The 50,062-nt window shown below is 63.6% G+C and carries 38 protein-coding genes and 1 pseudogene (1 of these 39 only partly in view); 18 read left to right on the top strand and 21 right to left on the bottom strand.

All coding sequences use genetic code 11. From position 1 onward, the window contains the following. On the top strand, nucleotides 1–260 hold the final stretch of the coding sequence (locus H7828_RS12480; protein ID WP_226781373.1) for a LacI family DNA-binding transcriptional regulator. The gene continues 742 nt to the left of window position 1, outside the view; 260 of the gene's 1,002 nt are visible here — the last part of the coding sequence; its start codon lies off the left edge, out of view; the stop codon is at nucleotides 258–260. 9 nt (nucleotides 261–269) lie between these two features. On the opposite strand, the gene H7828_RS12485 is transcribed toward H7828_RS12480, so the two are convergent. Both H7828_RS12485 and H7828_RS12490 read right to left on the bottom strand, forming a co-directional pair. Continuing rightward, nucleotides 270–2,303, bottom strand: coding sequence for a hypothetical protein (locus H7828_RS12485; protein ID WP_226781374.1), 2,034 nt, complete (start codon nucleotides 2,301–2,303; stop codon nucleotides 270–272). Between the two features lie 73 nt (nucleotides 2,304–2,376). Then, on the bottom strand, nucleotides 2,377–3,348 hold the full coding sequence (locus H7828_RS12490) for a TRAP transporter substrate-binding protein (RefSeq protein ID WP_226781375.1): 972 nt from the start codon (nucleotides 3,346–3,348) through the stop codon (nucleotides 2,377–2,379). Between the two features lie 393 nt (nucleotides 3,349–3,741). On the opposite strand from H7828_RS12490, the gene H7828_RS12495 reads away from it, so the two are divergent. The 5 genes from H7828_RS12495 (at nucleotide 3,742) to H7828_RS12515 (ending at nucleotide 10,415) form a co-directional block, all read left to right on the top strand. Further along, nucleotides 3,742–4,902, top strand: a complete 1,161-nt coding sequence (locus H7828_RS12495) for an acyl-CoA dehydrogenase family protein (protein WP_226781376.1) — start codon at nucleotides 3,742–3,744, stop codon at nucleotides 4,900–4,902. Nucleotides 4,903–4,913: 11 nt separating this feature from the next. Further along, nucleotides 4,914–5,684: a 3-ketoacyl-ACP reductase gene (locus H7828_RS12500; RefSeq protein WP_226781377.1), complete on the top strand. Its 771-nt coding sequence runs from the start codon at nucleotides 4,914–4,916 to the stop codon at nucleotides 5,682–5,684. Between the two features lie 295 nt (nucleotides 5,685–5,979). Then, nucleotides 5,980–8,019, top strand: a complete 2,040-nt coding sequence (locus tag H7828_RS12505) for a tripartite tricarboxylate transporter permease (protein ID WP_226781378.1) — start codon at nucleotides 5,980–5,982, stop codon at nucleotides 8,017–8,019. A 25-nt stretch (nucleotides 8,020–8,044) separates the two neighbouring features. Next, on the top strand, nucleotides 8,045–9,091 hold the full coding sequence (locus H7828_RS12510; RefSeq protein WP_226781379.1) for a type 2 periplasmic-binding domain-containing protein: 1,047 nt from the start codon (nucleotides 8,045–8,047) through the stop codon (nucleotides 9,089–9,091). 58 nt (nucleotides 9,092–9,149) lie between these two features. After that, a complete protein-coding gene (locus H7828_RS12515; protein ID WP_226781380.1) occupies nucleotides 9,150–10,415 on the top strand; it encodes a sulfatase family protein in 1,266 nt (421 codons plus the stop codon). On the opposite strand, the gene H7828_RS12520 is transcribed toward H7828_RS12515, so the two are convergent. Then, the gene (locus tag H7828_RS12520) at nucleotides 10,408–11,583 is read right to left on the bottom strand and encodes a mandelate racemase/muconate lactonizing enzyme family protein (RefSeq protein ID WP_226781381.1); all 1,176 of its coding nucleotides are present in this window, start codon (nucleotides 11,581–11,583) and stop codon (nucleotides 10,408–10,410) included. The genes H7828_RS12515 and H7828_RS12520 overlap by 8 nt on opposite strands. Before the next feature lie 96 nt (nucleotides 11,584–11,679). Here H7828_RS12520 and H7828_RS12525 point away from each other — a divergent pair, with 96 nt between their 5' ends. The 3 genes from H7828_RS12525 to H7828_RS12535 all read left to right on the top strand — a co-directional run bounded on the left by H7828_RS12525 (nucleotide 11,680) and on the right by H7828_RS12535 (nucleotide 14,841). Further along, entirely contained in the window at nucleotides 11,680–12,690 is a 1,011-nt protein-coding gene (locus H7828_RS12525) for a LacI family DNA-binding transcriptional regulator (RefSeq protein WP_226781382.1), read from the top strand. After that, nucleotides 12,690–13,616: a dihydrodipicolinate synthase family protein gene (locus tag H7828_RS12530; RefSeq protein ID WP_226781383.1), complete on the top strand. Its 927-nt coding sequence runs from the start codon at nucleotides 12,690–12,692 to the stop codon at nucleotides 13,614–13,616. The genes H7828_RS12525 and H7828_RS12530 overlap by 1 nt, the downstream gene beginning before the upstream one ends. 205 nt (nucleotides 13,617–13,821) lie before the next feature. Then, nucleotides 13,822–14,841 (top strand): nucleotidyltransferase family protein, encoded by a 1,020-nt coding sequence (locus tag H7828_RS12535; RefSeq protein WP_226781384.1) that lies wholly within the window; start codon nucleotides 13,822–13,824, stop codon nucleotides 14,839–14,841. A 164-nt stretch (nucleotides 14,842–15,005) separates the two neighbouring features. Here the strand turns inward: H7828_RS12535 and H7828_RS12540 are convergent, their stop codons facing one another. From H7828_RS12540 to H7828_RS12555, 4 genes are all read right to left on the bottom strand, one after another. Continuing rightward, a complete protein-coding gene (locus H7828_RS12540; protein ID WP_226781385.1) occupies nucleotides 15,006–15,842 on the bottom strand; it encodes a carbohydrate ABC transporter permease in 837 nt (278 codons plus the stop codon). Then, nucleotides 15,835–16,692: a carbohydrate ABC transporter permease gene (locus tag H7828_RS12545; RefSeq protein ID WP_226781386.1), complete on the bottom strand. Its 858-nt coding sequence runs from the start codon at nucleotides 16,690–16,692 to the stop codon at nucleotides 15,835–15,837. The genes H7828_RS12540 and H7828_RS12545 overlap by 8 nt, the downstream gene beginning before the upstream one ends. Before the next feature lie 76 nt (nucleotides 16,693–16,768). Beyond that, a complete protein-coding gene (locus H7828_RS12550; RefSeq protein WP_226781387.1) occupies nucleotides 16,769–18,043 on the bottom strand; it encodes an ABC transporter substrate-binding protein in 1,275 nt (424 codons plus the stop codon). 63 nt (nucleotides 18,044–18,106) lie between these two features. Continuing rightward, nucleotides 18,107–19,147: a LacI family DNA-binding transcriptional regulator gene (locus tag H7828_RS12555; RefSeq protein ID WP_226781388.1), complete on the bottom strand. Its 1,041-nt coding sequence runs from the start codon at nucleotides 19,145–19,147 to the stop codon at nucleotides 18,107–18,109. Between the two features lie 110 nt (nucleotides 19,148–19,257). Here H7828_RS12555 and H7828_RS12560 point away from each other — a divergent pair, with 110 nt between their 5' ends. The 4 genes from H7828_RS12560 to H7828_RS12575 all read left to right on the top strand — a co-directional run bounded on the left by H7828_RS12560 (nucleotide 19,258) and on the right by H7828_RS12575 (nucleotide 22,653). Further along, nucleotides 19,258–20,379: an ABC transporter ATP-binding protein gene (locus H7828_RS12560; RefSeq protein ID WP_226781389.1), complete on the top strand. Its 1,122-nt coding sequence runs from the start codon at nucleotides 19,258–19,260 to the stop codon at nucleotides 20,377–20,379. Beyond that, nucleotides 20,376–21,293, top strand: coding sequence for a nucleoside hydrolase (locus tag H7828_RS12565; protein ID WP_226781390.1), 918 nt, complete (start codon nucleotides 20,376–20,378; stop codon nucleotides 21,291–21,293). Before H7828_RS12560 ends, H7828_RS12565 begins: the two co-directional genes overlap by 4 nt. Before the next feature lie 21 nt (nucleotides 21,294–21,314). After that, on the top strand, nucleotides 21,315–22,262 hold the full coding sequence (locus H7828_RS12570) for a nucleoside hydrolase (RefSeq protein ID WP_226781391.1): 948 nt from the start codon (nucleotides 21,315–21,317) through the stop codon (nucleotides 22,260–22,262). Nucleotides 22,263–22,416: 154 nt separating this feature from the next. Further along, the gene (locus tag H7828_RS12575) at nucleotides 22,417–22,653 is read left to right on the top strand and encodes a WGR domain-containing protein (RefSeq protein WP_226781392.1); all 237 of its coding nucleotides are present in this window, start codon (nucleotides 22,417–22,419) and stop codon (nucleotides 22,651–22,653) included. Between the two features lie 121 nt (nucleotides 22,654–22,774). Here H7828_RS12575 and H7828_RS12580 read toward each other — a convergent pair whose 3' ends face one another. The 11 genes from H7828_RS12580 to H7828_RS12630 form a co-directional block, all read right to left on the bottom strand. Continuing rightward, nucleotides 22,775–23,848: an SAM-dependent methyltransferase gene (locus tag H7828_RS12580; RefSeq protein WP_226781393.1), complete on the bottom strand. Its 1,074-nt coding sequence runs from the start codon at nucleotides 23,846–23,848 to the stop codon at nucleotides 22,775–22,777. 13 nt (nucleotides 23,849–23,861) lie between these two features. Continuing rightward, nucleotides 23,862–24,761, bottom strand: coding sequence for a glycosyl transferase family protein (locus tag H7828_RS12585; RefSeq protein ID WP_226781394.1), 900 nt, complete (start codon nucleotides 24,759–24,761; stop codon nucleotides 23,862–23,864). Continuing rightward, nucleotides 24,758–27,388, bottom strand: coding sequence for a nitrate reductase (locus tag H7828_RS12590; RefSeq protein WP_226781395.1), 2,631 nt, complete (start codon nucleotides 27,386–27,388; stop codon nucleotides 24,758–24,760). The genes H7828_RS12585 and H7828_RS12590 overlap by 4 nt, the downstream gene beginning before the upstream one ends. Beyond that, on the bottom strand, nucleotides 27,388–27,717 hold the full coding sequence (nirD, locus tag H7828_RS12595; protein ID WP_226781396.1) for a nitrite reductase small subunit NirD: 330 nt from the start codon (nucleotides 27,715–27,717) through the stop codon (nucleotides 27,388–27,390). Before nirD ends, H7828_RS12590 begins: the two co-directional genes overlap by 1 nt. Then, on the bottom strand, nucleotides 27,714–30,149 hold the full coding sequence (nirB, locus tag H7828_RS12600; protein WP_226781397.1) for a nitrite reductase large subunit NirB: 2,436 nt from the start codon (nucleotides 30,147–30,149) through the stop codon (nucleotides 27,714–27,716). The genes nirD and nirB overlap by 4 nt, the downstream gene beginning before the upstream one ends. A 5-nt stretch (nucleotides 30,150–30,154) precedes the next feature. Next, nucleotides 30,155–31,834 carry an ABC transporter ATP-binding protein gene (locus H7828_RS12605; protein ID WP_226781398.1) on the bottom strand — a complete coding sequence of 560 codons (1,680 nt, stop codon included), beginning with the start codon at nucleotides 31,832–31,834 and terminating at the stop codon, nucleotides 30,155–30,157. Nucleotides 31,835–31,839: 5 nt separating this feature from the next. Further along, nucleotides 31,840–32,922: an ABC transporter permease gene (locus tag H7828_RS12610; RefSeq protein ID WP_226781399.1), complete on the bottom strand. Its 1,083-nt coding sequence runs from the start codon at nucleotides 32,920–32,922 to the stop codon at nucleotides 31,840–31,842. A 53-nt stretch (nucleotides 32,923–32,975) separates the two neighbouring features. Beyond that, nucleotides 32,976–34,343 (bottom strand): CmpA/NrtA family ABC transporter substrate-binding protein, encoded by a 1,368-nt coding sequence (locus H7828_RS12615; RefSeq protein ID WP_226781400.1) that lies wholly within the window; start codon nucleotides 34,341–34,343, stop codon nucleotides 32,976–32,978. A 248-nt stretch (nucleotides 34,344–34,591) separates the two neighbouring features. After that, a complete protein-coding gene (locus H7828_RS12620; protein WP_226781401.1) occupies nucleotides 34,592–35,767 on the bottom strand; it encodes an ABC transporter substrate-binding protein in 1,176 nt (391 codons plus the stop codon). Then, nucleotides 35,764–36,348 (bottom strand): ANTAR domain-containing response regulator, encoded by a 585-nt coding sequence (locus H7828_RS12625; RefSeq protein WP_226781412.1) that lies wholly within the window; start codon nucleotides 36,346–36,348, stop codon nucleotides 35,764–35,766. The genes H7828_RS12620 and H7828_RS12625 overlap by 4 nt, the downstream gene beginning before the upstream one ends. Nucleotides 36,349–36,620: 272 nt before the next feature. Further along, nucleotides 36,621–37,487 (bottom strand): helix-turn-helix domain-containing protein, encoded by an 867-nt coding sequence (locus H7828_RS12630; RefSeq protein ID WP_226781402.1) that lies wholly within the window; start codon nucleotides 37,485–37,487, stop codon nucleotides 36,621–36,623. A gap of 23 nt (nucleotides 37,488–37,510) precedes the next feature. On the opposite strand from H7828_RS12630, the gene H7828_RS12635 reads away from it, so the two are divergent. Genes H7828_RS12635 through H7828_RS12655 form a run of 5 tightly spaced genes read left to right on the top strand, consistent with a single transcriptional unit; the run spans nucleotide 37,511 to nucleotide 44,735 of the window. After that, nucleotides 37,511–38,872 (top strand): Gfo/Idh/MocA family protein, encoded by a 1,362-nt coding sequence (locus H7828_RS12635; RefSeq protein ID WP_226781403.1) that lies wholly within the window; start codon nucleotides 37,511–37,513, stop codon nucleotides 38,870–38,872. Nucleotides 38,873–38,914: 42 nt separating this feature from the next. After that, on the top strand, nucleotides 38,915–40,924 hold the full coding sequence (locus H7828_RS12640) for an ABC transporter substrate-binding protein (protein WP_226781404.1): 2,010 nt from the start codon (nucleotides 38,915–38,917) through the stop codon (nucleotides 40,922–40,924). Nucleotides 40,925–40,958: 34 nt separating this feature from the next. Further along, nucleotides 40,959–41,984 (top strand): ABC transporter permease, encoded by a 1,026-nt coding sequence (locus tag H7828_RS12645; RefSeq protein WP_226781405.1) that lies wholly within the window; start codon nucleotides 40,959–40,961, stop codon nucleotides 41,982–41,984. Continuing rightward, nucleotides 41,981–43,114: an ABC transporter permease gene (locus H7828_RS12650; RefSeq protein ID WP_226781406.1), complete on the top strand. Its 1,134-nt coding sequence runs from the start codon at nucleotides 41,981–41,983 to the stop codon at nucleotides 43,112–43,114. The genes H7828_RS12645 and H7828_RS12650 overlap by 4 nt, the downstream gene beginning before the upstream one ends. Further along, complete coding sequence (locus H7828_RS12655) at nucleotides 43,107–44,735, top strand: ABC transporter ATP-binding protein (protein WP_226781407.1); 1,629 nt, start codon at nucleotides 43,107–43,109, stop codon at nucleotides 44,733–44,735. The genes H7828_RS12650 and H7828_RS12655 overlap by 8 nt, the downstream gene beginning before the upstream one ends. A 257-nt stretch (nucleotides 44,736–44,992) precedes the next feature. On the opposite strand, the gene H7828_RS12660 is transcribed toward H7828_RS12655, so the two are convergent. The 3 genes and pseudogenes from H7828_RS12660 to H7828_RS12675 all read right to left on the bottom strand — a co-directional run. Beyond that, nucleotides 44,993–45,946: a response regulator gene (locus H7828_RS12660; protein WP_226781408.1), complete on the bottom strand. Its 954-nt coding sequence runs from the start codon at nucleotides 45,944–45,946 to the stop codon at nucleotides 44,993–44,995. 334 nt (nucleotides 45,947–46,280) lie between these two features. Beyond that, nucleotides 46,281–49,409: a BapA prefix-like domain-containing protein gene (locus tag H7828_RS22735; protein WP_245398684.1), complete on the bottom strand. Its 3,129-nt coding sequence runs from the start codon at nucleotides 49,407–49,409 to the stop codon at nucleotides 46,281–46,283. A 404-nt stretch (nucleotides 49,410–49,813) separates the two neighbouring features. Then, a pseudogene (locus tag H7828_RS12675) lies at nucleotides 49,814–50,062 on the bottom strand (hypothetical protein); the annotation flags it as partial.

Below are 50,062 nucleotides of genomic sequence, written 5' to 3' on the forward strand. Positions count from 1 at the left end.
TCAACGATTACGTGGCCCTTGGTGCCTACGAGGGTATCAACAACGCTCGCCTGACCATCGGGCGCGATATAGGTGTGATCGGGTTCGACAACGTGCCGGAGTCTGCCTCGTGGATGCCGCCGCTCACGACGGTCGAGCTGTTTCCCCGCGCAATCGGGCGGCGCGCGGCCAAGGCGCTGCTGACCGCCATCGACAGCCCTGACGAGGCCCCCGAACGGGTGTTTCTCGCCCCTACCCTCATGCGGCGCAAATCCTGCTGACCGGAACCGTCACGCCAGGCGCAGAGCGCCCGAAACCTCGATCCGCGCGCCCGGGTCCAGATGATCGGCCGTCACGCTGCCCTCACGGCACAGGATCGTTGCGCCCGCGCTGCCGGTGACACGAACCGTGCCCTCGGGGGTGGTCAACAGGATGTCGTCGCCACCGCCGCCAGGGTGGACACCCGCCGCCCAGATGCGATGGTCAGGCAGGGCGACCAACCAGGCGGGGGCCGGCCCACAGCGCAGACTGGCCGACGCCAGCGTCACCCGGCCTGTTGCCGTCTGCCTCGCAATTCGCGAGTCCAGCATGGGCAGGCCCACCGGCGCGCCCCCGGCCCAGTCGGCGATGCGCCGCCAATCGTGCAGATCGATTGTCATCCCGAACGCCCGCCCGTCGCGTTCGTATTCCAGGGTCCAGTGGCGCTGGCCCGTACCGGGGCGGCAGGGGGGATCGGCCTGATCGGTGAAACGGCCCGACGCGATCTTCTTGACGAAATCCGTCAAATCGCCCTGCGCCGCCTGGGCCTCGATAAAGAACCCGGCGCGGATATGGCCATGGAAGAACGCGCCCGGCCGGGCCTGCGACCAGAATGTGCGCGGTGTTCCGTGATAGTCGCGCAATTCGACAGCCAGCATGCCGTCCCGTTCGACGATGCGGTTGGTCAGGCCGGGCTGAAGTTCGCCCGAGGAAAGCGGCCGGATCACCAGATGCACCGGCCCAAGGTCGATCCCGATAGCCGCGTCGCGCGGAGCCTCGACCGGCCAGGACCCAACCTTTTGCCCGCCCACCCACAGCGCGCGTACATCCTTCGCCCGTGCCACCACGATGCAGGCCTTGGCATCATGGGTGGCATCCCAGGCATTCAGCCTGCGAGGGCGGTAGGCGCCGAACATGCGCGGCCCGTCCTGAACCCCCACGAATGCCCCGTGATCGAAAAACACCTGGCGGCGGGGGCGCGACGGTGTGGTGGCGTATTCGCCAAGCCACTGATCGTTCCAGATGTATTTGCAGAACACCGTGCCCGGCGCCCCGCCCCGTCCGGCATAATGAAGGGCAAAGGCGGTGGATTGCGCGGCGATATAGCGGTTGTTCTGGGTGTCCAGCTCGCGCGATGCGGTGCCGAACGAGAACCGGGGCTGGTGGTGGCTGACCAGGTGGGTGCCCCGGGCCGCATCAGAGGTTTCGCGCACCTGCCCCTTGGCGGGGTCGGTCAGGTGAAGCACCCAGTCCGGCGCCCAACCCCGGGCAATCCAGTCTTTCAGGATGTCGAGATCGCGGCGCGTCTCGCCCACCAGAAACGGATGATATGCCCGGCAATGGGGCGCGGCCATACGCCCCGTGGCGCCATTGACATGAAGCGCGACACTCAGGATCTGGCGCAGGGCCACCTGCCCGGCCCGGCGGGCCAGTGACCGATCCTCGGCCAGCTCCCCGATCAGGCGCAGCGCGGTGACGGTCATCTGGGTGTAGACGGGCGAGTTGAACTCATGGGCCAGGCCGCTTTCGTCGATCAGTGCCATCCAGGCCCGGAACCGTGCTGCCCCCAGATCGCGAAAGTGGGCATCGCCCAGATACTGCCCTCCGACGATCAGGCTCGCTACCGACTGGCTGATGATGTTGGTATATTCCGGGCCAACATCGATACGTTCGATCGCGGTCAGTACCCGGTGCAGGGTTTTCCCCACTGCACCGCGCGCCGTATCCGGCAAGCGGTGCGCAAAGCGGTGCATCATCGGGGCGATCCGCACCGCGTAAAAGACGGCGGCGTTCAGATCCTCGACACCGGGGTCTTCCCGCTCCCACCGGAAATTGCCGAATGTGGGCGATGCGGGGTCCTGATCCTGAAGCTCATCCAGCGCGGTCAACACCGCCACCGCCCGTTCGATCTCGGCCGTGCCGCCATGTTCGAGCAAGGCAACGGCATGATCGGCGGCAATCCACATCGTGTGGAACGGATGCCCGTCGATCAAGGTGCGCGGCATGGCGATGGCTTCATCCCATTCGGCAACGTCGGGCAAAAGGGCGTCAGGGGAACTGTGCATCTGGGCCTCGTTCGCAAAGAACGCCGCCGGCCAGAAAATCCCGGCCGACGGCGCATCCTGTCATTCCATCATTTTACTTTACGTCGCGGATCTGCTGAACCGCCTCGACAAGGCCCAGATCGGCGATCACCGGCTCAAGTGCCGCGGATACCTTGGCCTGGATGTCGTCCTTGTCGACCTGCACGATGTTCACGCCGTGCTCGTTTTCCAGTGCCGCCTTGGATTCCGAGTCGAACTTGTGCTCCAGCGCGCGCTGGAATTCGGCGGCCTGGCGTCCTGCCTCGACCACGGCCTCCTGCTGTTCGAGGGTCAGGCGGTCATGGGCCACCTTCGAGAACAGCAGCGGACGGGTGACATATTCATGTTCGGTCTGCACATAGTACTTGGCCTGTTCATAGAACTTCATGCGCAGTACCCACTCGGCCTCGTTCTCAAGCCCGTCCACCACGCCCAGCTGAAGGCCGGAATAGATTTCGTTGTAGGCCATGACGGTGGGCACAACGCCCAGGGCCTCCCAGGCCTTCACCTGCACGGCAGCCGGATGAAGGCGCACGCGCAGCCCCGCGATGTCGGCATTCGTCTCAACTTCCTTCGAGCTTACCAGGTTGCGGATCGACCCGCCGAAGTATCCCAGAACCATGGCGCCGGTGTTGTCGGCCACGTTGGCGGCCAGATTAGATCCCACCTCGCCGCTGACCACGGTTTGCCAATGGTCGAAGTCGCGAAACACGAAGGGCACGACAAGGGCCTGAACCGCCGGCGCGAATTCGGCAAGATAGCCGGGCGCCGTCGTCAGCAGGGCAACCTGTCCGTCTTCCAGCAGCTCGAATATCTCGGCGCCGGTGCCGAGCTGTGCGTCGGGAAAGACCTTGACGGTCACTTCGCCGCCGGTGAGCTCGGACAGGATCTCGCCGAATTTCAGCATGCCCTGCCCCTGCCCCGTCGAAAGCGGCCCATCGATCGAAGCAGCCAGTTCAACCGCGCCCACATGGGCCGGGGCCAGCGCCAGACCGGCGGCGCAAATCCAATGACGTACAGACAGCATCTGTTTCCTCCCTGCTGTAAAAACGTTTAACCAAACTTATGCCGTGACGCACTCTGCGGGTCAACATGTTTCACAAGGTTGCGCGGTACCACTCATCCCATTGATTACTGAAGAAATTAGCCAAACGTCAGAGCAATTGACTCGATCTGGTCAACTGGTGGATCGCCAATATTCGCCTGATTCGTCGCATGAAGCGCCTGTTAGATCCCATTCCGGCCCGAAATGCCGAATCTGCTGACAGGGCACTTTGTAGGCGCAGGAAGGGACCTCAAAGGTTTTGTGACGTCTCCTGCCGGGTTCGATCTGCTTGCTGCCAAGGCTCCAAATGCGGGTTTGACAAGATCAAACGTTTTATCTTAGCGTTCGGTCAACTTCCCCCATTTGGTGAGTGTCATGCTGCATCTGCCCAAGAACGATCCTGAAACCTATGCGCAACTTGCCGACATGGTGCGCGACTTTGCCGATGCGGTCATTCGCCCCGCGGCGGGCCGCCTCGATCAGAACGCCGAGTTCCCCCGCGACATCTATTCTCAGATGGCCGACCTGGGCCTGTTCGGCGTTACCGTTCCCGATGATCTGGGCGGCGCGGGCATGGACGTATTGGCCTATTCCCTGGTGATGGAGGAACTGGCGCGCGGATATGCATCGGTCGCCGATCAATGCGGCGTGGTCGAGCTGATCGGCACCCTGCTGGCGCGATACGGCACGCCGGCCCAGCAGAAGGCGCACCTTCCCGGCATTCTGAGGGCGGAAACGATCATCGCGTATTGCATCACCGAGGAAGAGGCCGGATCGGATGTCGCCGGGTTGCGCACCACGGCCACGCGCACCGAAGACGGTTGGCGGTTGAACGGGTCGAAGCTGTGGATTCACAACGCTCCCCTGGCCGACCTCGGGTTCGTCCTGGCCCGGACCGACCCCGCGGCGGGGCATCGCGGGATGAGTATCTTCATTGTCGATCTTCATGCATCCGGCGTGGAGCGGGGGCCCAGAGAGCACAAGCTGGGCCAGCGCGCCAGCCAGATCGGCGCGCTGTCGTTCAGCGATGTGGCCCTGCCCGATGACGCCCTTCTGGGCGAGTTGAACAGGGGCTTCCACATCATGATGAGCGTTCTTGAGAAGGGCCGTGTGGGTATTGCCGCCCTGGCCACCGGAATTGCCCAGGCCGGGCTTGAGGCGGCGCTTGACTATGCCGGTCAGCGCAAGCAGTTCGGAAAGGCGCTGGTCGATCACCAGGGATTGCAATGGATGCTGGCCGACATGGCAAAGGACATTGCCGCCGCGCGCGCACTGGTTCGGGATGCGGCTCTCAAGCTGGACAACGGTGCACAGGCGGGCATGGCCTGTTCCATCGCCAAGTGCTTTGCCTCCGACATCTGCGTGGCCCAGACGGCCAACGCGCTCCAGATCTTCGGCGGCTCGGGCTACATTCAGGGGTTCGAGGTCGAAAGGCTGTATCGAGACGCCAAGATCACCCAGATCTATGAAGGAACCAACCAGATCCAGCGCACGATCATCGGGCGCGAACTGGTCAGACACGGCCCCCGGGCCTGATGGGAGGATTCATGAACTACGCGCTTGTCACCGGCAGCAGCCGGGGGATCGGGCGGGGCATCGCGCTGGCGCTTGCGGACCGCGGATTCGACATCGTGGTAAACGGCCGGGCCGAGACCGCACAGATGGCCGAAACCTGCCGCGAGATCGAGGCGCGCGGCAGGCGGGCCGTCGGCCTGGCCGCGGATGTCTCGGACCTTTCGGCCCAGGCTGCTCTCATCGCCCGCGCCGAAGACGCGTTGGGTGCACCGCTGACCGCCCTTGTCGCCAATGCGGGCGTCGGCCCCCTGCGCAAGGCCGACATCCTGGATACCCGCCCCGACAGCTGGGACCATGTGATGGACTGCAACGCAAAAGCCGTGTTCTTCCTTGCCCAGACCTTTGCCCGCCATCTTCTGGCCCGCGACCGTGCGCCCGGAGTTTGCCATTCCATCTGCATCGTTTCGTCGGTCAGCGCCTTCGCCGCATCGACCGACAAGGCCGAATACTGTGTCTCGAAGGCGGCGGCGGGGATGGTCGCCAAGACCTTTGCCCAAAGGCTTGCCCCCGAGGGGATTCAGGTGTTCGACATCCAGCCTGGCATCATCGAAACCGATCTGTCCCGTCCGGTCCTGGAGCAGTACGGTCGGATGATCGAGGAACAGGGCATCACACTGGTTCCCCGCTTTGGTCAGCCCGACGAGGTGGGCCGCGTGGTGGCGGCCGCCGCCAGCGGCGACCTGCCCTACTGCGTCGGTCAGACTCTGCGGCCAGATGGCGGGCTCACACTGCAACGGCTCTGAAAGGGCTGCCCTGGCTGCCAGGGGCGGCTGAACGCGCGGCGATGGACAGGCACTCGTGCCTTGTCTTCGTCAATCGCGGTCATGCGCCGCTAGTCAATCCGTGATCCTTTGGCCGCCTGGCAAAGGTCAAAGGATTAACTTGCCATAAAGCCGCCCCTTGCATGGGCCGCTTTCAGACAGAAAACAACAGCCGGTCAATCGTTCCAGTTGCACTGCGCCGGAACTTCGCATACCTATAATGATCATCGATGCTCATACTCGACATGACAAAACCTGTGCGAATGAGGCAAGAAACATGATCGGCCCTCTTTTTGACGGTGTGCTCCTCCTGCTTGACTGGTCGACGCTGGGGTACCTCTTCCTCGGAATCCTTGTCGGCATATGGCTGGGCGCAGTCCCGGGTCTTGGCGGCGCGCTGGGTATTGTCCTGGCGCTGCCCTTCACCTTCAGCATGGACGCGCCCGATGCCATCGCCCTGTTGCTGGCGATCTATGCCGTCACCTCGACATCCGACACGATCTCGTCGGTGCTACTTGGCATCCCCGGAACGGCGTCTTCCCAGGCAACCGTTCTTGATGGCTATCCCCTGGCCCAGCAGGGACAGGCCGCGCGGGCCTTTGGGGCGGCCTTCACCGTTTCAGCTTTCGGCGGGGTGTTCGGCGCGATCGTCCTGGCGGTCTCCCTGCCGATCATCATGCCCATCATTCTCAAGTTCAATAACCCCGAGCTTTTCATGCTGGGCCTTGTCGGGCTGGTGATGGTGGCCAGCCTGACGGGTGCCTCCATCGCCAAGGGGCTGATTGCGGCGGCGTTCGGCCTGCTGATCTCCACCGTCGGATATGCCGATGACGCGGCGATCCCGCGATTCTGGATCGGGCAAAGCTATCTGCTGGATGAACTGCCTCTTGTTCCCGTGGTGCTGGGGCTGTTTGCCCTGCCCGAAATCATGGACCTGGCCCTGCGCAACACCTCCATCGCCAAGGGGGTGCCCGATACCGGGGGCTTTGCGCAGCTTCGCCAGGGCATTGGCGATGCCTTCAGAAACTGGTGGCTGGCCGTGCGTTGTTCTGCCATCGGCGTTTACGTCGGCATGATCCCGGGTCTTGGCGGCGCCGTCGTCGACTGGATCGCCTATGGCCATGCCGTCCAGTCCAGCAAGGACAACGAGAATTTCGGAAAAGGCGACATCCGCGGTGTCATCGCGCCCGAGGCAGCCAACAACGCGGTGCGGGGTGGCGCCCTGATTCCGACCGTCGCCTTCGGCATCCCGGGAAGTGCCATGAACGCGCTGCTGCTGTCGGCCCTTCTGATTCAGGGGTTGCAGCCGGGCAAGGCGATGCTGACCACCAATCTCGACATCACCTTTTCCATGGTCTGGGCCATCGCCATCGCCAATATCGTCGCCGCCGGGCTGTTGATGCTCTGGAGCAACGGGATTTCCAAGCTGGCCTTCATTTCCGGGCACCTGGTGGTGCCGGGGGTCATGCTTTTCATCCTGATGGGGGCATGGACCACGAACGCCGCGCCCGGAGACTGGATCACGCTTTTGATCTTCGGTGCCATCGGTTTTTCCATGAAGCGTGGCGGCTGGCCGCGCCCGCCGGTCATTCTGGCCTTTGTGCTGGGCGGCATGATCGAGAATTCGTTCCTGCTCAGCTGGAAGATCCACGAAGGGCTGGGCTGGTTGAATCGCCCCATCGTGCTTGTCCTGCTGGCCATCATCGTTCTGACGCTGGGCCTGTCGATCCGGTCGGGCTTCCGGATGAGGCAAAGCAGGCAGGATCCCGAGGCGAAGCAGTCGTCGAACCTGAGCGATGCGGATGCCGACGCCGATCCGTTGCTGTCGGTTGCCGTCTGGCTCATGATGTTTGCCGTCTTCGTTGCGGCCATCTGGATCTCCACGGACTGGCCGGTGCTGGTTGCCGCCATGCCCATGCTGGCAGCCGCACCCGCGCTGATGCTGTTGGCCGTGATGGCCGCCAACGGGCTTTGGCAATCGCGCCCCCTGGGGCCGTGGCTGTCGCGTCACGCCGCGATCAGCACCGCGGATCCGATCAATCGGCGCGCGGTGGCCTTCTTTGCCTATCTCGGCGCGATGCTGCTGGTCGCCGTGCTGGTGGGCCAGAAGATTGCCATCGTTGCCTTTGTACTGGCCTATCTCGTGCGCTGGGGCGGCTACCGTGGCGGGCGGGTTGCCCTCTATGGGCTGGCCTGCTGGGCGGTCCTGATCCTGTTCTACGACAGAATCGTTCACATCTTCTGGTTCCGGCCGGTTTTGGGGCCGGCAATCAGCGCGATCCTGCCCGACTGGTTCCCGGTCTGGCTTGTAATCTGATTATCTTGAAGGAGGAGGAGACAAGATGAAACTCAAGACCATACTCACGGCAGGGGCGGCCGTCCTGTTCAGCGCGATAGCGGCCCAGGCGCAGGATCTGGCAGGCAAGACTGTCACAATCATGGTCGATGTACCGGCCGGATCGGGCGGTGATCTTCATGGGCGCATCTTCGCCAAGAACCTTGGCGCGCACATCCCGGGCAACCCCGATGTCATCGTGGTGAACAAGCCCGGTGGCGGCGGCGCTACGGCGATGAACACCGTGTTCGAACAGGGGGCCAAGGACGGCACGATGCTGTGTTATTGCGGGCTGGACGCCGCAGGGGTGATCGCCGGGGCCCCGGGGATCCGCTATGTCCCCGAAGAGATGGCCCATATCGGTTCGGCGGCAGACAGCCTGGCTTTCGTGGCAAGGACCGACAGGGTGGGCAAAGCCGAGGATCTTCGCGGCGACGAGGCGATACTGATCGGCGGCCGGGGCAAGGCCGTTTCGATGGATATTTTCGGCAACCTCGGGCTCAAGGTTCTGGAGGCGAACTATCGCTATATCGGTGGGTTTGGCGGCTTCTCGAAGATCGCGGCAGCGATGCTGGCCGACGAGGTTCATGCCGGTCACGCCGGGCTGTCGGGTTTCGTGCGGTTCTTCGGTGACAACGACACCGCCAAGCCCGTTTACTATCACCCGTTCTTCGACACCGACGGCGCGCCCCTTCCCCCGCGGGAAGGGATCTTCCCCGACGGGGTGCCCAGCATCGTCGATGTCTATACCGAACTGAACGGCGAAGAACCCTCGGGCGACTGGTGGGATACCTACGTCTGGTATCGCAGCAACATCATGTCGGCGGGTATCGCTGTCACGGCGCCTCCGGGGATGGAGCCTGCGATCGTAGAAATGCTGCAACAGGCCTTCCAGGACACGGTGAACGATCCGGCCTATCTTGAGGAATATCGCGCCGCCATCGGCGAACCGCCGTTCTTCAATTCGACCGCGCTGACCGAAAAGATCTTCACCAGCTTCCGAAATGCGCCCGAGGCTGTGAACGCCAAGCTCGAAGAGCTTTTGGCCGAATGATCGAAAGCGGGCGCCCCTTCTGCCGGGCGCCCGCCCTTTCCTGCCCAGAGGACCCAACATGCAACCCAATATTCTTATCCTGATCACCGACCAGCAGCGTTGGGACAGTCTTGGCTGCAACGGCAATGTCTTTGCCCACACGCCGAACATGGATGCCATCGCCGCGGACGGGGTGAATTTCGACAATGCCCATACGCCCTTTCCGATCTGCACCCCGGCCCGGGCGACGATGTGGACGGGCGTTCTGCCCCATGCCCATGGTGTGACCGAGAACCGCTATGGCGTGCAGGACGTGCTGTCTTACGAAAGCAAGGTGAACGAAACGGTTTTCGAACCCCTGCACCGGGCCGGTTATACCACCGCCTATTTCGGCAAATGGCACCTGGGCGAAGACAGCTCGGAACGGTTTGACATCTGGGACGGGTTCAATTCACGCGGCGGGCATTGGGAGGATGGACGGCAATCATTCCAGGGGGGCACCTACAAGCCCGAGATCCAGACCGACCGGATGATCGAATTCCTCGACAGCGACCGGGCCAAGAAGGCGCCGTTCGTCGCGGTCCAAAGCTGGTACCCGCCCCACAACCCCTTCACCGCGCCGCTGGAATATTACGAACACTATCGCGGCAAGGGCGTGCCGTTTCCGGGTTACTATGCCGCCATTTCGGCCTTGGATGATTACATCGGCCGAATTCGCCGATCGCTTGCCGACAACGGGCTGGCCGAAAACACCCTCGTGATCTTCTTTTCCGATCACGGCGAAACCTTCAATCTCGACCCGCTGGTTCCGCACAAATGTTGCTGTCTAGACACCGCTGTGAGGGTGCCGTTCCTGATGGCGGGTCCGGGCGTTCCTCAGGGCAGCCTGCGCGTTTCGGTTCCTGTCGGGCTGGAAGATCTGGCGCCGACACTCCTGGCGGCAGCCGGACTGCCTGCTCCTGACCACTACCAGGGGCGCAACCTGTTTGACGCCATAGAGGGGGCCGATGACTGGCGGACATCCTATTATATCCAGAACGAGATGGTGAAGGTGCACACATTGCAGCGTGCCCTGCGGACCGACCGTTGGAAACTGATCCTGTCCTGGGACGAGGCGCATGAACTTTACGACCTGAGGAACGACCCCGAGGAATTGTTCAACGTGTTCAATACCCCCCGTGAGCATTTCCACGACGAATACAGGCATTTCCCCGACTTCAGCGCTGACATCGTGACCCTCTGCCACGAATTGCACGACCATGCCGAACGCGTGGACGACCCCGTAGGGCAGGAACTTGCCGGGCGGGTGCTTCGTCAGAAGCGCCCGGCCGCAGCCGTCAGCTAAGCGGTCCCGCCCCCGGTTCTCCCAGCAGATCGGCCGAGGGCGGCGCCCCCGCGGCGCGCCTCAGTACGGCGGGGTTCAACTCCCGCCCCCATCCCGGCCCCGTGTCGACCGGCACGGTCCCCACATGGGGGCTTGCCGGTTCGGGCAACATGATTTCGTGATACAAGGCGTTTTCGCGGTACTGGCGTTCGATCATGAAATTCCCTGGCACACAGGCCGCCGCAGACTGCGAAACCTGATCCAGAACCGGGCCTGCCGGATTGTGGATCGAAAATTCCAGACCCCGGCGGGTCACTTCATGGGCGATCCGCAGGCATTCCCGGATACCGCCGCAATTGCGGATGTCGGGCAGATAGACATCCCAGGCGCCCGCATCCAGCAGTTCAATGACGTCGCCCATGCCGCGCACCGTTTCGGCGCCCGCCAGCCTGATCCCTAGGTCCGATGCATGCCGACGCAGGTTGCGTAGATCCATGCGCCGCGTCGTGTCATCGGCAATCGGGCTTTCGATCCAGAACACCCCCATGGCGGCGAATTCTCGGATAACATCGCGGGCCGTGACCATCGAAAACCGGCTGTGGCAATCCACGTTGATCGACACGTCATCGGGCACGCCATCACGTACGGCGGCCACGCAGGCGATCCCATGTGCAAGCTTTCTGCGGGCCTCGGAGCTTGTCTGGTCGATCGCGGTCAAGCCGTCGAAGGGCGCCAGCTTCAGCGCAGTGTACCCGTCCGCAACCGCAGCGCGGGCGCGGATGGCCCAGCCTTCGGGGCTGCGGTCGGACGTGCCACGATTGATGTTGGCATAGAGCGGCACGCGATTGCGCCTGGCGCCCCCCAGCAGTTCGGCCGCGCCCATGCCACGCAGGCGGGCAAGCGCATCCAGGACCGCCTGTTCAAAGCCGCTCAGCACCAGTTGCGGCAGCGCCTCTGTCATCTGCATCTGCCGGTCCGCAACAAGGCCCGGCAGCAGCGCGATGTCGGTGCCGTACAGGGCCGGCGCCATGCTTTCAATCAACTGGATGACACCATGTTCCTGACCGAACCAGGTCACTTCGCCAAGGCCGGTCTGACCCGTGGTCAGCTTCAGTTCCAGAAACAGCCAGCAGGATTTGCGCGATACGGGCACGACATGAAGAACGTGGCTTTCAATGGATACAGACATTTCGCTGCCCCCGGCACAGGATTGGCACTGGTATGATCATCGATTATCATTTACGGAGTTCCCTACGTCAATACCAGCAATTCCCGGGACAGCGCCATGACCGATTCAACCGCAGGCCGTATCACGATCGAGGATGTCGCCCGCAGCGCCGGCGTTTCGCGCGCGACCGTCTGGCGCGCGCTGAACCAGCCCGAAAGCGTCAGCACCCGCACCTCTGACAAGGTGAAACGCGCGGTCGCGGATGTCGGCTATTTTCCCGATATCGTTGCCCGGTCGTTCCGTACAAGCCGCAGTTCGCTTGTCGCCATCGTGGCGCCGACATTGCATCAGGCATTTTTCAGGGCGATTCAACGGGCCGGTGTGGTGGCCTCGCGGGCGGGATTCGAAACCGTACTCGGGATCACCGATTACGACCCGCAGGTGGAATATGACATCGTCACCAAGATGCTGGGTCGGCGTGTGGGCGGGCTTCTGATTGTGGGCAGCGACCAGTTGCCCCAAACCCGCACCGTGATCGAGCGGACCGGAACACCCGTCGTCCAGCTATGGGATGTGGACGGTGAACCGATGCGGGCGATGATCGGCTTTTCCAACCGCGCGGTGGGCCGGGCCGCGGCCACGCATCTTCTTGAACGCGGCCGGCGCTGCATCGCCATGTTGCATGACCCAGAACGCCCCCGCGCCCGCCGCCGGATCGAAGGCATGCAGGAAATCTTCGGCCGCGCCGGCCTGCCCGCGCAGAACTGCATTGCCGTGAACATCGGCAACGGGGCCGAACCGATCAGCAGCCACCTTGACCGCCTGTTCCAATCGCGCGGCGACGTCGATGCCATCTACGCCAACGGCGACCAGCTTGCTCTTGAAGCGGTGCATTGGTTGCACGAAAGCGGGCGGTCGGTGCCCGGCGACGTTGCGGTCCTGGGCTTTGGCGACGATTCGTTCTCGGCCTTCGTGTCGCCTACCATCTCGACCGTTTCCGTCCCCGAGGTGGAGATCGGCGACCGGGCAATCGCCGCCCTGTTCGCCATGATGGAAGGCGGCGAAGACAACCAGCCACAGCCCGTCTGCGACCTGGGCTGCCACATCATCCAAAGGGAAACGACGTGATGGAATACAAGGGCATATATACCATCCTGCTGACACCGTTCGACAATGAGCTTTGCATCGACGAAGTCGGTCTGCGGCGTGTGATCCGCTTCAATCTTGACTGTGGGGTCAACGGTCTGGTCGCCAACGCGAATGCATCGGAAGTGGGATATCTTAGCGATGCCGAACGTCGCCGTGTGGCCGAGATCTCGGTCGAGGGCTGCAAGGGTCATTGCCCCGTCGTCGTGGGGGTTTCTACCGCCCATGCGGTGTTGTCCGCCGGGCTTGCCCGCCATGCCGCGGATATCGGGGCCGATGCAGTGATGGCAATGCCGCCCACCTACCACCCCGCAACCCAGGATGAGATCATCGGGTATTACTGCCGGCTGGGGGACGCCACTGACCTGCCGATCGTTCTTCAGAACGCGGTCGGTCTTGGCATGACGCCCATGTCGCCCGACCTGATCGGGCGCATCATGGACGAGGTCCCGACAGTGACGATGATGAAGGAGGAAACCACATGGCCGGCCCTTACCATGGGTGCGGTCCTGGCGGCGGACCACCCCAGGCTGGTCGGGATCATGGGCGGGCGAGGCGGAAAGACCTTCATGGAGGAGCTTCGTCATGGGGCTTGCGGCACGATGCCCGCCTGCCAGTATGCGGATGTTCACATGGCACTGTGGCGCGCGGTCGAACGGCAGGATATGGAAACCGCCGGCGAGATCTTTCGCCGTCTTCTGCCGCTTCTCGACTTCGAAATGTCCTATGGGATGCCTCTCTACAAAACCATGCTGAAGGCAAGGGGCCTCATTCGCCACGCCACCTGGCGGCAGACGGGATTCCGCGATCTCGATCGGCATGCCCTCGCCGAACTCGCGGCGTTGCTTGATGCCGTCGCTCCGTACACCCACCCGGACCACGCACCCGTCTTTGCAAACGTACGTTGACCACCGTGACGACTGACATCGGCGCCGCCGGATCGCCTGGCCATGGTGCGGCATCGGCAAGGCCGGGCAGCACCGGATCACGGGAGAGAACGTGAACCCAAAGCCAAGTCCGGAGTTGTGTGCATCAAGAGAATATTTGCTACACACTCGCCCTCTCGTGTATCAATATCGTATTTGATGCACACCCGCAGACCCCAGGCACCCCATGGAACTGAAATCGCATTCCCGCACGGCCCAGGTCGCCTACCAGGACTTGCTCCGCATGCATCTTGACGAGGCTGCATCTGAAGTTGTCGGCAGCATCGAGGAGCGAAAGCGCAACGGGCGGATCTATCTCTATGACCGGTTCCGCATCGGGACCGAGATGAAAAGCCGCTACCTTGGCGAGGACAGCCCCGCCCTGCGCGACCGCCTGGCGCGGGCGGCTGAACTGAAGGCCGAGGCACAGGAACGAAGGACGCGCATGTCCCGCCTGGCGCGTGTCCTGAGGGCCGAGGGGATGATCGGAACCGACCGGGAGACAGGCTCGCTGCTGCTGGCCTTCGCGCGCGCCGGTGTCTTCCGCCTGGGCGGCACCTTGATCGGGACGGGGGCCTATGCGCTTTACCAGGGGGAACTTGGCGTTCGCTTCGATTCCGACGAGCTTGCCCAGACGGGGGATATCGACTTCGCAAGCTTCGAGCGGCTCTCCGTGGCCCTGGGCGACCGGGTCGAGGAAGAGCCGGGAGACATCCTGCGGACGATGAAATTCGAGGCCGTACCCGGGGTCTTCGATCGGCAGATCTGGAAGTGGCGGCAAAGCGGCGGCGCGGCGATGGTCGAGTTCCTGACGCCGGCCTTCGGAGACGAAGGGGTCAAGCCGCTGCCGGCCCTGGGCGTAAGCGCACAGGCGCTGAATTACCTCAATTTCCTGATAGCAGAGCCGATCCATGCGCTGGCGATCTACCGCTCGGGCGTCCTTGTGCAGATCCCGCGCCCCGAACGTTTCGCGATACACAAACTGATCGTGGCCAGCAGGCGGCGGGGCGGCCCGGACGAGGCCAAGGCGCGCAAGGACCGGGCCCAGGCCAGGTTCCTTGTCCGCATCCTTGGGGAGGATCGCCCCGAGGATCTTGCCGAGGCCTACGAGCAGGCCCTATCCCAGGGCCCCAGATGGCGGGACAGGATCGCTTCCAGCCTGGACCGCATGCCAGAGACAAGGGATATCCTGAACGGGATATCCTGATCGGGCGGGCCCTGCTGGCCCATTGCGACGCGCCCTTTGCGATCACCTTACCCCATCAGGCCGCTGCGGGGGGGATCGTCACGGCTGGTAGTCGGGGAACCAATCCGGGAACACGCAACCGTTGTCCGGAATGGGTTCGATGTCAGGAAGACCCCCGCAATCACTCATTCCTTCCCGCCGGTCGATGCGACAGAGGTGGAGTAATAGCGCTGCAGAATGGTCAACACCACCATCGGGATGATCGAGATCACAAGGGACGCCGCGAAGATCAGACCGAAATTTGCCTGGTATTCGTTGGAGAACTGGGCAATCGCGACCGCCGCGACCTTGTACTCAGGCGATGGTGCGATCAGCAATGGCCAGAGATAGGCCTGCCATTGGAATACGAAGAGGATCAAGGCCGCGCTGAGCATCGCGGGGCCGGACAGCGGCAGATAGATCCGCCAGAAAATGCCGAACCACCCCATGCCATCGACGAAGGCCGCTTCGCGAAGATCTTTCGGGATGCCGATGAAGAACTGGCGTAGCAGAAAGACGGCCAGCCCATTGCCGATGCCGGGCAATATGAGGCCGGTATAGGTGTTCTGGAGGTCGAGAAGCCGCATGATGCCATAGAGCGGTACCGCGATGGCATCGAAGGGGATCAGGAACGAGATCACCATCACGAAGAATACCGACTTGCGGAACGGAAAATCGATGACCGCAAGCGCGAAGGCGGCCGTCGAACAGACCGCCAGGCCCCCGATCACCGTGACCAGCGTGACGAAGATCGAGTTGAAGATCGCCCGCCCGAAACTGCCCTGCCAGATGCCCAACATGTGTTCGGCCGTCCATTCACGGGGCAGGAAGCTCCACGGGCTGAGGGGCGAGAGATAGCGGAATATGGCATCGCCCGGCCGCATCGCGCTTACGGCCATCCACCACAACGGCAGGAAGAACAGTGCCGCAATCATCACGATGACGGCCAAGCGCAGCCAGCGCAGGCGGGAATGTTCAGTCATGGCCATCCTCCGTACGCATCATCCGGAACTGCAGGATCACGATCAGCAGCACCACCGCAACCAGAACCACTGTCGAGGCCGCGGCGCTTTCGGGGTCGGAAATGATGAAGGCCTGGGTATAGACCGTGTTCATGATGAGGTCGGTTGATCCTTCGGGGCCGCCAGCCGTAAGAATCTGGATCGGGGCGAAAATCAGGAAATTCGCAACGGTATTTGCCACGAGAACGAAGGTCAGCGGACGGCGAAGCTGCGGCAGGGTCACGAAGCGGAACCGTTGCCAGGGGTTCGCGCCGTCGATTGTCACTGCTTCGTAAAGCGATTTCGGAATGTCTTGAAGCCCGGCGAGGATGAAGGTCATCCAATATCCGACACCGATCCAGCTCACGATCAGGATGATCGAGGCCAATGCCTGATCGGGCGAGGTCAGGAACCGCTGGGGCTCCATCCCCAGGGCAACCAGGACCGCATTGACCAGACCATCGGGGCGCAAGGCGACCCCCCAGACAACCGCTGACACCGATTGCGGGATTGCCACGGGAAGCAGGATCACCGTGCGCCAGAACCCGATCAGCGGCACGGCGGTGTTCATCAGCAGCGCCAAGGCAAGCGAGATGGCGATCTGAAGCGGGTTGACGATGACCAGGAAAACCAGCGTGACCTTGAGACTGTTCAGGAACACCGGATCGGTAAAGATGTAGCGGAAATTATCGAGACCGTAGGTATCGCTGCCCGGAGGAATCAGCGACGTGTTCACGGCCACCGCTGCGGGCCAGAGGCGCAACAGGAACACCGACACGAGCGCGGGCATCAGAAAGGCGAGGGCGGCCAGGATGGCGCTGCGTTTCGTCATGGCATCGTCCGTTGCCTAGAGTGCGGGGCTGAAATGGAGTGACCGGGCCCCGGGGGGCCCGGCCTTGCTTTGGATCTTACTTGATCCGGCCCAGAGCGCGCTTGAGCTGGCGTTCCGCACCGTCGAGCGCCGATTCCGCATCGGTACCGTTGCGGATGTCGCTGAAGGTCCGGTTCATGATCGTCTCGAAGGTGACAAAGCCCCGGCTTCGGGGCCGCCCGGCCGCGGTGTTCTGCGTCTCGTGGCTGATGATGCCGATGGCCGATCCGATCTTGTCGGTCAGCGCCTCCATGTCGGCGGCGTACTTCTTGTAGGCTTCGGCATTGACCAGCGTGTTGGGGTTGCCTGCGATCGACAGATATACGCCCTCGGGATCCAGGGTGACATATTCGGCAAAGGCCCGTGCCGCGTCCAGTTTCTCGGAGTTGGGGTTGATTGCCACCGACCACGACCCGGTCGGTGTCGACGGTTTGCCGCCCTCGAAATACGGCACGGGGGCGACGCCGTAGTCCAGGTCGGGGTTGGCATCATAGCGGGCGATCGCCCAGGGACCGGCAATCATGAAAGCGACTTCGCCGTTGATGAACAGATCGTCCGTCTGTTCGGGGGTCACGCCGCGCGGCGCCAGGCCGTTTTCATAGAGATCGCCGTACCAGGCCGCGGTCTTGACCCAACCTTCGTTGGTGATGTCGGGCGTGAGCATGTCGTCACCGGTAAGCCCCGAGCCTGCGCCAGCGGATTCAAACAGGAACTGAAGCTGGTAATAACGGTCGACCTGCTGAAAGGTCAGCCCGTATTTCACCCCGTTCTCCTGAACGGTGCGGGCCATGTCCAGAAGCTCTTCCCAGGTCAACCGGCTCTCGGGATCGTCCGAGGGCATCTCCAGCCCGGCATCCTCAAGTATCTTGCGGTTGAAATACATCATCTGCGTCGAGGTCCACTGCGGGTAGGCATAGATGCTGCCATCGTAGCTGACCTGTTCGATGTCCACGGCGTTCGGGACGGCGGCTTCGATCACGTCCCGGCGGTCATCGAGGTTCAGAAGATACCCCTGCGAGGCGAAGGCCGGAATGCGCGGCGTATCGGCATGCAGAACGTCGATGCTGGTATCGCCCTGGCCAATTCGCGATTCGGTGGCGGCGTTCAGGTCGTTGAACGGCACCGACTGGTGGATCACCTCGATGTCGGGGTGGGCCTTCTCGAAGCCTTCGATCATCGGCTGGATCACCTCGTCGCGTTGCGCGCTCAGGAAATTGATCGTCGTCTTGTCCTGAGCCGTCGCGGCCGTGCCCGCTGCCAGAAGCGCCGTTCCGGCCACGAAGGCCCCGCGCATCAGGGTCCGCCTGTTCATTCCGTGCATGATTTCACCTCCCAGAGAAATTCTGCACAAGTGTGCAGACCCGCCCAAAAACTGTCAACAGGGAACGTCGCCCTCCCCGCCCTGGGCTTGGTCGACCGACGAGGCACGGATGACCAGTCGGGCAGGCACCTCGATGTGATGGGGCGCCCGCGGCTCCAGCCGCACGGCGGCGCCAATGTGTTCGACGGCAAGCGCGATCATCTCATCCACGTTCTGATCGACCGAGGTCAGGGCATGGGACGACCAGTCAGCCAACCCCGAGTTGTCAAATCCGGTGACCTTGACCTGCCGGGGAATTCGCAGGCCGAATTCCTTGCGGGCGACATCCATCACCGCAAAGGCCATCATGTCGTTGGCGCAGGCGATGGCATCCGGAAGCGTGTCGCCACCAAGGATCTGACGGGCCGCCGCGGCGCCACCGTCGTGAGTATAATGGCCGGTGACGATCCCGGCGGGCGAAAGGCCGCGCGCCGCCATCTGCCGCAGGAATCCGTCTTCGCGGTCCCGGCTGCTGGAGGAATCGGGATGACCGGCAACAAAGGCAATCCGTCGGCAGCCAAGGTCGGCCAGATGATCCACCACCGATTGCATGCCTGACCGGTTGTCGCAGGTGATCGAGGTGATTTCATCCTGCGCCATGAGGCGGTTGATCGCGATGATCGGCTTGTCTTGCGCCGCAAAGCGGACGGCCATCCGCGACGACAGGGTTGCGTTCGTCATCACCAATGCGTCCACCCGATAGGACATCATCTGGGTGATGTGGTGATCGGTGCTGTTCTCGTCGCCGAACAGGACAAGCGGTGCAAGCCCGGCCTTCTGCAATGCGGTGCCAAGTTTCTGAAGAAGGGCGGCGTAGAACGGGTTGTCCAGATCGGTCGAAACGACGCCGACAATGCCCGTGCGCCGTGTGATCAGGCTGCGGGCCATGGCGTTCGGCGAATAGCCCAGCGTTTCGGCCGCATGCAGCACCCGGGCGCGGGTTTCGTCCGAAATATAGGCCCCGGGCGTATAGGCACGCGAGACCGCCGAGCGGCTGACCCCGGCCAGCCGGGCGACATCCAGCGATCGGACCTGAGATCCGGATTTCCCTTTCATCACCCATGTCCTTCTTGACCTGCACTTCCCGTACAATATGGTGCACTCGTGTGCATAAGGGAATTGCGATTTCAGATCGCCTTGGTCGAAACCGGAAGGACGCGCAAAGCATGAGCACTGTGGAACTCGTCGGGTTGAAGAAATCCTATGCGAACGTGGAGGTGATCCATGGCGTCGACCTGTCGATTGCCGATGGCGAGTTCCTGGCCCTTGTCGGTCCGTCCGGCTGCGGCAAATCCACGCTTTTGCGGATGATCGCGGGTCTGGAAAGCATCACCGCGGGCGAAGTGCGTATGGACGGTCAGCGGGTGAATGAAAGCACCCCGAAGAAGCGCAACGTGGCGATGGTGTTCCAGAACTACGCGCTTTATCCCCATATGACGGTGCGCGAAAACGTGTCGCTGAACCTGCGTCTTGCCAAGGTGCCGAAAGCCGAGATCGCACAGAGGGTCGAAAATGCCGCCCGTCTGCTGGAGATCGAGCCAATCCTCGACCGCAAGCCATCGCAGCTTTCGGGGGGACAGCGCCAGAGGGTCGCCATGGGCCGCGCCATCGTGCGCGATCCGAAGGTCTTTCTTTTCGATGAACCGCTGTCCAATCTCGACGCCAAACTGCGGGTGCAGATGCGGGCCGAGATCAAGACGCTGCACCGCAAGGTCCGCACCACGGCCATCTACGTCACCCACGATCAGATCGAGGCCCTGACCATGGCCGACAGGATCGCGGTCCTGAACGCCGGGCGGATCGAACAGCTTGGCACCCCGATGGAGCTTTATGCGGCGCCGGTAAATCGCTTTGTCGCCGGGTTCATCGGTTCGCCGGCAATGAATTTCCTGCCGGCAGTGGTGCAGGGCGACGCTCTGCATCTGGACGGCGGAGCGGGGGTGCTGGCCCTCCCGCAGGGGCACGGCCTGGAAGACGGGCGCGCGGTAACCGCCGGTCTGCGCCCCGAACACCTGCGCCGCCAGGATGGGGCTGGCGCTTCGGACCACGGCCTCTCGGGCAGCATTGAGCAGGTGGAACCCACCGGCTCCCAGACCCATGCCGCCGTGCGGTGCCACGATCACCTTTTGCAGGTGGTCTTCGAAGGGATGATCCCCCTGGTGGTGGGCGATCCGGTTACACTGGGCGTCGATACCGCCAACCTCTATCTCTTCGACCCCGACGATGGCCGCGCCCTGTTGGATGGTCCCGCCGGTGCCACGCCCCCGACGCAAGGAGTTACCCCATGACCCATCTTGGCGATGCCGAACGCCTGCGCCTGCTGACCCCGCCCACCGGCAAGGTCCGCGCCGTCTTGGACACCGACACCTACAACGAGATCGACGATCAGTTCGCCATCGTGCAGATGCTGATGTCGCCTGACCGGATCGGCCTCGAGGCGATCTATGCCGCACCGTTCCACAACGCGCGCTCGAAGGATGCAGGGCACGGCATGGAACTGAGCCATGACGAAATCCTGCGCCTGCTGGAGCGCATGGACCGCAGCCCCGAGGGATTCGTCTTTCGTGGTGCCACCCGGTTCATGGGGCCGGAGAAGCGCGCGGTAACCTCGGATGCGGTCACCGACATGGTGAAGCGGGCCAGGGCCGCGACGCCGGAAGATCCGTTGTATATCGTCGCCATAGGGGCGATCACCAATGTCGCCTCTGCCCTTTTGGAGGCGCCCGAGATCATCGATCGCTGTGTCGTGGTCTGGCTGGGCGGCCATGCATTCGACTGGCCCCATGTGCGCGAGTTCAACCTGAAACAGGATGTGGGCGCCGCGCAGGTGGTTCTGGACAGTGGCGTGCCGCTGGTCCTCCTGCCTTGCATGGGTGTCGTGTCGCACCTGCTCAGCACCGTCCCCGAGATCGAAGCCCACGTCGAACCCCATGGCGAAATTGGCAGGTTCCTTGCGCAGCGTTACAAGGAATACAGCGACGACCACATCGGCTGGTCGAAGGAAATCTGGGACATGGCGCCGGTCGCCTGGCTGATCGACCCGAAGATGTGTCCGTCCGATCTGGTGGCAACTCCGGTTCTGACCGAAATTCCCACCTGGAGCGTGGACCGCTCGCGCCATCTGATGCGCTATGTGCACCACGTCGATCGCGACGCTATCCTGAAGGATTTCTTCCGCAAGATCGCCGCCCATGCGGCGTAACGCAGCTGAAAGGAAAGGGTCATGGGGCTGAGCGACCGGGAACGCGAACTGCGGCTGGAACCTCCGAAGGGCCGGGTTCGCATGGTGCTGGATACCGATACCTTCAACGAGATCGACGATCAGTTCGCGGTGGTCCAGATGATGTTGGCGCCAGAGCGCCTGTCGGTCGAAGCGATCTATGCCGCACCTTTCCGGAATGCGCGTGCATCAACCCCCGGAATCGGGATGGAGCTGAGTTACGAGGAGATCCTGCGCCTTCTGGACCGGCTTGGTGTTGCGGCGGAGGGGGCCGTTCACCGCGGAGTGACCCAGTATGTCGGCCCTGAAAAGGTCGCCCGCGATGCGCCCGCCGTCGACGACCTGATCGCCCGGGCCAGGAAGGACAGCGAAAGCCCCCTTTACGTCGTCGCCATCGGCGCCATCAGCAATATCGCGTCCGCCCTGTTGAAGGCGCCGGATATTGCAGACCGGATCGTCGTCGTCTGGTTGGGCGGTGACGCATTGGACTGGCCTCGCAGTTTTGCGCGAAACGCCGAATTCAACCTGATGCAGGATGTCGGAGGCGCGCAGGTGCTGTTCGACAGTGGTGTGCCCCTGGTGCTGATCCCGGCCATGGGTGTGACTTCGCATCTGACCAGCAGCGTCCTTGAGATCGAGAAACACGTCGAGCCCTGCGGCGAAATCGGTGCCTTTCTGGCCCGCCGGTTCAAGGAGTACTCTGACAATCACACCGGCTGGACCAAGGAAATCTGGGACATGGCCGCGATTGCCTGGTTGCTGAACGCCGAATGGGCCCCTTCGATCACGATTCCCACGCCCGTTCTGACAGACGATATCGGCTGGAAGGACGGCGGGACGAGGCACAGGATGCGCTATGTCCGCCACGTCGAACGCGATCCGATCCTGAGGGATTTCTTTGCCAGGCTGATCGGCTTTCAGGATGGCAGGATCAGCCCCGGCTTCCGTTGACCCCCTCTGCCGCTGACCCTGAGGGAGAGGCATTGCAAAGGCCCGGGCCAAGACACGGAACCTTGCCCCGGCAAGTGCAGTGATGGGATAACATTTGCAAAATCCCACGGCCCGGAGTCTAACATGGGGGTATCGATGATCCGGGGAGCTGGAAATGTCCGTCTACATGGAGAAGATCGAGCCGGAAACGAACTGCTACCGTTTCTATGAAATCCGCATCGAGCCGGACCTGTTTGCCGAGAGATCCCTCGTGGTTTCGTGGGGCCGCATCGGGCAGCGCGGGCGCATGGCGGTGCGCGGGTCTGGGGACAGGCTGTCGGTCGAATGCCTGGCCGCGACGATCTGCAAGACCCGGCTAAAGAGGGGCTACAACGCAATTCCGCCGTGTTGATGGCAGATTCGGCGTGTGGGGAGGCAGCGCCCTGAATGTAATGATCCGGAACAACGGCCAGCCCGGCTGTACCGATTTGCGGCGCGAACCCGGGTTCTGACGGTCCTGCACGATGGAGCGTTCAAACAGGCGCCGAAACCTGTCGGCTGTCTTCACGATCGCAGTTCGCCCAATGGGCCATGATCTGCGTCGAAGCGGCGGCAACCCCCGGCACAAGTTCCACCGGAATGCCGGCGGTCCGCGCGGCGCGGATTTCTTGGTCGGCGCGGCCAAGAATACCCGGATCGCCCGATTTCAGCCGCACCACGCTGCGCCCCTTGCGGGCCTCGGCAACGATCATTCGATTGATCCGATCCTGCGGCCATGGATGTGCACCTGGGTGCTTCCCGACGAAGATCCGTTCGGCATCGCGGCGGGCAAGATCCAGCATATCGTCGTCGACCTGGCGGTCGTGAAAGATCACGTCGGCCTCCTGCAACCGCTCCACCGCCCGCAGGGTCAGCAGATCCCGCGCACCCGGACCGGCCCCGACAAGGGTGATCCGGCCGGTGCCCGCGCCTTCGAGCCGGCCTCCGGCACCGATCGCATCCTTGATGGAACGCGCGGCCGCGCGCTCGGCCCCCCGAACCCAGGCTGCGCGGGGTGCGCCCTTGAACACCCAGGCCCAGAAGGCGCGCCGCCCTTCCCGGGGTATGGCATGGGCGACGCCGGGGCGAAGCCGCCCGGCCAGCGCGGCCAGACCGCCGATGTTGGGGGGCAGCATACGTTCGATACCGGTGCGGATGTCGCGCACCAGCACAGGCGCCGTGCCTTCGCTGCCGATGGCCACGACCACCGGATCGCGATCGACGATGGCCGGGGTGGTGATGTCGCACAGCTCGGGGCGATCTACCACGTTCACCGGGCACCGCGCCGCTCTGGCCAGCGCCTGCGCCGCGGCGTCCAGCCCGGGACAGCCGGTTGCGACAAAGGCCATGGCCGCATCATCGAAGACCTGCGCCGTCAGTCCCCTGACCTGCCGCGCCCGCCCGGTGACGACAAGGCGCTGCAATTCGTCATCCAGCGCCGCGGCAACCAGCACCAGTTGGGCATCGGTCCGCAGCAGCAGGCGCGCCTTTTGCGCCGCCTGTTCGCCGCCGCCCACGATGATCACGCGGCGCCCCGTCGTGCGGATGAACATGGGAAAGGCTTTCATGGGATCTCTCCTGTCAGGCAGGGTGGCGCGCGTGGCGGGATTGCCACAGGCGGGCGGCAGCGTGGCGGCCTTCGGGCACGCCGAGGGTTTCAAGGGCAAGCGCGGCGGTTTCGGTGACAATTTCCACGTCATGCCCCGGCGCGGGCCCGGCCTGCGCGGCATGGGGCGGCACGCTGCCCTGCCAGGGCGCCCCATCGCGTAGCCCGAAGGTGACGGTTTCCTTTGCGGGGTTAAGCTCGAACTCGCCCCCGCCGCCTTTGATCACGGTCAGGCTTTTCCAGCCCAGCAGCGCCGCCGCATCGGCCTGAAGCAATCGGTATGAGGGGTGGAACACGCCCTGAACGCCGGCAGGTGCGCGCGCGGGGTTCAACATCCGGCACACCGTGTTGACGCAGGACCGCAGGCCCAGCACCTCGCGCAGGGTCAGAAGGCGGAACAAGGCCGGATGGGCGATTTCGAGGGGCAGATAGGCAATGCCGTCACGGTCCAGCAGTTCGGCGCTCTCGTCCACACTGCGGGCCCGGGCGATCCCGGCCACCGCCAGCCCGTCGCGCACCTTCGGATCGGTCCCGTTCCAACCGTGCAGCATCACCCGCCGCCCCGAGTCGGCCACCAGCCGGGCCGACATCAGGAACCAGGGTGCGCCCCGGGTGCGTCCGGCGGCATAGCTGGGCCAGTCCAGATCGGCATGCGGGCAGCCTGGCAGGGCGGCCTGCGCGGCCGCGGCAAGGCCCGCGATCTCGTCTGGGGTTTCGCCCTTCATGCGCAACAGCATCAGCAAGGCACCAACGGCTTCGGGGGCGGTATCCGCCGCCAGCATCAGCGCCATCGCCTCCTGCGCCTCGGCCCGGGTCAACGAACGCGAGCGTCCCGGCCCCCGGCCCAGGATGCGGACATGTTCTGCCAGGCTCATTCTGCGGCCTCGCGGTGGCGGGTGTTCCGAAGCAGTTCCGCGATCTCCGAGCGGCAGGAGCCGCAGTTCGTGCCCGCCCCCAGCATATCACCGATCCGCTCGACCGTGGTGCAGCCCCGGGTTTCGATCGCGTCGACGATGCTGTTCACGCCGATGCCAAGACAGGCACAGAGCACCGGCCCCGGGTCGGGCCGGTCGGCAGGCGGGCGGCCGGTCAGGGCCTGCGCATTGTCGGTGCCGGGCAGGGTTGCCAGATAATCCCGCATCGCCGCAACCGGCCCAGACGCCGCGAAGAGGGCGCCAGAGATGATCCCATTCCGGTGCAGGACGATCCGGGCCGCGCCCCGTCTTTCATCGATGACCGAGGCCGCCTCGGCATCCGGCAGCGCCAGAAACCGCCGCGCTTCCGCTTCCCAATCGGCAACCGGCGTGCATCCTGCCAGTTCCGCACGATACCCGGTGTGGGTCCGGCTTTGGGCCCAATAGGTGCAGTCGGGCGCCATTTCCCCCCGCGACACCGCGAAGCCGTACCAGGCGGCGGCAAAACGGGTTACGGCCACGACCGCGGCCTTGCTTTCGGGCTGACCCGAGAGAGGATCGGTGGCGGCCGCGATCACGGCATCGATGCGGGCGGTGGGGGCCGTTTCCGCGGTCCAGTGCATCGGGGCAAAGACCTGCCCGGGTTGCACCGCGTCCGAGATGCGCGCGCGCAGGATCGCGGTGCCCTCGGGGCTGGTCACCTTTACCAGGTCGGCCGCGCCGACCCCCAGACGCCCTGCGTCACCGGGATGGATTTCCAGGAAGGGCTCGGGCAGATGGGCCGCAAGGCGCGGGCTGAGGGCGGTACGGGTCATGGTGTGCCACTGATCGCGCAACCGCCCCGTGTTCAGCCGGAAGGGAAAGCGCGCGCTTGTCCGGGCGGCGGGCGGCTTCCATGCCACAGGCAGCATGCGGGCCTTGCCGTCGGGATGGAAGAACCGCCCGTCACCGAAGAACCTGCCGCCTCTGCGCCCCCTGGCAATCGGCCAGCGTTGCGGGGCAAGACAATCGTATTCCGCGTCGGAAATCCGGGCGAGCGCGGAGATGTCGAAATCCAGCCCGAACCCGGCGGCAATTCCGGAAAGTGCGGCATGTTCGCGGAAGATCGCGGACGGCCCGGCATAGTCGAAAGCCTGGCCAAACCCCATGCGGCGGCCCACCTCGGCCAGGATGGCCCAGTCGGGGCGGGCCTGCCCCGGCGGGGGCAGGACACTGCGCTGGCGGCTGATGGTGCGGTCGGAATTGGTGACGGTGCCGTCCTTTTCGGCCCAGGCGGTGGCGGGCAGCAGCACATCGGCCAGCCGGGCGGTATCGGTGCCGGCGGTGATGTCGCTGACCACGGTGAAGGGGCAGGCGGCGATGGCATCGCGCACCGCGTCGGCATCGGGCATGGATACGGCGGGGTTGGTGTGAATGATCCAAAGAGCCCGGATCTGCCCGCTGCCGACCGCGCGAAACATGTCGACAGCCTTCAGCCCCGCACCTCTGGGCACACGGGGCACCTTCCAGAATTCGCAGACGGCGGCGCGGTGATCGGCGTTTTCCAGGTCCAGATGGCAGGCCAGGGTGTTGGCCAGACCGCCGACCTCGCGGCCGCCCATGGCATTGGGCTGCCCGGTGACCGAGAAGGGGCCGCAGCCCGGCTTTCCGATCCGCCCCGTGGCCAGATGGCAGTTCAGGATGGCATTTACCTTGTCGGACCCGGAGCTCGACTGGTTCACCCCTTGGCTATAGACCGTCACGACCTTCCGGGTTTCGATCCAGAGCCGGCAGAAGGCCGTGATCTGCGCAGGCTCCAGCCCGGTGACGGCGGCATCGTCCTGCCGCGCGGTGGCCAGGGCCGCCGTGGCCCCTTTGACATGGGCGGCAAAGGCATGATCGATGGCGCCGGCGTCCGCGATCGCCGCCAGAAGCGCGTTGAACAGCGCCACGTCGCTGCCCGGTTGCAGGGCAAGGTGCATATCCGCGCCATCGCAGCTTGCCGTGCGGCGGGGGTCGATCACGACGATCCTGGTGCCCCGCGTCCGGCGTGCGGCAAGCAACCGCTGGTAAAGGACCGGATGACACCAGGCAAGGTTCGAACCGACCAGGACGACCAGATCCGCCTCGTCGATATCCTCATAGGTGCCGGGCACGGTATCGGTGCCGAAGGCGCGCTTGTGGCCCACGACCGAGGACGCCATGCAAAGCCGCGAATTGGTGTCGATGTTGGCCGATCCGATGAAGCCCTTCATCAGCTTGTTGGCGACGTAGTAATCCTCGGTCAGCATCTGGCCCGAGACATAGAAGGCCACGCTGTCGGGCCCATGCGCGGCGATGGTGTGCGAAAACCTGTCCGCCACCCGTTGCAGCGCGGCATCCCAGCCCGCAACGCGCCCGTCCATGCGCGGCGTCAGAAGCCGTCGCCGTGGATCCAGCGTTTCACCCAGGGCCGCGCCCTTGGAACACAACCGCCCGAAATTCGCCGGATGGTCCGGATCGCCGCGCAGGTGCAGCCCCCCCTGCCCGTCCGGGCGCAGCAGCACGCCGCATCCCACCCCGCAGTAAGGACAGGTCGAGCGCGTTTCGGGCAGGCCCGCCCCGTCCATCACGCGGCGCTCCGCGCGGTGAGCCGCGCCCCCTCGATCAGGACCCGGCCCCGTTCGATCCGCACCGGGAAGATGTCCAGCCGGCCGTCCTCGCCCTGCGCCTGCCCGGTGTTCAGGTCGAAGACCCAGTTGTGCAGGGGGCATGTCACGGATTGTCCATGCACGATCCCCTCTGACAAGGGCCCGCCCCGGTGCGGACAACTGTCCGAGGCGGCGAAAATCTCGTCCGCTCCGGTGCGGAACACCGCGACGCAGCCCAGTGCCGTCTTGATCCTGCGGGCGCCGCGCAGGGGAATGTCTTCCAGTGCGCCGATGTCGATCCAGTTCATTCCGCAGCCTCCAGTGTCAGGTCGGCCAGCGGCTGGAAACGCTGCGCCTCTTTCGCTTGTTCCGCCCAGGGGTCCTTGCGGTAGATGGATTGCGACAGTTCGAAGGCCGCGATCAGGCGGGCGCGTTCTTCCATGTCGTCGACGACCCGCGCCCGGACCCATTCCAGCCCGACCCGCGCCACCCACTTGTAAGGCCGGTCCAGATACCTGGCGTTCTCGCGGTAGAGCTGCACGAAGGCCACGGTCAGCTCGATGGCCTCCTGTTCGGTGGTCGCATCTGCCAGGCGTTCGGTTTCCTTCACGTCCATGCCCGCCGCGCCCGCGACGCCAACCTGGTATCCGCTGTCCACGCAGATGATGCCGACGTCCTTGCAAGTCGCCTCGGCGCAGTTGCGCGGACAGCCCGACACGCCCAGCTTTACCTTGTGGGGCGTCCAGGACCCCCAGAGGATCTGTTCCAGCCGGATGCCAAGACCGGTGCTGTCCTGCGTGCCGAACCGGCAGTGATCGGTGCCGACACAGGTTTTCACCGTGCGCAGCCCCTTGGAATAGGCGTGACCGGACACCAGCCCCGCCTTGTTCAGATCGGCCCAGATGTGGGGCAGATCCTCGCCCTTCACGCCCAGCAGGTCGATACGCTGGCCCCCCGTAACCTTCACCGTGGGCACGTTGTACTTGTCCGCCGCATCGGCGATGGCGCGCAGTTCTGCCGGGTTGGTGATGCCGCCCCACATGCGCGGCACGACGCTGAAGGTGCCGTCCTTCTGGATGTTGGCATGCCGGCGTTCGTTCACGAAACGGCTTTGCGGATCGTCGCGATACTCCTGCGGCCAATCTGCCAGAAGATAGAAATTCACCGCCGGGCGGCAGACATGACAGCCGTTGCGCGTTCTCCAGCCCAGTTCTTGCCAGACCGCTTCCTGGCTTTTCAGGGCCCGCGACTTGATCAGCCGGCGCAGATCGTCGTGGGTCAGATCGCAGCAGCCACAGACCGGCTGTGCCGCCGGTGCCTGGAAATCCTCGCCCAGCGAAACCTGAAGCAGCTGTTCGACAAGCCCGGTGCAGGTTCCACAGGACGCGCTGGCCTTGGTCCGGGCCCTTAGCGTGCCCAGATCCCTGGCGCCCGCTTCGATCGCGTCGATGATGGTGCCCTTGCAGATGCCGTTGCAGCCACAGATTTCCGCATCACGCGGCAATGCTGCAACGGCTGAGAGAGGGTCCGCGGAAGAGCCCCCCTGAAAGGACGGCCCGAAGATCAGCGTCTCGCGCATCTCGTCGATGGGTGTGGCGTCCTTGATCAGCTGGAAGAACCAGTTCCCATCGGCGGTGTCGCCATACATCACCGCACCGACAAGCCTTGTCCCCTCGATCACCAGCCGCTTGTAGATGCCGCGGGCGGGATCGCGGAACACGATATCCTCGCGCCCCGGCGCCTCGGCGAAGTCGCCCGCGCTGAACAGGTTGCATCCCGTGACCTTCAGCTTCGTCGCCACGTCCCGCACGACGAAATCCTCGGCTTCTCCCAGAAGCGCCCGCGCCAGAACCCTGGCCTGTTCGTAAAGCGGCGCGACCAGGCCGAAGAGGTGGCCGTCGTATTCGGTACATTCGCCCACGGCGTGGATGTCGGGATCGCCGGTCGTGCGCATCTGCGCATCGACGACAATTCCGCGCCCCACCTCAAGCCCGGCATCGTTGGCAAGCCGCGTTTCCGGCCGGATGCCGACGGCCATCACCACCAGATCGGCCTCCAGCATCGTCTTGTCTTCCAGCAGAACGCCCTCGACGCGGGTGTCCCCCAGGATTGCCGCCGTCGAGGCCTGCGTCCTGATGGCAATGCCCCGCTTTTCCAGGTCGCGGCGCAGAAGATAGCCCGCCGCCGGGTCCAACTGGCGTTCCATCAGGTGGCCCATTAGGTGCAGCACGGTGACTTCCATGCCCCGCTGGGCCAGCCCGGCCGCCGCCTCGAGGCCCAGAAGGCCACCGCCGATCACGACGGCCTTGCCCCCATTGCCGGCCGCTTCGATCATGGCGTTGGTGTCGTCCAGATCGCGGTAGGTGATGACCCCCGGCAGATCCTTGCCCTGCACCGGAATGATGAAGGGCGCAGACCCGGTGGCGACGATCAGCTTGTCATAGGGAACCGGCCCGTTCTGCCCGATGACCAGTTTCTCGGCCCGGTCGATCCTGACGACGTGTTCGCCGAAACGACAGGTTATGCCCTGCGCCGCGTACCAGTCATCGTCATGGGTGACGATATCGGCATAGGTCTGTTCGCCCGACAGGACCGGAGACAGCATGATCCGGTTGTAGTTTCCGCGCGGTTCGGCGTTGAACAGCGTGATGTCGTAGGCATCGGGTGCCGTTTCGACCAGGTGTTCGATGACACGGCCCGACGCCATGCCCGCACCGATGATGACAAGTTTCCGTTTCATCGCGTTCACTCCGCAGCCATGGCCCCGGGGGCCGGTTTCTTCGGCTTTGCGCCGTGTTCGTAGTCTTCGAGGAATTCCAGCACCTGCTGCCGGTAGTCGTAGTAATCGGGGTGTTCGAGCAGGGCCTTGCGGGTGCGTGGGCGCGGCAGATCGACCTTGGTGATCTTGCCGATGGTCGCCTGTGGCCCGTTGGTCATCATCACCACCCGGTCGGCCAGCAGGATCGCCTCGTCCACGTCGTGGGTCACGCAGATCGCGGTGACCTTGGTACGGCTCCAGACCTCCATCAGAACCTCCTGCAATTCCCAGCGGGTGAGGCTGTCGAGCATGCCGAAGGGTTCGTCCAGCAACAGCAGCTTGGGCGACAGGGCGAAGGCGCGGGCGATCCCGACGCGCTGCTGCATACCGGTGGACAGATCGCAGGCGGGCCGGTCCATCGCCCCCGCCAGGCCGACCCGTTCAAGATAGTATTCGACCACGTCCTGACGCTCGGCCCGCGAGGCGCGCGGATAGACCTTGTCGACGCCGATCGCCACATTCTCCTTCGCGGTAAGCCAGGGAAACAGGTTGGGCGACTGGAAGACCACGGCGCGCTCGGGGTCGGCGCCCTGCACATGAAAGCCATCCAGCCGGATCGCCCCCTTGGAAATGCCGTTCAGCCCCGCCGCCATGGTCAGCACTGTCGACTTGCCGCAACCCGAATGGCCGATCAGCGAAATGAACTCGCCGCGGTCGATCTTCAGGTCGAAATCCTCGACCACGGTCAGCGGTCCGCGCGGCGTGGCATAGACCTTGTGCAACTGGCTGAAGTCCAGAAAGCGGTCGTCGATCATCCCCTTCTGCGCATCCTTCACCGCCGCCGGCACCCCATGGATCGGCGTGACATCGGGCAGGGTCCGGGTGCTCTCGATCCGCGCTTCGATGCCCATGTCCACCAGGTAACCGGTGACATCCGCGCGCAGGCGTTTGAACGCCGGATCGGTGTTCATCTTGGTCCGGTCGCGCGGACGCGGGAGGGCGACCCTGAACTCCTTGCCCAGGGTGCCGTCCGGGTTCAGGGCGATGATCCGGTCGGCAAGGATGATCGCCTCGTCCACGTCGTTTGTGATAAGGACGCATGTCTTGCGCTCGGACTGCCAGATATGTTCGATCTCGTCGGCCAGGTTGGCGCGGGTCAGTGCGTCGAGGGCGCTGAGCGGTTCGTCCAGCAGCAGCATCTCGGGGTTCATGGCCAGCGCACGGGCCACGTTGACCCGCTGGCGCATCCCGCCGGACAGTTCCGCCGGGCGACGGCCCGCCGCATGGGTCAGCCCCACCATGTCAACGTAATGCGCGACCTTCTGCGCCTTCTGGTCTCTGGACAGTTCGGGGAATACGGTGTCGACCGCCAGCCCCACGTTGCCCGAAACCGTCAGCCAGGGCATCAGCGAATAGCGCTGGAAGATCACCCCGCGCTCTGGCCCCGGCCCCGTCACCGGGTCACCCTTGAACGTCACCCGGCCCGATGTGGGTTTTTCCAGTCCCGCCATGAGATTGATCAGCGTTGTCTTGCCGGTGCCCGAGAACCCGAGAAGGACCAGGAATTCGCCGTCCGCCACCTCAAGCGAGATGTCCCTGAGCACATGCGACGCATGGGTGCCGGTGCCGAAACTCTGCGATACGTTTTCGAATGTAAGAATGCCCATGCCGCTTACCTGTTGTTCGTGAAGGTGAAAAGCGATTGCAGCGCGAACATCACCCGATCCAGCAGGAAGCCGATGATCCCGATGGTCAGCACCGCGACCATGATCCTGGCCAGCGAACTGGACGATCCGTTCTGAAACTCGTCCCAGACGAATTTGCCAAGTCCGGGGTTCTGCGCCAGCATCTCGGCCGCGATCAGCACCATCCAGCCGACACCCAGCGACAGGCGCAACCCGGTAAAGATCAGCGGCAGGGCCGAGGGCAGGACCAGCCTGGTGATCTTGGTCCAGGTGTTCATCTTCAGAACCTTCGAGACGTTCACCAGATCCCTGTCGATCGAGGCGACCCCCAGCGCGGTGTTGATCAGCGTCGGCCAGAGCGAGCAGAGCGTCACCGTGATGGCCGAGATCACGAGGCTCTTGGGAAGAAGCCCCTCGCCCGTTGCGGACAGCGCCGAGACGATCATCGTCACGATGGGCAGCCAGGCCAGCGGCGACACGGGTTTGAAGATCTGGATCAGCGGGTTGAGCGCGGCATTGGCGGTGGGTGACAGCCCCGCCGCAATGCCCAAAGGCACGGCAAAGGCGGTGGCGATCACGAAACCGACGAAGACCGTCCCGATCGAGGTCAGGATCTGCTGGTAATAGCTGGGCGCGCCGGTATAGCCGATGGTCTTGACCTCGTCGGCGCGGCCGGCTTCGGCCAGACGCTGGTTGCGCTGTTCGACCATGGCTTCGAACCTCACACGCTTTTCGGCCTTGGCCTGCGCATCCTGGTGCAGGTTCACCACCTCGGCCCAGACCTGCGCCGGGCCGGGCACCGCCCCGAGCGAGGTTTGCACACGCGGCGCAAGCATGCCCCAAAGCAACAGGAACGCCGCAATGGCCAGCAGCGGCACCGCCAGCAGGCGCCATATCTCGCGCAGCTGCGCCGAGGGATTGTCACCGGCAGCCGCCCTGAGGACAGGGGTGATCCAGGACAGCCCCAGCACCCGGAACCATTTGTCTGCGGTGTTGATCCGGGTAAAGAGCCGGGCGCGGCGCGCGGTGCGGTCGGCGGTTTCGGAAAAGTCGGGATTGGCGGTCGTCATCGGGGAATCCTCGGCGGTCTGGAATGGAATGCGGTCGGTGGCGCGGAACGGGATCAGCCTTCGACACCCGAGCCGACGACCCGTTGCGCCCCCTTCAGCCCGATGGGCAGGCTGTCGAGATAGGCGTTTGGTCTGCGGCCGTCGTAGGGAATGCCGTCGATGATGTCGGCGGCGGGGGTCGGGGCCTTGTAACCGTCGCTGTCCCAGGGAAAGTCGGCCTTGTCCGCCAGCCCTTCGTCCACCAGAAGACGGGCCGCCCTGAGATAGATTTCCGGCTTGTAGACGCTGCGCGCCACCTCATCGTACCAGCTGTCGGGTTTGGGCCCGTCGATCTGCCCCCAGCGACGCATCTGGGTCAGGTACCAGACCGCATCCGAATAGAAGGGATATGTGGCGTGGTGCCGGAAGAAGACATTGAAATCGGGAATGTCGCGCCGGTCGCCCTTCTCGAATTCGAAGAACCCGGTCATGGAGTTCGCGATCACTTCCCGGTCGGCGCCCACGTATTCGGGGCGGCTGAGGATGTCGACAGCCGCAGGGCGGTTGGCGTTTTCGTTCTCATCCAGCCAGATCGCCGCACGGATCAGCGCCTTGGTGATGGCCAGCGTGGTGTTGGGATATTGCGCCGCGAACTCGGCGCGGATGCCGAAAACCTTCTCGGGATTGTTCTTCCAGACCTGGTGGTCGGTGATCACCGGCACCCCGATGCCCTTGAACACGGCCTGCTGGTTCCAGGGTTCGCCCACGCAATAGCCGTGGATCGTGCCTGCCTCGAGCGTGGCAGGCATCTGCGGCGGCGGTGTGACCGAAAGATAGACATCGGCGCCGATCTGGCCGGTCACGTTCTCGGAGCTGTAATATCCCGGGTGAAGCCCCCCTGCCGCCAGCCAGTAGCGCAGTTCGTAGTTGTGGGTCGAAACCGGAAACACCATGCCCATGTTGAAGGCCCTGCCCTCCTCGCGGAACCCATCGACGACAGGCGCCAGGGCCTTGGCGGAAATGGGGTGCTGCGGTCGGCCATCCTCCAGTTTCGGGATGTGGGGCAGCATCTTTTCCCAGACCTCGTTGGACACCGTGATGCCGTTGCCGTTCAGGTCCATCGAGAAGGGCGTGACGATATGCGCCTCGGTGCCAAAGCCGATGGTTGCCGCCAGGGGCTGACCGGCCAGCATATGCGCCCCGTCCAACTGACCGTCGATCACACCGTCCAGCAGGACCTTCCAGTTCGCCTGGGCTTCGAGCGTGACGAAGAGGCCCTCGTCCAGGAAATAGCCGTTCTCATAGGCCACGGCGAGTGGCGCCATATCCGTCAGCTTGATGAAGCCGAAGGTGAGTTCGTCCTTTTCGAGTTCGGCCATCTGGGCGAGCGCGGGGCATGTCCAGGCGACAGATGCCAGAAGCCCCAGAAGAAGGTTTTTCATCGCTTGTCCTTTCGGTGCACCGGGCGCGAAGGCCGGCACGATAAACGCAAAAAAGCCGTTCACTGACCGCCGATGGTTTCGGCGGAAAGCGAGCGGCTTTGCTCAGGAATTCCCTGACATTGGGAGGAATTTCGTGTCACCCCACGCCATTGCAGGGCGACATCCTTTTTATGCGGCAGCGCAGCATGGCAGAAAAGCCGAATGCGGCATTGCCCCCCCTTCGGCGGGGCGGATTGCCCAAGATTTGCTCACCCGGGCCGGGAAGGATCAAAAATCAGTCCGTCGAAGAACGCATCGGGCAACAACGACAGGTTTCCTCGGACCGCGGGCACCAGCATCGGCTGGCGAATCGAACCTTCCACCTTTTCCGATGCGCCGGGCAGTTCGCACCCGGTGCCCGCAAGATGCCGCCGGTGCAGATCCGAGCGGAACACAAGTGCTGCATCGTCCCGCGCCGCGCGCGTGGTTGCGGGATGCGCGCGCCCCAGATGCGCGGCGATCCACCTGGCCTGGCTGCGCCAGGGAAAGGTTGCCGCGCCTTCGTGAAATTCAAGGAACCGGTCGACCCGCCGCTGTTCGCCCCGTCGCGACAGGGTCAGATGCCCCGAAAGCGCACGGTCGATCAGCTCGGGCGGGACGTCGAGGTATGTCCGGCGCGACAGGATCTCGGCGGTGGCGGCGCGGCTGTCGGGGTTCGACACCCATCGCCCGGCCCGCCAGACCGCGCGCATCAGCCGGCCCAGAAGATCCGGCTCGGTTTCGGCCCAGGCGCTGCGCACCGCCAGCACCTTTTCTGGGGCGAAATTCCAGATCGCCCGCCCCGGCAGCAAAAGCGCCCCGGCCCCCTGCTCTACCGCGAAGGACCCCCAGGGTTCCCCCACACAGAAGGCATCCACGTCCCCCGCCGCCAGCGCGTTCGCCATCAGCGGCGGCGGCACCGTGCGTATCTCGATCCCACCGGGGCCAAGGGCTGTACCGGCGGCCCAGTACCGCAGCAATTCCACATGCATCGAAAAGGGAAAGGGAACGCCAAAGGTCAGCGGCCCGCCACCCACCCGGGCAAGTGCCGCCGCCGCGCGCAACGGGTCGGAGAAATCGAACCGGTATCCATCGGCCCGAAGCCTGTCTTCCAGCCCCCTTCCCACTCCGATGACATTACCGTTCACCGACAGCACGGAAACGGCGGAAACAGCGGTGGTCACGCCCCCCAGCCCCATGGCCATGGCGACGGGAACCGGCGAAAGCAGGTGTGCGGCATCTACCCGGCCAAAGGCCAGCATGTCGCGCACCGATGACCAGGACGGCGCGGCGATCAGTTCAAGCGATATGCCCTCGTCCTCGGCAAACCCCATTTCCTGCGCCATGATCAGCGGCGCCGCATCCACCAGAGGCATATAGGCAACCGGAAGCGATACCGCCTTCATCCCAGAAGCCTCGCGGCGGTTGCCAGCGCCTCGGCCACCTCGGCCACCCGGCGGCCCTGGTCCATCGCCGCCTTGCGCAGCAGGGCATAGGCGGCATCCTCGTCGATGCCCTTTGCCTTCATCAACAGCCCCTTGGCACGGTCGATCACCTTGCGTTCTTCCAGGGCGCGGCGCGTTTCGGCCAGTTCGTTGCGCATCTGGCGCACGATCCTGAACCGGGCAATCGCGGTGTCCATGATCGGCTTGATCCTCTCGGGTGACAGGCCATCCACCACGTAGGCCGAGACCCCCGCCTCGATCGCCGTCTGCGCCAGGCCACCCGCGGCCCCGGAAACGAACATGGCGACGGGCCGGTCCAGCGGCCCCGAGGCAAGGGTCAGTTCCTCCATCATGTCGCGTGTCGGATTGTCGATGTCGATCAGCACGATATCCGGCGCATGGGCCGCGATCTTGCGCGCGAGGCCGCTGGAGTTTCCGATCACGAAGACATCGCAGTCACCGGCATCCTTCAGCGCATCGACGATCGCCATCGCGCGGGCGCGATCCTCTTCGACGACAACAATGGTAAGCCCTCCGGTCATGTTCAGCGGTGTGAAGCCGGACAGCGGAAACGACAACGGCCAACGTCATCTCATTCACGCATTGACGCGGTTGCCCGCCCGATGCCCAAGAAATCATCCCTTGCGGCGCAAAAAGCGCCGCTTGCCGCACGCATCCGGGACGAACCGCCCGGGTGACGTCGCCCTGCCCGTTCCGTTCATCCTGCTGTTCACCGGGTCGACCATTTGCGCGGTCCGGATGAAGGCCCCGTCCAATGGCAGAGGTACTTCGGCCAAGGCCGGCTTTGAATCGTTCACCTGCCCGGATTGCGCGACCGATCGCGGCTTCGGAACGCGGTCGGGGTCACACCAACGTGCCGCACGAAAGCATCGTAGAACCGGCTGAGCGATCCGAAGCCGCAGTCGAGCGAAATCTCGATCACCTTCCGGTCGCTGGTCAAAAGCAGGTAGCAGGCAAAAGCGATGCGCTGTTCCGTCAGAAACGCGATGGGCGTCCGACCCGTCTGCCCCTTGAAAACCTGGCCGGCATAGTTCCGGTGAAGCCCCGCCGCCGACGCGATATCGAAAAGCGTGATCGGGCTGGCCAGATTCCCGAATATGAAGCTTTTCATACGGGCCGTCGCAATCGAGGCATCCCGCTGGTGCCGGTTTGAATCTTTGGGCGTGACCATGCGGTTCTGGTGCCGTTGAATGGCCATGCGCACGATTCGGGCCCGCATCTCGAGGATCGCCACCTGAAGGAGCTTTGGATGTCCCGACTTCATGTCGGCAAGCCAGGTCGCAAGCTGCTGCTTGTCCACTTCAAGCGAGCGATCGCTGCGTTCCTCCAGCAAGACGCCTGAAAACAAGGCGTCCAGGAACCATTTCGGAAGTTCCCAGCGGTGCAGGAACACGGCGGGCAGGGTTATCCACGTCAGGATCGTGCCTTCCGCAATCGACACTGTGCGATGGGGGGTCACACCGCTGAAGATATACATCTTGCCGGGGCCACAGGTCACACGCGTGCCAAGGAACTCGTATTCGACCTGACCGGATTCCAGGTAGTTGATTTCGATATCGGAATGGGTGTGCCCTTGCTCCATCAACAGGGGCGGTCCCCGGCGGCCCCGAAGTCCGGTTTGTTGAAAAATGTAGGGCTGGTCGCCGGCTTCCTCTTCCATATCTTAATATACCGGACCTCTTTTTGATTATTCAAGATGTCTTCATCCAGACAAGGGACCACGCTGTATCCACCATCAGGGGAGGTATCATGGGTCTTAAGGTAGGAATCATCGGCGTCGGGGCATTTGCCCGGGAATTCATCCCGCTGTTCATGGCACATCCGCAGGTCGACGAAGTAGGCGTGACGGACGTGGTCCCCGAGCGCGTCACCCGCGCACAGAGCGATTTTGGCATCAGAACGGCCTACGGCAGCGAGGCTGAAATGCTGGCCGCTGACATTGACGCTGTGGCGATCTTCACTCAAAGGCACCTGCACGGGCCAAGTGCCATCCGTGCGCTGAAGGCTGGCAAGCACGTTTACTGCGCGGTGCCGGCCGCCGTCACCCTGGACGAACTGCACCAACTGACCGAACTGGTTGCGCAAACCGGGCTGACCTATGTGCTGGGCGAAACCAGCTATTATTATCCCTCGACCATCTTCTGCCGCCGCAGGTTCCGCGCCGGCGACTTCGGCCGCTTCGTCTATGGTGAAGGGGCTTACTATCACGACATGGCACACGGGTTCTACGAAGCATTCCAGCACAGCGGCGGCGCCGAGTGGAAGCGCGCGGCGGGCTTTCCCCCGATGCTTTACCCAACACATTCCACGTCCATGGTGCTGTCGGTCACCGGCGCGCGTGTCACCTCGGTTTCCTGTCTGGGGTATCTCGACCGGCACGAGGACGAAATCTTCCGCGTCGGCGCCAACGACTGGGACAACCCCTTCAGCAACCAGACTGCGCTTTGCAGAACCTCCGACGGCGGAATGCTGCGGGTCAACGAATTCCGGCGGACAGCCGGGCCGCGGGGGCCCCATGGAGGCGTGATCGGTTCGATTTATGGAACCCAGGGCGTGCTGGAGCAGAACAGCCGCCATTCGATCTGGTGGGAGCACGAAGAAAGCGCCACGACCGAAGCCGAACTGCTGAAGCGGTTCACCTGCGACAAGGCATATATCCGCACCGAGGAATGGCTGGAAAGGCAACGCACGGGCGCACAGGAGGAGTTCTTTTCGGGAAAGGCACCGGAACATCCGACCGACGCGCTTCCGCCAAGTTTCACCGGCCTGCTGGACGGCCATATGGGCTCGCACCAGTTCCTGGTTCACGATTTCTGCCGCGCGGCAAGCGCGGGAAAACAGGCGCCCAACAACATATGGGATGCAGCGCGATACAACGCACCCGGCATCGTGGCCCGCGATTCAGCGCTGGCGGAAGGTGAGATGATGCCGGTGCCCGATTTCGGCGAAATGCCGAAGGGATTCTCGAAGGTTGCCGATATCGATGGGAGCGATGACGGCAGTGTGAAACAAGCCCATCAAATGGCACCCAAACAAGGTGCATGACGACCCCGATCAAACAGTCATCGGGAAAAACGGGAGGATTACATGCGACATCTGCTTTTGAGCGCCGCATCGGCGCTTGCGATTTCGGTTCAGCCGACCGGAGCAACGGAAATATTGCCAGAAGCCGAGAGCCTTTCAGGTCTGAAGGCCGACCTGCTGAGCCGTGACGAAATCTATGTCTATCGTGCACTGGAGACTTACCGCCAGGCCCCCTTCCTTGACGGCATGGTAGCCTCCGGCGCCCTGCCCCCCCTTGCCGACCGGCTGCCGGCCGAGCCTTTGGTCTTCCTTGAAGGCGCGATGTCCGACGGTACAGGCGAATACGGTGGCGTGTTCCGCCATGTCATCGGTGGACGGCCGGAAGGCTGGAACTGGGTCGCCGGACAATCCCAGGGTTGGGGCGGCATCAACATGGCCATTCAGGAATGCCTGGTCCGCCAAGGGCCGCGCTGGCAGATCAAGGCCGAAGACCAGGAAGGGCCATTGCCCAACCTCGCACGATCCTGGGAATGGAATGACGTCAGGACGGTCCTGACCATGTCGCTTCTTCAAGGTGTGCGCTGGTCAGACGGCGATCCGTTCGACGCCGAGGATGTGCGCTTCTGGTGGGAAGACAACGTCGAGGATCCGAACGTATCGTCGCGTATGCCAGCAGGCAGTTTCGGTTCGGGCACCAAACTGCGCGTCGTCGACGATCACACTGTCGAATTCTCGTTCGATGCCCCGCAGGGGCCGACCCTGATGGAGAGCCTTGCCTTCCCCCTGGGCTGCCCAGGTCCTTCGCATATCCTGAAGGACAAGCATCCGCGCTACAACGACAAGGCCGATTACGACAGCTACCGCGAGGCGCAGCCGGCAGAAAAGCTCGTCGATGTACCGGTGCTCGGTGCCTGGGGCCCGGCACAGTACCGGCCCGACGAACTGGTGGTTTTGCGGCGCAACCCCTATTACTGGAAGGTGGACGAGGCAGGCAATCAGCTGCCCTATTTCAACGAGGTCCATTTCAAGCTGGCCAGTTGGGACGACCGCACGACCCAGACCATTTCTGGTTCGGCCGACTTTTCGAACCTTCAGAACCCCGCCAACTATGTCGAGGTCCTGAAGCAGGCGCAAAGGCCCGATGCTCCGGTGACGGTCCAGTTCGGCCCGCGGGTCCTAAGCTGGCGGCTTGACCTCAACCTGTCCCGCAAGGGCGATCTTTCGCCGGTCGACGCCGAAATGCGCGACTTCTTTCGGAAACTGGAATTCCGCCTGGCACTGAGTCATGCGCTCAATCGTCCTGCCATCGGCAACGCGGTGGCGCGCGGTCCATTTGCCCATCCCTTCAGCGGAGGGTTCGCCATCGGATCGCCCTACTTCGACCGGGACAGCACGGTGTTTCATCCCTTCGACCAGGACAAGGCCAGGGCGTTGCTCGACGGTCTCGGACTTGCCGATACGGATGGCGACGGATACCGCAACCTTCCCGGCACGGGCGACAACCTGATCATCGATGTCATCTATCTGCCCGACCGTCCCGAGGACAGGAAACAGCTTGATGCCGTGGTCGCGCAGCTTGCCGAGGTCGGTATCAGGCTTCTGGTGCGGGGAACCGACTCCACGAACCTGAACACCATGCGGCAAAGTGGCAATTTCACCGCCGCGTTCGAGCGTGTCCCCATGGTGATCCCCACCCGCGACACCTGCGCCAGCCTGCCGGTCGGGCCGAATTGCCCTTCCTATCACCAGACCGACCCCGACCAATCCGACAGGCTTGACTTCGAAGGCGAACTGGCAACCGCCTACGGTGCCTTCGTCGCTGCGCCCGATGCCGGGGAACGCGCAGAAATCGCCAAACAGATCCAGCGGCTGATTACCGAGAACGTCTATACCATCGGCACGGTGCAGTTCCCCGGCGCGCTTCTTGTCAACAAGCGTATCAGGAATGCACATCCCGACACCCCGGTGTTCATGTTCGAATGGGCGGAAGACAGTGTGATCCGCGAAAGGCTCTGGACGCCCGAGGACGAGCAGATCGGCGAACTGCTGCCAGAGACCATCACGGGGGGCTGAGCCCCCCCTTTTCCCTGATCCCCCAGGAGGACGAATGGCTTTCCTGCATTTCTTGGCAAAGAGGCTGATCGCCACGATCCCGCTGTTATTCGGGGTGTCGCTGGTGTCGTTTGCGCTGATCTACGCCGTGCCTGGCGATTATGTGGACCGGTGGATGTCCGAGACCATGGGCATGACCGGCCAAAGCGCCGATGACCTGCGGCCTCAGGCCGAAGCCATGCGCGAACGTCTCGGTCTCGACAAGGGTTTTGTCGGGCAATACACCGACTGGCTGGGCGGGATCGTCCTGCGCGGAGACTTCGCAATGTCGTTTGCGCAATCCCGCCCGGTCACGGATGTCATAGGGCAGCGCCTGCCCAGGACGATCGGCCTTGCGCTCATCACACTGATCGTGGGGCAGGCCCTTGGCACCCTGCTGGGTATCTACGCCGCGACGCATCAGTACCGGCTGGGCGACAACCTTGCAACGCTGGTGGCCTTCGTCGGGATCGTCATTCCCAAATTCGTGATGGCGCTGGTCCTGCTCTACCTTCTCGCTTTTGTGTGGCATTCACCCTACATCGGCGCATTCAACTCTCCACGCTATCTGTTGCAGGACGGTTTCTCATTCGCAAAGCTGTGGGATCTTTTCCTGCATGTCTGGCCCATCCTTCTCATCTCGATCTGGGCGGGACAGGCCTATACCACCCGCATGATGCGCGGAAACCTACTTGATGTCATGAACATGCAATACATCGAATCCGCGCGGGCGAAGGGGCTGTCGCGCCGCAAGATCGTCTTTCGCCACGCGGTTCCGAATGCGCTGCACCCACTCATAATGAACATGGGCACGCGGTTCGATTACATGATCAAGGGCGAGATCGAGATTGCGATCGTGCTGGGGATTCCCACCCTCGGCCCCCTGATCCTGAGCGCGGTCGCGGAACGCGACATGTATGTGGTCGCTGCGATCTTCATGATGGTTGCGGTGTTTCTTATCCTGGGGAATGTTCTGGCCGACCTTGCGCTGGCTCTCCTCGACCCGCGCGTCCGCCGCGCGACATTCGGAGGACAGACATGAAACCTATCAGCGGAAATGCCGACCAGGCCACCGGCACGCAGGATCTGCCCGAGAGGGAAAGCCTGGGCTACTGGGCCTTGGTGTGGCGTCGGCTGCGCAGGAATGCCTATGGCATGGTTGGCATGATCATCTGCGCCTTCGTCGTTCTTCTTGCGGTCTTCGCCGGATTCATCGCGCCCTACAGCCCCGAGAACTCGGACCCCGATGCGATCTACACGCCGCCCCAGGTCATCCGGGTTCTGGATGAGAACGGAAGCCTGACGGCGCCCCATGTCCTGCCGTTCACCGAGGAATTCGACAAGCAGACCTACGAACTCATCTTCGCGCCGGACAGGTCGCGCCCTCTGAAGATCAGGTTCTTCGTTGAGGGCGACCCCTGGACGCTGGCCGGACTGACGTTCGACACGCATCTGATCGGTACCGAGTCGGGCGAGCACGTGCATTTCCTTGGCACCGACAGCCTGGGGCGCGATGTGCTTTCACGTCTCATTCACGGAACTCGCACGACCCTGATGATGGGCGTTCTGGTCATGCTGGCCTCTTGTGTGATCGGCACCTCGATCGGCATCGCTTCGGGCTATTTCGGCGGGATGTTCGATCTTGTCGTCCAGCGGCTTGTGGAATTCGTCAAGTCCTTTCCCGATCTGCCCCTGTATCTTGCCCTTGTCGCCGTGATGCCGCGCAGGGCGGAACCCATCGCGGTATTCCTCATGTTCGCGGTGATACTCGTGCTGCTCAGGTGGGCAGACCTCTCGCGAGAAATCCGGGGCAAGGTCATCTCCATCCGCGCAACCGAATACGTCGATGCAGCGATTGCCGTCGGGGCCGGAGACCGGCGCATCATCTTTCGCCACATTCTTCCCAACACGTCGTCCCATGTGATCGTCTGGGCAACTTACCAGCTTCCCGAAGTCATCCTTCTAGAATCCTTCCTGTCGTTTCTGGGGTTGGGCGTCCAGGCGCCCATGGTGTCCTGGGGCACCATGCTCAACCAGGTGCGCGATTTCCAATCCCTGAACGCGGCGCCGTGGATGCTTGCGCCCGTTGCAATGATCATTCTTTCGGTGCTTGCCTTCAACGCCTTTGGCGACGGGCTGCGCGATGCAATGGACCCATATTCCAATGACTGAAACCGCTCCCGCCCCTTTGCTTGCCCTGTCCAACCTCTCTGTCACCTTCCGCACGGTGACCGGCAGCGTCGAGGCCGTCCGCGATCTGAGCTTTTCACTGGCAAAAGGCGAAACCCTTGCCATCGTGGGCGAATCCGGCTCAGGGAAATCGGTAACGGCCCGCGCGATCATGGGAATGCTGGCCCCCAATGCCCGCATGAGCGACGAAAGCAGCGTGCAGTTCAAGGAAAGCGAGCTGACCCGCTACAGCGATGAAGAGATGCAGAAGCTGCGCGGCAACAGCATCTCAATGATTTTCCAGGAGCCTCTGACAAGCCTCAATCCCGTCTATCGGATCGGCGAGCAACTGGGCGAAATCATCGCAACCCACCGCGACCTGTCCAAGGCTGCGATCAAGGCCCGGGTCATCGAGTTGTTGCGCGAGGTGCATCTGCCAGACCCCGAGGCAAGATTCGCCCAGTATCCACATGAAATGTCCGGCGGGCAGAGACAGCGTGTCATGATCGCCATGGCCCTGGCGAACGAACCTGACCTTCTCATCGCGGATGAACCGACAACCGCGCTGGACGTGACGGTGCAGGCAGAAATCCTTGGTCTTCTGAAATCGCTTCAGAAACGGCACGGCATGGCCATGCTGCTGATCACCCACGATCTGAACGTCGTCCGCAAAATGAGCGAGCGCGTTGTCGTCATGCGCCACGGGCAGTTGGTGGAACAGGGCGACACCGCCGCGATCTTCGCCAATCCGCAAATGAGCTATACCCGTCACCTCATTGACAGCGAACCCAGCGGAGAACCGGACCCGATTGCCGGCGATGGTGAAGCCGTCCTCCAGTGCCACGACCTGAACGTCCTGTACCGGATACGCCATGGCGGTCTGTTCGCCCGGCGGCATCTGGACATCGAGGCGGTCAAGGATGTCACCCTGCGCCTGTCCCATGGCGAGACGCTGGGCATTGTCGGCGAATCCGGGTCGGGGAAAACGACGCTGGGAATGAACCTTGTCCGCCTGAGAACCCCGACGTCCGGCAGGATCGAGTTTCAGGGAACCCCGATCGAGCGGTTGACCCGGTCACAGATGAAACCCCTGCGCCCCCGCATGCAGGTGGTGTTCCAGGATCCCTTCTCGTCACTGAACCCCCGGATGATCGTGCGGCAGATCATCGAGGAAGGCCTTATCGTGAACGGTATCGGCCGGACGACTGCGGAGCGGCTTGAGCGGGTCAAGGCCGCGCTTGCGGATGTGAAGATGCCGCTCTCGGCGCTCGACAGGTTTCCGCACGAATTTTCCGGCGGGCAGAGGCAACGTCTGGCCATCGCGCGCGCCATTGCGCTCGCCCCCGATTTCATCCTGCTGGATGAGCCGACTTCAGCGCTCGATTTGTCGATTCAGGCCCAGATCATCGAACTGCTGAGGGATCTTCGCCGCAAGCATAACCTGTCCTACCTGTTCATCAGTCACGACCTGAAGGTCGTGCGGGCGCTGTGCCACAATGTGATGGTGATGCAGAACGGCCGCGTCGTCGAAGCGGGGCCGACGGCGCAGGTGCTGGAACGCCCGAAGACCGAGTACACGAAACGACTTGTCGACGCCGCCTTCCGGATCGTGTCGCCCGCCTGACAATCGGGAACAGCAACTCAGGAGCCCCCGGCAGCCTGAGCATCGTCCCGATGTCAAGGGCCCCATGGGCACCGGCAAGGCGCAGGGTGGCACCAACGTGATCGTCGCCGCAATCACCGGCGTGGCCATGCTCCGGGGGGTTGGGGTCGCCATGGCCCAAGGAACGTCTCGTATCCCGGGGGCGCGCCGGTTGCATTGGGCGGGCAGCGGCCCGCCGCACTGGCCTGCGAGAGTGGTGGTCGTCGGTCGACCGAACCCTATGCCATGCGCAATGCGGATTGCCGGGCAGCCGGGCGGGGGCTTATGCGTTCTTGTGCGCGGCCAAAGGATTTTCTGACGCGCTGCGTGCGAATGCCGTGGGGAACGATCGGATTCCCCACCTGCACCTCTACGGGGATATGGGGGCCAAATGCCGATCTCGCCGTCAAGGCCCCGAGGGCGCCGCGCAGGTCGGCCTGCAGCAGGCAACCAACCGGCAGGTCCAGGCCGCGCGTGATGCACATGAATGTGCCCTCGCCCGTATAGGCCATCAACAGCCGAGAGGTTGAGACCACTCCGGCCAATGCCCCCACCACACCGGCCAGCACATCCACGAATGCACGGCTGTTGCTGCGATGATAGATCTGGTCGATATCTTCGATCCGCATTGCAAAGATGCGGCAGACCTCGATCTCGCTGGCCGGAAGCTGGGTCAGGTAATTGCCAAGAGAGAATGGCAGGATCAACCGGTCGACACCGCTGATCCGAAAACTCTGGGACAGGTCGAAGGGGTGTCGTCCGGCAGGATCTCCAGCCCCGAGAAGGGCCGGATCCACGGTCAGGTTCGCGTCGCTCTTTGACAGGAAGCGCTCGGCCACATGCACCCGGCTGGTGAAAGCCTTCATGTCGAAACGCTTGATTATATAGTCGTTTGCCCCGGCCGCGAAGGCGCGTTCGATCGAGGGGCCGTCGGCGCGGGCGGTCAGCATGATGATCGGTGTATCCCGGTAACGCGGCATTTGCCTGATGCGCGCGCAAAGCTCGATCCCGTCCATGCCCGGCATTTCGATATCAAGGATGAGACAATCGAAGGCGGCAGACGGATCGTCGAGAATGGCAAGGGCCGCCGAGGCTGAATCTGCAAGCTGAATGGGGGGGTAGCCGGAGGTTCTGAAAAGACTGGGCAGCAGCGCCCGAACAAACTCGTTGTCGTCAACGGCCAGAATTCTCATCGTTCCCTCCTCGGTCCGGCAATTCGCTTCTTATGCGGAAGGCACCTGGAAAAATGGCGCGCCCGCGTGGCTTGCGCCTCACCCCCGAATGGCCATCGGCCTTCCCCGTTGCGGTTGCCGCATGTTGCTCGGGCCTTGTTTCGCGGACAAAGCGGCGCCGGCGATCCGCTCTTTTCCGGTCTGGGGAGCAACGTGAAAATTCGGCACTGACCTTACGATCTTGGCATAAATTGCCGCCGGTTCAGTCAGTGCCGAGAGGCAGGGAAGTATCCAGGTGAGGGGTGTCTGACCCGCATATGCTGCGGATCAGACCTTCGTTTCGTGAGCAGAAGAATTAGGCCATTCCGTTATCGTCGGAATTGAAGAGGCCCCCAAGCAGACCGCCGACCAGGCCATCGTCGCCAAGGACGCCGTCCGTCACGCCGCCGTCGAGCAAGCCGCCAACCAGGCCGTCGTCTCCGACGACACCGTCCAGCAGGCCATCGCCCAGCAGGCCGCCCACCAGACCGTCGTCGCCAAGGACACCGTCCGTCAGGCCACCGTCGAGCAAGCCGCCAACCAGGCCGTCATCTCCGACGACACCGTCCAGCAGGCCATCGCCCAGCAGACCGCCGACCAGACCGTCGTCGCCAAGGACACCGTCCGTCACGCCACCGTCGAGCAAGCCGCCAACCAGGCCGTCTTCTCCGACGACACCGTCCAGCAGGCCATCGCCCAACAGACCGCCCACCAGACCGTCGTCGCCAAGGACACCGTCCGTCAGGCCACCGTCGAGCAAGCCGCCAACCAGGCCGTCATCTCCGACGACACCGTCCAGCAGGCCATCGCCCAGCAGACCGCCAACCAGACCGTCATCGCCAAGGACACCGTCCGTCAGGCCGCCGTCGAGTAGGCCGCCAACCAGGCCGTCGTCGCCAAGGACACCGTCCGTCAGGCCACCGTCGAGCAAGCCGCCAACCAGGCCGTCGTCTCCGACGACACCGTCCAGCAGGCCATCGCCCAGCAGACCGCCAACCAGGCCGTCTTCGCCAAGGACGCTGTCCGTCACGCCGCCGTCGAGCAGGCCGCCAACCAGGCCGTCATCGCCGACGACACCGTCCAGCAGGCCATCGCCCAGCAGACCGCCGACCAGACCGTCGTCGCCAAGGACGCCGTCCGTCACGCCGCCGTCGAGCAGGCCGCCAACCAGGCCGTCATCGCCGACGACACCGTCCAGCAGACCGCCGACCAAGCCGTCATCGCCAAGGACACCGTCCGTCAGGCCGCCGTCGAGCAAGCCGCCAACCAGGCCGTCGTCTCCGACGACACCGTCCAGCAGGCCATCGCCCAACAGACCGCCCACCAGACCGTCATCGCCAAGGACACCGTCCGTCAGGCCACCGTCGAGCAAGCCGCCAACCAGGCCGTCTTCTCCGACGACACCGTCCAGCAGGCCATCGCCCAACAGACCGCCGACCAGGCCGTCATCCCCAAGGACACCGTCCAGAAGGCCGCCAGAGGCATCGGGATCCGAGGCGCCTTCGCCGATCGTACCCGTTCCGGTCAGATCACCCACCAATCCGTCCGCTCCGGTCACATCAGAGAGCGTCCCGTCGTTGCCAACCAGATCCCCCAGGAGACCGTCGGAACCCGTGATGTCCCCAAGCACACCGTCATTGCCGGTGATGTCCCCAAGAAGACCTTCGTCTCCGATAAGACCATCGGTGAGACCGACATCGGGTGTGATCGTTCCGTCTCCCAGGACCGGCTGGCCCAGAAGATCTTCGGCCAGATCACCGATGGGCGATTCACTTCCGACCAGATCGCCCAAGAGCCCGTCGGACCCTGTGATGTCGCCGAGCAACCCGTCGTTGCCGGTGATGTCCCCAAGCAATCCGTCGTCTGCAAGGATCGGATCGAGCAGACCCTGGTCACCCATGTCCGTACCATTGGTGGGGTCTGTTACATCGGTGCTGTCCGTACCATCGGTGCTGTCCGTCCCGTCGGTGCCGTCCGTCCCGTCGGTGCTGTCCGTCCCGTCGGTGCTGTCCGTCCCGTCGGTGCCGTCCGTCCCATCGGTGCTGTCCGTCCCGTCGGTGCCGTCCGTCCCATCGGTGCTGTCCGTCCCGTCGGTGCTGTCCGTACCATCGGTGCCGTCCGTTCCATCGGTGCCGTCCGTACCATCGGTACCGTCCGTCCCGTCGGTGCTGTCCGTTCCGTCGGTGCTGTCCGTACCATCGGTGCCGTCCGTCCCATCGGTGCTGTCCGTCCCATCGGTGCTGTCCGTACCATCGGTGCCGTCCGTTCCGTCGGTGCCGTCCGTCCCATCGGTGCCGTCCGTCCCGTCGGTGCCGTCCGTCCCATCGGTGCCGTCCGTCCCGTCGGTGCCGTCCGTCCCGTCGGTGCTGTCCGTCCCGTCGGTGCTGTCCGTCCCATCGGTGCTGTCCGTTCCGTCGGTGCTGTCCGTACCATCGGTGCCGTCCGTACCATCGGTGCCGTCCGTCCCATCGGTGCTGTCCGTACCATCGGTGCCGTCCGTTCCGTCGGTGCCGTCCGTCCCGTCGGTGCTGTCCGTCCCGTCGGTACTGTCCGTCCCGTCGGTGCCGTCCGTCCCATCGGTGCTGTCCGTCCCGTCGGTGCCGTCCGTCCCATCGGTGCTGTCCGTCCCGTCGGTGCTGTCCGTCCCGTCGGTGCTGTCCGTACCGTCGGTGCTGTCCGTTCCGTCGGTGCTGTCCGTACCATCGGTGCCGTCCGTTCCGTCGGTGCTGTCCGTTCCGTCGGTGCTGTCCGTACCATCGGTGCCGTCCGTCCCATCGGTGCCGTCCGTACCGTCGGTGCTGTCCGTACCATCGGTGCCGTCCGTTCCATCGGTGCCGTCCGTACCATCGGTACCGTCCGTCCCGTCGGTGCTGTCCGTTCCGTCGGTGCCGTCCGTCCCGTCGGTGCTGTCCGTCCCATCGGTGCTGTCCGTACCATCGGTGCCGTCAGTGCCGTCGGTGCTGTCCGTACCGTCGGTACCGTCCGTCCCGTCGGTGCTGTCCGTCCCGTCGGTGCCGTCCGTACCATCGGTGCTGTCCGTCCCGTCGGTACCGTCCGTCCCGTCGGTGCTGTCCGTCCCATCGGTGCCGTCCGTACCATCGGTGCTGTCGGGATCACCACTGCTGCCACCGCTCATTGCCAGGCCAAGACCCCCGGCCCCGACAAGAGCAGCCATTGCGGCTTGTTGATCCTCCATCGACAGGCCAAGGCCGCCTTCGCCGTCAAGTTCGCCGCGAATGCCGCTGTCCGTCGAATCGCCAAGGATCAGGCTGTGAAGCGAGCCGTTCTCGGCCGGTGTATAGAAATCATTGATCAGGATACGGTCGCCATTCTTCAACTCGACGATCAACGTATCCCCTTGGCGGGAATAGCGGGCAATATCGCTCGAAACCGCATTAATTCTGATGCCGATTGCGGGTCCAGCCTGGATCACCTTTTCTGACATGGATTCTGTCCTCTCATGGCCTAGGAGCGCTCTGTGTGAAATATCGAAAGTCTGGTAGACAAACTTAAGTATGTACTAACCAGACGAAAGGCTGCGAAGTCAACAAACTTTTGCAGTGAACGCCAATGAATGCCCAATCTGCTTTGCGACCTGGGATCGTGCACAAAATGGAAGCAATCTCATTGCGCGCGGGGATATCGGGATAACCTCAGGCACCGAAACTGGCGGCATATGCCAAAGCCCTGTTGCCTCTGCGCATCATAGAAATGGGCGCTGGCTTTCGACTGTCCGGAAAGACACAGGGCGCAGGGCGGCAGGGAATCAGGCGGAAAACAAAAAATGCCCCGGTTTCCCGGGGCATTCTTCATTCTTTTCACGTTTGCCCTTAAAGCGCGGCAATCAGGTCAGATGTCGTCAGCAACAGCGTCAAGCCCGGCCAGAAGATTGCCAGTGCTCAGAGTGTCGAGAGCACTGTCGACCAGCCCACCTTCGCCCAGGATGGGATCCAGCAGGTCGTTCAGCGCACCGCCGGACCCGTCGCCGTCACCCAGCAGACCAGTGCCCAGCAGATCGCCGACAAGGCCGTCCTCACCCGTCACCTCGCCAAGGGCGCCGTCATTGCCTACGAGATCGCCAAGTGAGCCCTCGGAACC

Source organism: Oceaniglobus trochenteri, from assembly GCF_020529025.1.
Lineage (GTDB): Bacteria > Pseudomonadota > Alphaproteobacteria > Rhodobacterales > Rhodobacteraceae > Oceaniglobus > Oceaniglobus trochenteri.

Excerpts from the sequence above, each read along its gene's own strand:
- H7828_RS12485 (WP_226781374.1), bottom strand. The coding sequence starts at position 2,303 with ATGCACAGTTCCCCTGACGCCCTTTTGCCCGACGTTGCCGAATGGGAT.
- H7828_RS12490 (WP_226781375.1), bottom strand. The coding sequence starts at position 3,348 with ATGCTGTCTGTACGTCATTGGATTTGCGCCGCCGGTCTGGCGCTGGCC.
- H7828_RS12495 (WP_226781376.1), top strand. The coding sequence starts at position 3,742 with ATGCTGCATCTGCCCAAGAACGATCCTGAAACCTATGCGCAACTTGCC.
- H7828_RS12500 (WP_226781377.1), top strand. The coding sequence starts at position 4,914 with ATGAACTACGCGCTTGTCACCGGCAGCAGCCGGGGGATCGGGCGGGGC.
- H7828_RS12505 (WP_226781378.1), top strand. The coding sequence starts at position 5,980 with ATGATCGGCCCTCTTTTTGACGGTGTGCTCCTCCTGCTTGACTGGTCG.
- H7828_RS12510 (WP_226781379.1), top strand. The coding sequence starts at position 8,045 with ATGAAACTCAAGACCATACTCACGGCAGGGGCGGCCGTCCTGTTCAGC.
- H7828_RS12515 (WP_226781380.1), top strand. The coding sequence starts at position 9,150 with ATGCAACCCAATATTCTTATCCTGATCACCGACCAGCAGCGTTGGGAC.
- H7828_RS12520 (WP_226781381.1), bottom strand. The coding sequence starts at position 11,583 with ATGTCTGTATCCATTGAAAGCCACGTTCTTCATGTCGTGCCCGTATCG.
- H7828_RS12525 (WP_226781382.1), top strand. The coding sequence starts at position 11,680 with ATGACCGATTCAACCGCAGGCCGTATCACGATCGAGGATGTCGCCCGC.
- H7828_RS12530 (WP_226781383.1), top strand. The coding sequence starts at position 12,690 with ATGGAATACAAGGGCATATATACCATCCTGCTGACACCGTTCGACAAT.
- H7828_RS12535 (WP_226781384.1), top strand. The coding sequence starts at position 13,822 with ATGGAACTGAAATCGCATTCCCGCACGGCCCAGGTCGCCTACCAGGAC.
- H7828_RS12540 (WP_226781385.1), bottom strand. The coding sequence starts at position 15,842 with ATGACTGAACATTCCCGCCTGCGCTGGCTGCGCTTGGCCGTCATCGTG.
- H7828_RS12545 (WP_226781386.1), bottom strand. The coding sequence starts at position 16,692 with ATGACGAAACGCAGCGCCATCCTGGCCGCCCTCGCCTTTCTGATGCCC.
- H7828_RS12550 (WP_226781387.1), bottom strand. The coding sequence starts at position 18,043 with ATGAACAGGCGGACCCTGATGCGCGGGGCCTTCGTGGCCGGAACGGCG.
- H7828_RS12555 (WP_226781388.1), bottom strand. The coding sequence starts at position 19,147 with ATGAAAGGGAAATCCGGATCTCAGGTCCGATCGCTGGATGTCGCCCGG.
- H7828_RS12560 (WP_226781389.1), top strand. The coding sequence starts at position 19,258 with ATGAGCACTGTGGAACTCGTCGGGTTGAAGAAATCCTATGCGAACGTG.
- H7828_RS12565 (WP_226781390.1), top strand. The coding sequence starts at position 20,376 with ATGACCCATCTTGGCGATGCCGAACGCCTGCGCCTGCTGACCCCGCCC.
- H7828_RS12570 (WP_226781391.1), top strand. The coding sequence starts at position 21,315 with ATGGGGCTGAGCGACCGGGAACGCGAACTGCGGCTGGAACCTCCGAAG.
- H7828_RS12575 (WP_226781392.1), top strand. The coding sequence starts at position 22,417 with ATGTCCGTCTACATGGAGAAGATCGAGCCGGAAACGAACTGCTACCGT.
- H7828_RS12580 (WP_226781393.1), bottom strand. The coding sequence starts at position 23,848 with ATGAAAGCCTTTCCCATGTTCATCCGCACGACGGGGCGCCGCGTGATC.
- H7828_RS12585 (WP_226781394.1), bottom strand. The coding sequence starts at position 24,761 with ATGAGCCTGGCAGAACATGTCCGCATCCTGGGCCGGGGGCCGGGACGC.
- H7828_RS12590 (WP_226781395.1), bottom strand. The coding sequence starts at position 27,388 with ATGGACGGGGCGGGCCTGCCCGAAACGCGCTCGACCTGTCCTTACTGC.
- nirD (WP_226781396.1), bottom strand. The coding sequence starts at position 27,717 with ATGAACTGGATCGACATCGGCGCACTGGAAGACATTCCCCTGCGCGGC.
- nirB (WP_226781397.1), bottom strand. The coding sequence starts at position 30,149 with ATGAAACGGAAACTTGTCATCATCGGTGCGGGCATGGCGTCGGGCCGT.
- H7828_RS12605 (WP_226781398.1), bottom strand. The coding sequence starts at position 31,834 with ATGGGCATTCTTACATTCGAAAACGTATCGCAGAGTTTCGGCACCGGC.
- H7828_RS12610 (WP_226781399.1), bottom strand. The coding sequence starts at position 32,922 with ATGACGACCGCCAATCCCGACTTTTCCGAAACCGCCGACCGCACCGCG.
- H7828_RS12615 (WP_226781400.1), bottom strand. The coding sequence starts at position 34,343 with ATGAAAAACCTTCTTCTGGGGCTTCTGGCATCTGTCGCCTGGACATGC.
- H7828_RS12620 (WP_226781401.1), bottom strand. The coding sequence starts at position 35,767 with ATGAAGGCGGTATCGCTTCCGGTTGCCTATATGCCTCTGGTGGATGCG.
- H7828_RS12625 (WP_226781412.1), bottom strand. The coding sequence starts at position 36,348 with ATGACCGGAGGGCTTACCATTGTTGTCGTCGAAGAGGATCGCGCCCGC.
- H7828_RS12630 (WP_226781402.1), bottom strand. The coding sequence starts at position 37,487 with ATGGAAGAGGAAGCCGGCGACCAGCCCTACATTTTTCAACAAACCGGA.
- H7828_RS12640 (WP_226781404.1), top strand. The coding sequence starts at position 38,915 with ATGCGACATCTGCTTTTGAGCGCCGCATCGGCGCTTGCGATTTCGGTT.
- H7828_RS12645 (WP_226781405.1), top strand. The coding sequence starts at position 40,959 with ATGGCTTTCCTGCATTTCTTGGCAAAGAGGCTGATCGCCACGATCCCG.
- H7828_RS12650 (WP_226781406.1), top strand. The coding sequence starts at position 41,981 with ATGAAACCTATCAGCGGAAATGCCGACCAGGCCACCGGCACGCAGGAT.
- H7828_RS12655 (WP_226781407.1), top strand. The coding sequence starts at position 43,107 with ATGACTGAAACCGCTCCCGCCCCTTTGCTTGCCCTGTCCAACCTCTCT.
- H7828_RS12660 (WP_226781408.1), bottom strand. The coding sequence starts at position 45,946 with ATGAGAATTCTGGCCGTTGACGACAACGAGTTTGTTCGGGCGCTGCTG.
- H7828_RS22735 (WP_245398684.1), bottom strand. The coding sequence starts at position 49,409 with ATGTCAGAAAAGGTGATCCAGGCTGGACCCGCAATCGGCATCAGAATT.